The organism is Alcaligenes sp. 13f (assembly GCF_020496585.1).
GTDB lineage: Bacteria > Pseudomonadota > Gammaproteobacteria > Burkholderiales > Burkholderiaceae_B > Alcaligenes > Alcaligenes phenolicus.
Map to the genome: position 1 here is coordinate 115344 of NZ_JAHKKC010000009.1, position 57671 is coordinate 173014.

A 57671-nucleotide genomic window follows, 5' to 3' on the forward strand; every position below is an offset into this window, starting at 1 on the left:
TCCTGGTTGCCATTGGCTACGACACCGAAGCGCGTCACGATGTGATTGCCCGCGCCTTCGACTACACGCCTCCCGTTACGGAAAACGGCGTCAGCAAACCTGTGGAAGTACGGGGCCGTTCAGGCGGCGGTGCAGATATTTTTCTGGACTATATAGAAACCCACATCAAGCCTGCCGTGGAAGAACGCGAGCCTATTGATCGCTCCCGCCAGACCCTGTGGGGCCACTCTTACGGCGGCCTGTTCGCCTTGCACACCCTGTTCACCCATCCTGATCTGTACCAGCGCTACGTGGCGGGCGATCCCTCCCTGTGGTGGTATGACGGGATTCTGGTCAAGACGGCTCAGGCTTTTGATACAACGCTGGCCAAGGACAAGCGCATTGCCATCATGGTGGGCGGGCAGCGCCGCAGTACCTCCATGAGCAATGCTGCGGCTCAATGGTCCGCACAGGATATGGCCAAGCATTTGCAGGATGCAGGGCTGAACGTCAGCTACGAAAACTTCAGCGACTTGAACCACGGGCAGATGCTGGCCGCCTCCTTGAAGCCTGCTCTGCGACTTGCGGCCCAGCCGTGATGCCTTCAACCCAAAGGCACCACCACTGATCGCCCTATCAGCGCCCTGCCCTCAAGGGCGCTGAGCTGCACCTATAAAGCCGCCGTCCGGCAACTTCAAGACACTGAAAGGCGCGGGCTCAATGACCGCTCCCTTGGCGTGAATGCCATCAATGACGGCGCCCATATTATCCAGCGACAAACCGGGCGTGAAAGCGGTCGCCTTCTCCCATTCCCCATTAGCGGTCTGCACAAAGACAGCACCATTATTCATGGGGTTGTTGACCGACAGAACAATCGCTTCGTCTCCCGCTTCGCCCGGCAACAAATCCACAAATACCAGCAAGCAACCGGCGTGGTTACCCGGAGTTCGAGTCTCGCAAGCCTTGGCCAGATAGGCGATGTCCCAACCTGGATAGGTTTCGATAAAGGACTGACGTAAAGGATGGTCAGCCGGAGAGCTGGGCAAAGAGCCCAAGAGCATCTGCCGCGCCTTGTCCTCACCGATGTCCCAGACTTCGAGCTCTTGATCCGGCACAGCCTCCTCAGGCTTATCCTCGGACTTCCCGACCAGCAAGTTCTTCTCAACCACATAGTCCACGGCCTTTTGCCCTGGCAGTCCCCAATACATTCTCATTTCCGTATCCGGAAAGTCATCTGCGCTTAGCGTACCGGCTTCAAGCCGAGCCACTTGCGAAGCCGCCGAGATTGCTTCGGGAGAGCCGATGCGAAGCAGCCAGATAATGGCCAGCACTATCAGGGCCAACGCCATCCCCACATTGGAGCGACGTACTCGCGCCATCCAGTTTTGAGGGTGGCAGGAAGCCCAGAAGTAGCTCAAACCATAGCCCGCCGCCACCAGCGCTGCCGTCGTTACCAGAACACGAATTGGGGTCCAACCATACTGAGCAACTCGCTCCCCTATCGCCCACAAGGCAACACCTGCCAGCACGGGCATGACAAAACCCAGTAAACGGGCCGAGGCGCGCAATAAAGGGTTTGCGCTGGCATTCGTGTCCTCGTCCGCAACAACAGAAGACACCAGAGTCGACGCCCCCAGAACAGCCGCCACGCACAGGGCGGCCAGTGGCAAGCCCTCACCCGTACGCCAGGGCAAGGCGACGATGAACACCACCATCACCACCAGCAAAACAGGGGTCAGCAAACGCAGCAGTTTCAGCAACAGAATGGGGGACAGATAGCCACCATCCGAGTCCGAAGCAAGCGCCAGACCCGCCCCTACCAAAGCACCTGACACCACAGCAGCAACCGTAGGCTCCAGCAGCACATCCCCCAAAAGGGGAATGCCGACAAAGCTGAGCAACATATGGCAAGCCATCAGCACGCCCCAGGCCAGTCCGCAGAAGAACAAGGCCACCGCCCAGGAACACACCATGGACCAACTCAGCTCGAACAGGCGACGGTAATCAGCCCAATCGCGTGGACGCTCTACCAGAATGGCAAGAAATGGCAGAGTAATAGTCGCCAGCAGCCCCATTGCCACCCACATCTGCGGGGCTCGCCAAAAAAGGGCAACCTCAGCATATCCCCCTTGCGCCTGCAAGATCAGCGCCGCGCTGGCCACTCCCAGCCCCAGGGACACCAGCAAGGCCTTGCGCACAGAAATGTGCATCAGCAAGGTGAAAGAGGCCACCCCAAAGATTCCCACCGCCAACAGCAAGGACACCCAGATATGCTCACGCGGCGCGGGCGCCATCATCAGATTGCTGAAGGCCACCCATTCAAGCAGGCCCAGCACTGCACCGGCCAGACATAAAGTCAGCGTCCGCCGGTTTTGTAAGGAAGAAAGTGAGATCGCGGTCATGGAGAGTAAAAAGCAATCGATTCAACAATGACAGCAGATGGAAGAACACCATTGCTGACGGCGTCAGGACATAGGGTGATAAGCCATGTCATGCCCTGCGAAACCCGGCTAGTTTAGTACGCTGAAGGGCCCACTTTCTGTCCCGGACAGAACTGCTCTTGTAAGCAGACGTTAGGTCTGAAATATGGGCGGCTTACACGCGACCTGGAACGATCAGCACCCCGATCCGTTCAGCCAGATCCAGCACGGCATCGTAGCTGGCCGGGTCTTCGCTCAAGCTGTGGGATGGGCCTTGAGGCTTCAAGGCGCTTTTGGCAATGCGGTCCCCAAAGAGCATCACGGCCCGTGCCGAATCATCCTGCCGGGACACCCAGCACAAGCCTTGGGCCTGCGGACATTGCCGATAAATCGCAGCAGCCCACAAACGGGTTGCCGGATACTGATCTTTTTCGGTGTCGATCAGTTGCTTGCGTGTCACACCCAGTTTCCTTAGCGGGACACTGGCCAGATCGACCAGAACCAAAGGCGCATTCAGCAGCACGGTGGAATGCACCTGCCCCAGCAGCTTTTTCTTGTCATAACTTTTAAAGCCAGCGGCGTGCGGCACGTCATGAAAGACGGTTTCCATCATGGCGCAATCGCGGCTGGTGCCACCGTACAAGGTGGGAATGGCCCTGCCCTTCTCATCCTGAATTGGACTGAAACGGGCATTGCCCTGCATACCTGGGTTGAACTGGGTCGCCAAATACTTATCTTGATGAACGCGATGCAATAACTGCCCTTTGGGCCACTCCATCAAGGTCAAACGCAGCTCACCACCTGGAGCGGAGATTGCCGATCCCCCCTCCTGCGGAATGTGCTTTTTATCAGCGGCCGCGGGCGACGCTGGCTCAGCCATGAGCCACGGCTTGTACTTCGTCTTGAGCAGCGGCAATGACCTTTTCCGGTGCAGACATCAACAAGTCCTGCGGCCGCTTGCCACCCAAAAAGCTGTTGCTGGACATGAACCAGTAGGCCATGCCCCAGCTATCTTTATGCCCGGCCAGAATCTCCAGAACCTGAGCCAATGGTTTGGCAGGACGGAAGCTGGTAGCCGGGTCCAGGCCATAGCCAGGAAAGTAATCCGCGCCACCATGATTGATGGCAAAAATCTGCCCCTGCTTCTTCCACTTATTAGGCTGGGCGCTAGGGTTGCGGGTGCTTAAGCCCGCCAGTTGCGCCACATCAGCAGCACTAAGCCAATCCCCGCTTTCCAACACCGCGGTGCGGGCCTGAACCAACATGGCGGCTTCTTTCAGCAGACGGGGCGATGGTGGCGTGCGGGGCACCAGCACTTCAGCCAGACGCTCCAGCGACTCCTTGTCCTGCCGCTCCTGCAAGACCTCGAACATGGACGAGGCTACATTGGTGAAGTTCTCTGCCAAAGCCTTGAAAGCGGCGGGTTTGATGTGATCGAAAGCCAGCACCAGCACTTGTTCTGCCTTGGATTTGCTCAAACTTACCTTAACCTCTTTGGGCGTACCCACCAGGGTCGAGACGCTGGGACTACTTACCAGGACGCTCATGGATAGACTCCTTGAAGGTTATTTATGATGATTAATAATAGCATAACCCTGATAACCCAAAAACCGACCTGTACAAGCAGGCAGCCTAGCCTCAGCTACGTCCTTATCGCTCGTTCTGACACGCATCAGGCAGACGCGGCACCGCTGCCCTGCCGCATAAAACGGAACTCGCGCCATCAAGAAGCTTAACTCCCCATTCCTATTTCTCTTCCCTATCTCTATTAGCGTCGTTGCAGCCCCCCATTGAGCAGACGAAAAAAAAACCTGAGCCGGCACAGCACCGGACTCAGGCAAAAAGGTTTCCGCTGTTAGCGGTCTATCAGAACGCGGCGCTGTAAATAGCGAATGCGTCGTCTTCAGTCACGTCGCGGGGGTTGTTGCCCAGCAGACGGGTTTGTTTCATGGCTTCCTGGGCCATACGGCGCAGGTCGCTTTCCTTGATGCCGACTTCGCGCAATTGGCGCTCGATGCCGGTATCAATGGCGATCTGTTCCATAAAATTGATGAAGGCTTCGGTCTTGGAGGCCTCATCACCCTGGATGCCGGGGATCAGCACTTCCGCCAGTTCGGCATACAGCGGGGCTGCGGCCGGGGCGTTAAAGCGCAGAACGTGTGGCAGGACCAGCGAATTCGACAAGCCGTGTGGCACGTGGAAAATACCGCCGATCGGGTAAGCCAATGCGTGCACGGCACCCACGGGAGCGTTCGCAAAAGCCTGACCAGCCAGCGTGGCACCCAGCAGGATGTCCTGGCGAGCCTCGGCATCCTGGCCGTTGCGACAAACGTGCACCAGCTTGCTGCCAATCAGACGAAGAGCTTGTTTGGCCAGGTTGTCCGACAGCGGGTTTTTCAGAATACGGCTGGTGTAGGCCTCGATGGCGTGCACCATGGCGTCGATACCCGTCGCCGCAGTGATACGCGGTGGCAAGCCCAATGTCAGTTGCGAGTCCAGAATGGCCAGATCAGCGTACAGCTCGGGTGCCACCACACCGGATTTGGTGGTTTCGCCGGTGGTCACGATGGAAATAGGCGTCACTTCCGAGCCTGTTCCCGCCGTGGTCGGGATCTGCACCAAGGGCAGGCGCGAGCCGCGCACATTATCAATGCCGTACATCTCTTGCAGGGGCTGGTCCGAAGCCAGCAGGACAGCCAGCAATTTGGCCACGTCCATGGACGAACCGCCACCCAGGCCAACAACGATTTCCGTTTTGGCCTGGCGAGCGCGCTCGGTTGCCTGCAAAACAATGTGCTCTGGAGGATCGGCAATAACATCGTCAATCACTTGCACGGTCCAGCCGTTGGCTTTCAGATCAGCCAGGGCAGGATCCAGCAAGCCGCTTTCGTGCAGGAAGCGGTCAGTCACCAGACAAACGCGTTCTTGCGAGTAGCGCTTGCGCAGGATCTGACCGAGCCGGGCAGCGGCTCCGCTTTCAACATAAATAGCGGGGGTGGTTCTGAACTCGAATGCCGACATGGGCTTTCTCCTTATGGTATGGCGGGCTGCGGTACTTCGATACGGCCGCGGTCCATCCGGTAGGTGTAATCAATCACATTGCCTGCGTGCTGCAAGTCAGCACCGGACAACAAGGCACTGAAGCCCTCTTTGCTCAACTCGCCCACCACTTCTGCAATACGCTTGGACAGCGCAGGAGCAACACCTTCAAAAGGCTCGTCCAGCAAAAGCAGCTTGTCAGCCGTCATCAAGGCACGGCCAATGGCGACCAGCTTTTGTTGACCGCCCGACAATTGCAGGGCGCGGCGTGGGCCAAATACTTTCAACTCAGGAATGATGCGCCAGACGCGATCCAGACGCTCTTCAATGTCCTGGGACTTCAAGGCCCAGGCGGGCAGGCGGATGTTCTCTTCCACGCTCAGCTCGGGGATCAGCTTGCGATCCTCGGGGGCAAAACCCATGCCCAGGCTGGTGCGACGGTAAGCGGGCATCTTGGCCAGTTCCTGACCATCAAACATGACCGAGCCATTGTCCACGGCCAGCAAGCCCATCACGGTGCGCATCAGCGTGGTTTTACCCGCACCGTTACGGCCGGCCAGACCCACGATCTGGCCTTGGCGCACTTGCAGGTTCACCTGGCGCAAGATGCTGGTGGGGCCAATACGTACATCCAGATTTTTGACATCAAGCAGCATTATCGGCCTCCTGTTTATTGCGTCCCACCGGCTCGCCGATGATGTATTCACGGACCTGCTCATGAGCCAGCACTTCGTCCGGAGTGCCGTTGGCCAGAATGGTGCCGTCGTAGAAAGCCAGCACGCGATCGCTGTAGCGACGCACGATTTCCATATCGTGCTCCACAAACAGAACCGTCACGCCTGCATCACGAACCACTTTCATGACACGGTCCATCACTTCAAATTTCTCGTCACTGGCCACACCACTGGTAGGCTCGTCCAGCAACAGCACTTTAGGCTGGGCCACCATGGCCAAAGCAATGTCCAGCAACTTGCGAATCCCTTCAGGCAAGGTGCCTGCCTGGGACTGGGCGAAGGCGCTCAGACCGAAACGCTCCAGAATCGCACTGGCTTCGGACAAGGGCTGCTTGGCCACCCCCAGGGCAATTTCCACGTTTTCCAAGGCGTTCAAGGAGGTGAACAGCTGAGGAATCTGGAAAGAACGGGCGATCCCCATGCGGGTCACTTCCCGGGGTGGCAAACCCGTGATCTCGCGACCGGCAAAAAAGATATTGCCGGAGTCCGGCTTCATGTAGCCGGTCAACATGTTCACGAAGGTGGTTTTACCTGCGCCATTGGTACCGATCAGGCCCGTAATGGTTTGCGCATGGATATCAACGGTCATATCGCGCGCAGCGTGGACAGCGCCAAACTGCTTGCACAAACCTTTAGCAGAAATCAAGGGTGACTGACTCATGAGCGGGCCCCTGTCGGTGAAGAAGAATCGTTGGAGGTAGCCGCTGCATTGCGACGGTTCAGAATACTGATCAGGCCACCGGGCAAGAACACAATCAGGGCCAACATGCTGACACCCATGACAATCTGCCAGGTGTTAGGAGCATATTGATAAGCCAGTGTGCGGATCAGTTCCAGGCTCAGCGCACCCAGGAAAGGTGCGTAAGCGTTACGAGTACCGCCCAGCACAGCAATAAAGATGAACTCGCCCGAGGTGGTCCAGAACGCCAGTTCAGGGTCCACGTGACCGATGCTCAGCGAGGACAAGGCACCTCCCAGACCAGCCAGAGCCGCCGCCAGCACGTAGCTCAGGTGAATATTGCGGTAAGCCGAAGCACCCAGGTATTCAACGCGAATTTCATTGTCCTTGATGGCTGGTCCCAGACGACCGGCACGGCTGCGCAGGAAACCTTGCATGGCCCACAGCACAAAACCCACCAGCACCACGGTCAGGACAAACACGCCTGGACGCGAGAGGGTTTCAGCAAAGGCACCCCACATGAAGGAAGGCGCGTGCACGTTAAAGCCGTCACTGCCACCCAGGCTGGGGTTACGCACCAGCAAGCCGTACATGATCATGGACAGGGCCAGGCTCAGCATGGCGAAGAAAATATCGCGGTAGCGAGCCAGCAAAAACCCCAGAACCCAGGCCAGCAGCGCAGCGCAAGCAGCGGCAAATGGCAGCAGGATCACGGCTTCACGCCAGTCCAGGTAGTTCATGGCCATACCGACACCATAGGCGCCGATGCAGTAGTACAAGCCTTGACCAAAAGAGGCCAGGCCGGAGCGCAGCAAGAGCACCACGCCCAGGGCAACCAGGCCCTTGGCCAGCGCCACCGTGATCAGAAACTGCCAGGATGGCAGGCCAAAGCCCACAATCAGGGCGGCCACCGTAATGACCAGGGCAATCATGCCCTGCTTAAGCGTAATGTTGGTCTTGTTCATATCTTTCGGGCCTCGGCGGCAGCAAACAATCCTTTAGGACGGACGGCCAACACCAGTGCCATTACCGCGTAGATGGAGAAGAGTTCGATTTCAGGCCAGTAATGCACGGCAAAAGAGCGCACCAGGCCAACAATCACAGCGCCCAGAGCAGCACCAGGCAAGGAGCCCAGACCACCGATCACGACCACGGCGAAAGCCATCACGATGACTTCCACGCCCATGCCGGGAGCGACAGAGATGGTAGGAGCCGTCAGCGCGCCACCCAGGGCGGCCAGCGTGGCACCAGCAATAAACGTCAGCAGGAAGTAGCGTTGCACGTTAATGCCCATGGCCTGACTGACTTCGCGGTCATGAATCACGGCCAGCAAGATGCGGCCTTGACGCGAATACTTCAGGAACAAGGTCAGGAACAGGCCAGCCAGAATGGCAGCCACAACAATCACAAAGCTGTAGGTGGGGTAGAACAGGTCGCCGAATTCGACGTTACCCAGCAAACCATAAGGTTCGGCGATCACATAAGGATCCACGCCCCAGACCAGCTTGACGGTATCTTCCAGGATCAGGAAGACCGCGTAGGTAATCAGCAAAGAGACAACAGGTTCTTCCTGGTAGAAGAAGCGCAGCAGGCCATATTCAATGACCAGCCCCAGCACCAGACCGGCAATAACCGCGGCCAGGATCAGCATCAAATAGCTGCCGTATGGGCTTTGATCGGTAGAGAGCCACTGCGTCACCATGGTGACAGCGGTATAGGCGCCAATGGTATAGAGGCTGCCGTGGGCCATGTTCAGGATCTTCATCACACCATAGATCAGCGTGAGTCCGACCGCGACCAGAAACAGCCAGGCGGCGTACATGATGCCATCTATTAGGGCAGCAGAAAGAAGAGACATAGTCGGTTTCTGTGGAAAGGGAATAAAAAATGCCACCACGCCGCAAACTCGGTGTACCTCTCCTTATGGGAGAAGCCTTTACCTGGCAAGCAACTGGGCGGTAATGCACATACCACTGGCGACGCCTTCGGTGTCCCCCTTACAGGGAGCCTTAACCTTGGGAGCGGCCCGGCGGTAAAAACCGGACATGCAAAAAACAGTCTTGCATGCCCGGATTGTCAGGGCAGCGTCCTTTTCAGGACATCTGCTCGGATCAGTACTTCAGACCACCCTTGATCCAGTCGATGGACTTCACGCCTTCGGGTGGAGTAACTTCTTCAGGTTTGAAGTGACGCAAGTCGGTGTAGCTGATCACGCCTTTATCGTTTTTCACCACGCCCAAGGTCGTACCTTGAACAGCCTGGTGACCTTTACCCAAGGACATGGTCACGTCGCCCGATGGGCTCTCGAAAGTCAGGTGCTCGAATGCAGTAACCACTTGTTCAGTGGAAGGAGTTTTGCCTTCGTTGGCAGCCTGGGCTTTTTCGTAAGCGGCTTTCAGACCCAGCAGAGTTTGCGTCATCTTGTAAGACGGGTAGCTAGGATCTGCATTGAACTGTTCGCGGTAGCTGGCGCGCAACCAACGGTTCAATTCATTGTCAGGAGCGAAAGCAGCGTGCGGGCCACGAGCACCGATGATGGTGCCGGTCGGGATCTGGTTATTGGCACGGTGTGTTGCCGTTTCACCGGCGGTCAGCACGGTCAGGGTGTTGCGGAACAGACCGCGTGGCAGAGCCTGCACCACGAAGCCTTCCAGATCACCACCCCAGAAGCTGGAGTGAATCACTTCAGGACGGGCAGCCATCAAGGACGAGATTTCGGCGTTGTACTGACCAGCGCCCAGCTTGGGCATTTGCGAGGTCTTGGCTTCTACACCGGGCTTGAGGGCTTGCAGTGTGCCTTCAAAGTCGTGCCAGGCATCCTGACCCCAGGCGTAGTTCTGGTTGATACCGGCGTAGCTCTTCAACTCGGGGTTGCGCTCCAGCACAAAGCGGGCAGCAGCCACGTTGTCCATGGTGGCGTGGGCCACAGGACGGAAGACGTATTGGTAGCTGGCATCTTCAAACAGGCGGGGTGTACCGCAGTCGAAAATCAGCGTCAGTTTTTTCAGCTCTTCAGCAACGGGGGCCACGGCCAGGCAATCACCCGAGGAGATGTAGCCAACCACGATGTCCACGTTCTGTTGCTGAACCAGATTGCGGTATTCGCTGACCTGTTTGGCGGTGCCGCCGTTCTCGTCAATGAAAACCAGTTCAATCGGTGCGCCACCCAGACCCTTGGTGTTGTAAGGGGCAGGAACTTTACCTTCATTCAATTGGGCAGCTGTCAGTTCAGCGGCATTTTTGGCAGGAACGCCAAAAGGGCCGGAAGCAGCGCCGGACAAGAAAGTCACCACACCAATCTTGATGGGTTTGACATCATCAGCGTTGGCAGTCGTGCTGGCCATCAGGCCGGCGGTGGCCAGTGTCAGGGCCAAAGTCAATTTTCGTGGGGTTGCAGACAGGATAGACATAGCGTCTCCTTTATTTAGCTTATTGTGGGGTTCTGCTGATGGGGTGCTCTATATAAGAGCGGCCCCCTTCGCTGCGCTGGGCGCGGGCATGTATCAACTTACAGCTGCTGGCACATGTATTTGATTTCCAGGTACTCGTCGATTCCGTAACGGGAGCCTTCGCGACCCAGACCGGATTGCTTGACGCCACCAAAGGGAGCCACTTCGTTGGAAATCAAACCGGTATTGACGCCAACCATGCCGTACTCCAGCGCTTCGCCCATGCGCCAGGCACGTGCGTTGTCGCGGGTGAACAGGTAGGCAGCAAGACCATATTCGGTGTCATTGGCCATCGCGATCGCTTCAGCTTCGTCTTTGAAGCGGAACAACGGCGCCACAGGGCCAAACAATTCTTCACGGGCCACGCGCATGGCCGGTGTTGCATCACCCAGCACGGTGGGCGAGAAGTAGGTGCCGCCCAGAGGATGAGGCTGGCCACCTTGCAGAACGCTGGCGCCCTTTTCAACGGCGTCATCAATCAATTCGCGTAGGCGGTTGACGGCTTTTTGCTCGATCAGCGGACCTTGCTCCACGCCCTCTTCCATACCGTTGCCCACTTTCAGGGCAGCAACCCGTTCGCTCAGGGCTTTGGCAAAGCGATCGTAAATACCGTCTTGCACCAGGAAGCGGTTGGCACACACACAAGTCTGACCGCTGTTGCGGTACTTGGAGGCCATGGCGCCTTCGATGGCGGCGTCCAGGTCCGCATCGTCAAACACGATGAACGGGGCATTACCACCCAGTTCCAGCGACAGACGCTTGATGGTTGGAGCACACTGCGCCATCAACAAACGACCCACTTCGGTGGAGCCGGTAAAGGACAGCTTGCGCACAATGGGGCTTTCCGTCAGAGCGGCGCCCACCACACGGGATTGACCGGTGACCAACTGGAACACACCAGCAGGGATACCCACGCGCTCGGCCAGTACGGCCAGCGCCAGGGCGGTCAGGGGAGTCAGGTCGGCAGGACGAACAATAATGCTGCAACCCGCAGCCAGAGCTGGCGCTACCTTGCGGGTAATCATGGCCGCAGGGAAGTTCCAGGGAGTGATGGCAGCGCACACACCGACGGGCTGCTTGACCACCACAATGCGTTTGTCCGCCTGGGGGTGGCCGACCACGTCGCCATATACACGCTTGGCTTCTTCGCTGAACCATTCCACAAAGGAAGCGGCGTACAGCACTTCACCACGAGCCTCGGCCCAGGGCTTGCCCTGTTCCATGGTCATGATGGTGGCCAGGTCGTCCGCGTTGGCAACCAGCGCATCGAACCAGGCGCGCAACAGCTTGGCACGCTCGTGCCCGCTACGTGCCTTCCACTCGCGCTGGGCCACTTCAGCATCGCTGATGACCGCTTCGATTTCCGCTGTGGCCAGGCTGGCGACATTGGCCAGGCACTCACCCGTAGCAGGATTAAGAACGGCGAAGGTATTGCCATCGCCTGCCGAGACCCAACCCTGAGCGGTCCAGGACTGATCTTTTGCCAGGCTGGGATCCTTCAGTTTGCTAATCAATGATGCCGCGATATTGTTCATTATGCTGAACCTGTTTCTCTTATAGTGAACTTGGTAGAATTATAGGAGCCGAAAAATCGCGACGTCAACGAATCGGCTTACGGGTTTACCCGTAGAACATCAGTCACCGTATTTTTTGTTTTGGGGCATTTGAAGGCACAATGTAGAGTTGGCATCCCGACAGCAAATCTGGCCTAATTCAGGGCCTTTACGCCTGGTCTGTAGGCTGATTGCCCTATGAGATGCTTCTGGCTGTGCTGACAGAACCCTGCCCCTGTTCCCAGAGTTCAGCCCTGTCCATCCGGGCTTATTGGACTTCCTGTGTGTCGTTATGGAGTTAGTCGTAGTGGAAGAGAAGAAACTGGTTCCGGCTGTAGTACGTGCAGTCACCGTACTGGACGAATTGGCGGCCTCGCCGGAGCCCCTGTCATTTACGGACCTGGTCAAACGCCTGGGTATGCCCAAAAGTTCCTTGTATGGTCTGTGCACCACCTTGCTGGATCTGCACCTGATCCGTAAGCTGGAAAATGGCAGTTTCACCCTGGGTACACACGTGATGGGCTGGGCCAATGCCTTCCTGTCTCAGCTGGATCTGACGCAGGAGTTTTTTGCCGCTTGGGACGATATGCGCGTCCTGCCTGAAGAGACCATCACCCTGTCCATTCTGGATGGCGAAGACGTGGTCTACATTGCCTGCCGCAACGGAACCCGCCCGCTGGGTTTCACGTTCCGTGCCGGGATGCGTTTGCCAGCGGTCTATACCGCAACGGGCAAGGCCATGCTCAGCACCTTGCCAGGTTCGGAGCTGGAGCAGGCCTTGAACCATCCCTGGCCCGAACCGCTCACCGTGCATGGTCCACGCAACAAGGATGAGTTGATGGTGGAGCTGAACGATGTGCAGCGCCTGGGTTACTCCGTGGATGCCTGTGGCGTGCGCGACGGCATGCACTGCTTTGGGGCCGCCGTGTTTGATTCTAATAATCGTGCAGCCGTCGCCGGCGTGGCGGTTAGCTTGCTGACCCAGGAAGCGGATGAAGCAGCTCAGCGCCGTGCCGGTGAAGCCATGCGCAAGCTGGCCAATCGTTTATCGGAACGTTTGGGTGCATCGCGCAAAGCATGATGCACCCCGGCTCACTTACGCCATGGTCATCAAGCTTGCGTTCCCTCCAGCCGCTGCGGTATTGATACTTAAGACACGCTCCTGCACCAGTCGCTCCAACGCAATAGCATGATCGCCTTGCGCTAAGGCCGTAATACTAACAATCAGCCCCTGCCGGGCTGCGATTCGTTTTTGCCAAGTTTGCAATGAAGTAGCCCCACCATGATGCAGCATGGCATCGATGTGGACACGCTCCAGATCATCCGACAAGGTAATGGCCGCACGCACCACGTCCGGCAGACGGGCGTGCAGCTCGCGCGCTTGTGCATCATGCCCATCCCATACCATCTGACCGCCCACCGCTAACACGGCGTACAACTGAGCGATACGATCTCGTTCATTATCCGCCACGCCCAGCACCGCCTGACGGGGCACCACGCGATACGTATTGGACTCCCCTGTCGGGCCACGCAACTCAAAGCGCTGGTTACTGAAAAACGCCATCGGCGCACGCGCCGGAGCCAATTCAGGATGCTGAACCAGCCAATCGGCCAAGGCTTGCCGCGCGGGCGCTTGCGGATTACCCAAGAACTCACCGTTGCCCTCTGTGGCAAAAGGCTGACTGATCGCCTCTTCAGGCCGCTTCGCCAACAAACGATACAAGTACAAAGGCCCACCTGCTTTCGGCCCTGTTCCAGACAATCCTTCGCCACCAAAAGGCTGCACCCCAACAACAGCCCCCACCGTATTGCGATTGACATACATATTGCCCACATGGCTACGGGCTACAACATAATCAATCGTTTCATCAATGCGGGTATGCAAACCCATCGTCAAGCCATACCCCGTGTCTCGAATCTGCTCCAGCACCGTATCCAGTTGATCACGGCGATAGCGTATCAAGTGCAATACCGGGCCAAATACCTCTTGCTGCAAATCAGACAGATCAGGCAGCTCGATCAATGTCGGAGCAATGAAGGTGCCATTTTCCGTCGCCAACTTACGAGCAGCCTCCCCCCCCAGACTCAACTGATGAACACGGTGACCCTTGGCGCGCATCAGCGCAATATGCTGCTCAATCCCCTCCTGAGCCCGCTGATCAATCACTGGGCCAATATCATTGGCCAGCTGCATTGGATTGCCTACTCGCAACTGAGCCATCGCACCCTGAAGCATGTTGATCAAACGATCTGCAGCATCTTCCTGCACAAACAAAACACGTAACGCCGAACAACGCTGTCCAGCACTGTCAAAGGCTGATACCAGTACGTCCTGCACCACCTGCTCAGTCAATGCAGACGAGTCCACAATCATGGCGTTTTGTCCCCCCGTCTCCGCAATCAGAGGCACCGGCCCGCCATGCTGACCAATACGTTGTGCAACAGTAGCCTGCAAGCCACGGGCCACCTCAGTAGAGCCCGTGAACATGACGCCTTGCACACGATCATCCGAGGTCAACTGAGGCCCAATAACACTGCCCCGCCCAATCACTAACTGAACGGCCTCACGGGGCACCCCCGCCTCCCACAAAATATGAACAGCTTGGGCGGCAATTAAAGAGGTCTGCTCCGCTGGCTTAGCCAACACCGTGTTGCCTGCCGCCAAGGCGGCAACCACCTGCCCCGTAAAAATAGCCAAGGGGAAGTTCCAAGGGCTAATACATACAACAGGCCCTAGCGGACGATGGCTGTAATTAGAAAACTGAACGTGCACTTGTTGAGCGTAATAACGCAGGAAGTCCACCGCTTCACGTACCTCGGCAATCGCATTGGCATAGGTTTTGCCAGCCTCGCGCACCAATATTCCCATAAGAGGCTGCATTTGCGCCTCCATTCGATCTGCAGCCCGCAACAAGATTGCCGCACGCTCAGCAGGCTCCACCGCAGCCCATTGAGCAAAGTACTGGCTGGCTGTTTGTAAAGCCAACTCCACCTGCTGCTCTGTTGCACTATAGGCCTGACCGATCTGATCACGATGATCGGCTGGATTCGATACCACTTTCACTGCAGAGGCCGCCGGATCAAACGATGTATCCACACCCAGCATGGGTCGCGCCTGAATAGATTGAGCGGCCTCTTGCTTTAGGGTTTCGGCAAGCGCCCTTAGCTGTTGCTCGTCAGCCAGATTCAGACCCAAGGAGTTCGGCCGGGATACGCCATACATATCGCGCGGCAAAGGGATACCAGCATGCGGCAAGCCAATTTGCGCCTCCTGTGCAGCCATCTGCTCAACTAACAACACGGGATCACGCACCAGTTCATCCAGCGCAATACTGGCATCCGCCACCTGGTTCACAAACGAAGTATTAGCGCCATTTTCCAGCAGGCGTCGCACCAGATACGCCAGCAAAGTTTCATGCGTACCAACAGGTGCATAAATGCGGCAAGGCCGCCCCAGCTTGCCTTGCTCTGGCTGGCCCACTACCTGCTCGTATAACGGCTCCCCCATGCCGTGCAAGCACTGAAATTCATATTGTCCTGGATGGTACTGTTCGGGTCCTGCCAGCTCATAAATGCTAGCCAAGGTCTGGGCATTATGCGTGGCAAACTGTGGATAAATCTGCTCTGGTGCCGCCAGCAGTTTACGGGCGCACGCAACATACGAAAGATCCGTGTAGGGCTTACGTGTATAGACCGGGTAATCTTCCAGGCCATCTAATTGCGCCCGTTTGATTTCGCTATCCCAATACGCACCTTTGACCAGGCGAACCATCAAACGCTGACCACTACGACGAGCCAGGTCAATCAGATAATCAATGACATATGGGCAGCGTTTCTGATAGGCCTGGATCACAAACCCAATGCCTTTCCATCCCTGCAAATCTGGCTCAAAACACAAGCGTTCCAACAAATCCAGGGAAATTTCCAAACGATCGGCTTCCTCCGCATCAATATTCAGACCGATATCGTAGTGGCATGCCAAGCGGGCCAACTTCAGCACCAAGGGATACAGTTCGTCGTGCACACGATCAATCTGCGCACGGCTGTAACGCGGATGCAAAGCAGACAATTTGATAGAAATGCCTGGTCCTTCATAAACACCACGGCCATTGGACGCCTTGCCAATAGCGTGGATAGCCTGCTCGTAATCTTGCAGGTAGCGCTGCGCATCCGCGGCAGTCAAAGCTGCTTCCCCGAGCATATCGTAGGAATACCGGAAGCCCTTCACCTCCAGGGAGCCAGCATGTTGCAAAGCAGCCTGCATGGTCTGGCCGGTCACAAACTGCTCGCCCATCATCCGCATCGCCATATCCACCCCTTTGCGAATCAAGGGTTCACCGCCTTTGGCGATCAAACGCCCCAGCGAGGCCGACATACCGGTTTCACTATGCGTGGACACCAGTTTGCCCGTCAGCATCAAGCCCCACGCGGCTGCATTAACAAACATGGACGAACCTTTGCCGACGTGCTGCCGCCAATTGCCCTGACTGATCTTGTCACGAATCAAGGCATCGCGGGTTGGCGTATCAGGAATACGCAGCAAGGCTTCAGCCAGGCACATCAGAGCAATCCCCTCTTGGGACGACAAGGAAAACTCCTGCAAGAGACCTTGTACCAATCCTGACTTACCCGTGGCAGTTTTGCGTTGCCGCAACGCCCCAGCCACCCTAAGCGCCAGTGCCTGGGCTCGAACCGCCATATCACCGGGCAAACGGGCTTGCTCCAACAGACTGGGTACAAGCTGAGTTTCAGGACACAGCCACGCCCGAGTAATCGCTTGCCTTAAGGTGGATTGCTCCAACCAAGGCGTCAAAGCGGCAAAAGAACTCTCTACTGCCTGAGCGTGCGGTACGAAAACACGTTGTTGTGGGACCATGAGCCACCCCTGCAAAAAACACGATGAATTGATAAAAAGAAAGATTTTTCACTATTATCAATAAATTCATGTAGAATTTTTCACTATATATGAATCATAAAATAGTGAAAAACCCAATGAGAGATAGCGAGCATCAGCTTGATAAGCAAGACCTGAAAATTCTGGAACTGCTACAAAAAGACGGACGTATTGCCAATACAAAACTGGCCGAGACTGTTGCACTATCGCCTACTGCAGCATTGGCTCGGGTGCAACGTCTGACACGGGAAGGTTATATCTTAGGGTACGAGGCCCGACTCAACCCCATCAAACTTAAGGCAGGCATGTTGGTATTTGTAGAAGTCTTGCTGGACCGAACAACACCCAACGTATTCGAAGAGTTCAAACTGGCGCTACAGGATCGTCGCGAAGTCATGGAATGCCACATGGTGGCAGGCGGTTTTGACTACCTGCTCAAAACCCGCCACGAAGATATGGCCGCCTACCGGGATTTTGCCGGTCGCGTACTCTGGAAACTACCCGGCATCCGTGAAACCCGCACATTTGCGGTCATGGAAGAGGTTAAAAGCTCAATGGCTCTGGATCTGAGCCGGATTTGGTAAATCGGGTTTGAGGCCTTGTGTACGGCAAGCGCCAGGAACATCGTCAACGCACATCTCGATAAAGAACCTACCGCCCCGCCTTAGGCCATATGCACGACTAGGGCGAACGAGACTCACCCTGGTCAAATGGTTATCGACCAGGGGCTTACTCGCCCAAAGTCGGATGTGAACTGACCCACAAAACGGTGGCGTCCTGTTCACCGCCGGAAATACAGGCATGCCCCATCGCGCTGTCAAAGTAGCAGGAATCCCCACTTTCCAGCTCCAAAGGCGCATAAAAATCCGTGTGTATCACCACCTTTCCGGTCAACACGTAGATAAATTCCTCGCCATCATGCCGCAACAAGGTTTTAAAGGCCTTGGAGTCATGCGCCTTGATGGTGGTCACCAATGGGATAAATTGCTTGTCCGCCAGATCGCTGTGCAGAATTTCATAAATGTACTGGCGGGTATCATGCACGACTCCCTCCCCCCGTCTAGCCACACTACGTCGACCCAAAGGCGTGGGCTTGGAGGTCGAACCAAACAGTTCGCCCACATGCACATCCAGCCCTTGGGCCAGGGCGGCAATTTTTTCATACGTCGGCGATAACTGCCCATTTTCAATCTTGGACAAGGCCGAGGCAGAAATCCCCGATCGTTCACTTAATTGCTGCAGGGTCAGTTTGGCCTGACGGCGTAACTGATTCAGTTTGACGGCCAACACATTGACAGGATCATCAGGGGAGGTCATGGCAGTTTTAATGCTTCCAGGATGCAATACCTATGGAAAACCCTTAAGGAGAGTTTTCCAATATGGCAATATTATTTCGTATAAGAAATTTTATTCTCAAAAATCACAGGCGTTCGCCTGTACGTTGATGGTAGATTACATGCAAATCCTGGATCAAGCGCAAACTGAGCGCTTCTTACCTTTCGATCGTCTTTTAACAGCGATTGAATCCATGTTCATTGAAGGCTGCAATGTGCCATTACGGCACAATCACCCGATTGACAACGCCGGCCAAACATCGGGCACCCTACTGCTGATGCCCGCCTGGCAAACAGGCAAACGCCTGGGTCTGAAAACCGTATCCATCTTTCCAGATAATAGCCAACAAGGGCTGCCTGGCCTGCACTCCACCTATACGCTGTTTGATGCCACCACGGGCAAGCCGCTGGCCGCGTTGAATGGTGATGTCATCACCTCGCGCCGTACCGCGGCGGCTTCGGCCCTGGCGGCGCGCTGGCTAAGCCGACCAGACGCGCAAACTCTGCTGGTGGTTGGCGCAGGGCGAGTCGCCAGCCTGCTGGCCGATGCCTATCGCGCCGTGCGCCCCATCCGTCAGGTCCTGGTTTGGGATCGCCATGACGACAATGCACAGGCATTGGTTGAGCAGTTAAACCACAATGGCCTTGAAGCCCATCACGCACGTGAGCTAGAGAGCGCCGCACGCCAGGCCGACATTATTACCTGCGCCACGCTGGCTACCGCTCCGCTGATTCATGGCGAATGGCTGCAAGCTGGTGTTCACCTGGACTTGATCGGCAGCTTCACACCCACCATGCGTGAAAGTGATGACGCCTGCTTTACACGTGCCACCGTATTTGTTGACACAGACGAAGCCCCGATGAAGTCCGGAGACATTCTGGAGCCCATTAAATCCGGGCAATTCGAGACTAGCCAAATTGCCGCCACGCTGGAGGACCTATGCCGGGGCCGACATCCTGGCCGCCGTCGTGCAGACGAAATCACCCTATTCAAAGCCGTTGGCACAGCCCTGGAAGACTTGGCTGCCGCCACGCTGGCCTACGACTTTTGGCAAGAACAGTCCTCGACCGCCACACCGGGCTGATCGACTCAACGCGGACCCATAACAAGGAAATCCCCTCATGACGGCAACAGTCAACACCGCTCCTGCAAAACGCGCCTCCGCCAAGCGCGTTCTTCTGGCTAGCCTGACAGGCAGTTCTATTGAATGGTTTGATTATTTTCTGTACGGCACAACTGCCGCACTAGTCTTTAACAAGCTATTTTTCCCTACCTTCGACCCCGTCGTCGGTTTGATGCTGGCCTACCTCTCCTTTGCCCTGACCTTTTTTATTCGTCCCTTAGGCGGCTTGATTTTTGCTCATATTGGGGACCGAATCGGACGCAAGAAAACACTGGTCATCACCTTGTCCATGATGGGTGGAGCCACCGTGCTGATTGGGCTGCTGCCAGGCTACGATTATATCGGCGTCTGGGCACCCATTTTGCTGGTGCTGCTGCGCCTGATCCAAGGCTTGGGCATTGGTGGCGAATGGGGCGGTGCGCTGTTGTTGGCCTATGAATATGCAGCGCCAAATCGGCGCGGCTTATTTGGCAGCGTTCCACAAATGGGCGTCACGATTGGCATGTTACTGGCCACCTTAGCCATGACATTAATGAGCCTGCTACCCGATGAACAGTTCATGAGCTGGGGATGGCGCATCCCGTTTCTGGCCAGCGCGGGACTGGTTTTTCTAGGTCTATGGGTACGAAATGGCATTGATGAAACACCCGACTTTCAAAAAGCCAAGGCAGAGGGTCAGGTCGCCAAAATGCCATTGGTTGAAACTGTGCGCGACCACTGGCGTGAAGTGCTGATCGCCATCGGCGCCAAGATTGTAGAGACGGCGCCATTTTATTTGTTCTCTACCTTTGTGGTCAGCTACGCTACCAGCGAAAGCCTCAAATACGAACGTTTTGATGTTCTTAACGCCGTTACTGTCGCCACACTGGTCACGACCTTCTGCATTCCACTGATGGGCTTGCTGTCTGACTACATCGGTCGCGTCAAAGTCTTTATTGCTGGAGCAGTCGCTATGGCTTTGTTTGCCATTCCTTACTTCCTGCTGCTTGACCAACGCTCGACCACAGCCTTGATGATTGCTACCGTGGTCGCCCTGGGACTTATCTGGGCTCCTATCACCGCCGTGCTGGGCACCATGTTTTCGGAAATTTTCGCCACCCGTGTCCGCTATACCGGCATCACCCTAGGCTATCAAATTGGGGCGGCATTGGCGGGTGGAACAGCACCACTGATCGCAACATGGCTCATGAGTCGCTACGATGGCTCCTGGGTACCGGTAGCGGTCTACATTATTGTTGCCGCGCTGATCTCAATTGCCGCCGTCTCCGCCGTGCGAGTACGCAAGCCAGAGTAAGTCGACATCGAAAAACGTAGCTGGCTTAAAAGCAGGTAATAGACAACACATTCATTATTTCTTCAAATCATGGTTAAACCCCGGGTTAGGTGGCCTGGGGTTTTTTTCTATTCCTGGGCAGTGACAGCCAAGCTCGGAACCTTGCACTGGCGTCTACCCTAGGCAACTGCCCCCTCAGGCTGAGGCGACACCACTGGCTGATGGTAACTTACCTCCAGTGAGCGACTTAAGAACAGGGAACAAGACTCCGCACATAGTACAGATACCGGTAAACTGTCGCTAAATCCTTTATTTTGCAGTTCTTTTTGATGTCACCCATCGTGCCCCATACCTCTTTCAGTACCCTTCCCCTTCTGCCCGCCTTGCTTGAAACCCTGGATAGCCTGGGTTTTGAAAAAATGACGGCCATTCAGGAACAAAGCCTGCCCTTGATTCTGCAAGGCCGCGACCTGATTGCCCAAGCCAAGACCGGCAGCGGCAAAACCGCCGCGTTTGGCCTGGGTCTGTTGCAAACCCTCAACCCCAGCAAGCTGACGCCGCAAGCCCTGGTGATCTGTCCCACGCGCGAGCTGGCCGATCAGGTCACCACCGAGCTGCGTCGTCTGGCCCGCCAGATTCCTAACGTGCGCATGCTGACGCTGTGTGGTGGCGTGCCCTCGCGCCCGCAAACAGAAGCCTTGCGCAATGGCGCTCACGTGGTGGTGGGAACTCCGGGCCGAATTCAGGACCATCTGGAGCGCGGCAATCTGGACTTGTCCGCCCTGAAAACCCTGGTGCTGGACGAAGCCGACCGCATGGTGGATATGGGCTTTCACGACGACATCGTGGCCATTGCCTCGCACTGCCCGCCCCGTCGTCAAACCCTGCTGTTCTCCGCCACTTATCCGGAAAATATCCGCAAGCTCAGCTCCCGCTTTCTGAAAAACCCCGCCGAAGTCAAAGTGGAAGCGCTGCACGATGCCAGTCAGATCGAACAGATTTTTTACGAAGTTCACCCCGAGCAGCGCCTGTCTGCTGTGGTGACACTGCTGGAGCACTTCCGCCCCGCCTCTACCCTGATTTTCTGCAACACCAAAATGCGTTGTCAGGAAGTAGTGGAAGAACTGCAATCCGAAGGCATCCAGGCTCTGGCGTTGACCGGCGATCTGGAACAGCGTGATCGCGACGAAATTCTGGTGCAGTTCTCCAACCAGAGCTGCGCCGTACTGGTCGCCACCGACGTGGCCTCGCGCGGTCTGGACATTCAGAATCTGGGCGCCGTCATCAACGTGGACGTCACCAAGGACAGCGAAGTGCATATTCACCGCGTTGGCCGTGTTGGCCGTGGTGATCAAAAAGGCCTGGCCCTGAATCTGGTCTCACGCAGCGAACAGCGCTGGGTGAAGCTGATTGAAGAATTCCAGGGCAGCGAAGTGAAATGGGGCAATCTGAAAGCCTTGCGCTCGCAGTCCAAAGAGCCGCTACGCGCGCCCATGATGACGCTGGAAATTCAGGGTGGCAAAAAAGACAAGCTGCGCCCCGGCGACCTGCTCGGCGCCCTGACCCGCGATGTGGGCCTGAAGGGCGACCAAGTGGGCAAGATTGCCATTACTGATGCGCGTTCCTACGTAGCCCTGGACCGCCGGATTGCGCGTCAATATTTCGACCGCATCGCCAACGCCAATATCAAGGGCCGCCGCTTCCGTATGCGCTTTGTGGAAGACAAATAAATACCAAGCAGTATTTGACTGACTGTATCCTGTTTTATACAACCAGCCCATGAAGACTATCCACACCACCGATACCTTCGATCACTGGTTTGGCGGTCTGCGCGACAAGCAGGCCGCCAGACGGATTCAGGTTCGTATTGACCGAGCGGAAGATGGCAACTGCGACTTTGGAGACTGAGAGCCTGTCGGCGAAGGGGTGTCCGAAATGCGCATTCACTACGGACCTGGCTTCCGAGCCCGCTTTAATCATGGGAACCATCAAGTTACGCAAATGGGATAGCGCCGAATACCTCCAAACCGAGGAAGACATGATGCTGTACTTGGAAGCCTGCATGGAAGAAGCTGGCGACGATGCCGCTTTTATTGCAAAAGCCTTAGGTAATATTGCTCGCGCCAAGGGTATGAGCCAGTTGGCTAAGGAAACGGGCTTGGGGCGTAAAAGCCTGTACAAAGCCCTGTCTGGCGAAGGCAATCCAAGCTTTGGCACCATTCTGAAAGTCATGCACGCGTTGGGAATCAAACTGCAACCGCAGCTTGCTCCCCACAACTTCTAACCCCACCCGCTTTCCAGCCCAAGCATAGCGGGTACAAGCGTCATTTCTCCGTCCGCCCTTCAGATTCAGACAAGAAACTCTTGTCCCTCCTAGATACAGGCTATTTTGCTGGGCGCATGTTTCAAATGACTGGCCGCTGAAGATCCCGAACCATGCCAGCGTGCCAGCTCCCGTATGCGTTCTATGAGACAGCCTGCATGGCTGGCTCGCCAAGGTTGAATCCGTATTCGACCTTGGGGACCACTAGCAATGGCAGCATCCCCCTTCAGCGTTGCAGGCCTAGGCAATCTATGCGGGTCACTTGTGGCAATCCCTGAGGAGAATGAAAACAAGAATAAAGAATGACGGGATACAATGGCCGGCTGCTATTTTGGCAGCAGTTTTTTATGGTCGGGCGTAACCCTGCAGCGGGGAAACAAGAACAAGGTGCCTGACCCAGCACGGAAACACGAGTGATGGACACAGTCATACTTCTTCTGATCGCCGCTATTGCCTTGCATTTTGTGCGGGCACGCTATCAACGCGGGCGCATTATCTTGCTGGGCCGCCACCTGAGCAGCTTCCAGCTGGAGCGTCATATGGAAACGCTGACAGAAGGTTATACCCGCGCCATCGGCGAACAGGATCCCTCGCGCCAACTGCAGGTTCTGGACATGTTTGCCCAAACTGAACACGCCGTGGCAAGCCAGGTGCAGTCTTTGGCGGATCTGCTGCAAAAGGAACCGGCTGAAAGCACCCGAGTGGGCATGCTGCCCTTCTGTGTGCCCTACGCAGAACGCATCATCCCGTCAATGACACGGGATTTCCGCCAGCTCTTGCAAATTCATGCCGCCGGGCTGCGCCATATGGTGGACAACCCGCAGCAGCTGGACCCCAAGAGCCGGGCCTTTCATCTGTCCGCAGAGCTGTACCTGTTTCAACACAGCTGCCATTGGTTCTGCAAGTCCCGCACCGTGGCGGATGCGCGTTTGCTGGCGCGTCATAAAGTGGCGCATCAAAAGGTACTGGAGTCCGTTTCTGCCCAGACCCGCAATGCCTATTTGCGCTGGCAGGAAAGTCCAGCCAACCAGTAAAAAAAGGAGCCAGACTGGCTCCTTTTTTTACTCCCTGGAATCAGAGGTACAGGATGACAAAAGTGGCAGCGGCCTCCAAAGTTCCTGGCCTGATGTCTGCCTCGGTTTTATTAGGAAGACGTACGTACTGGGCGGTGAAGCCGGTAAACGATGCTTCAAATCGTAAGATTCCGGGCGCCGTGCAGGTCTAGGAATAATCCGAAAAACCTGCTGGCAAACCATCCATGCAGGGTAAACATGGAGGCTCGGTCCGCGGCCAAAGGCCCGCCAAGCCTGTGTGCACTGCCGTCATCCCAAGCGCTGGAAAACCCTAGTATTTTTCAGAAGGCATATTTTGTAGATTAATTAGGCAGACAACTTTGTCTGCCAAAACAGATGCATGCGCTGCCAAAGTTGCCAGCGACATGCAGGCAATAAAGCCTCACTCCCTGTCACCAGGGGTGGGGCTTTTTTTGTGCGCGCGATTTATGCATGCCTGTTTTATGACCACCACAAGGAGAAGACAAATGACGGTAAGTGTGAAAGACGCCTTGGCGGCAAAAGGGATACATCCCAGCCCCCAGCATCTGGAGAAACTGGAAGTCAAATGGCGCGAAATCCAGGCCATGAAAGGCAATCTGGAAGGCATCGCTATTGACGATGCAGACGTAGCAATCAAACACCTGGCCGGAGGCGACCACCATGAATAAAGACCTGCTTGAACTGAGCGTCATCGATCTGGCCGACAAGCTGCGCAGCAAAGCCGTCTCCCCCGTTGAAGTGACCGACAACCTGCTGAGCTACATCGAGCAATCCAACAAGCAAACCAACGCCTACATTTCTGTTACCGCTGAGCAGGCCTGCAAGAGCGCCAAACAAGCGGAACAGGACATCATGGCCGGCAAGTACAAAGGCGTGTTCCACGGTGTTCCGCTGGCCCTGAAAGACAATATTTACTTTGCGAACGAGGTCACCACCATGGCCTCCAAAATCCACAAGGACTTTGTCTCCAAAGATGACGCCACCGTCGCTACCAAGCTGCGCGATGCCGGGGTGATCTTCACCGGCAAGCTGAACATGCACGAATACGCCTGGGGCATCGACAACAACAACCCGCACTTTGGTGCCGTCCATAACCCCTGGAACGCCGACCGCGTCCCCGGTGGCTCCAGCGGTGGATCGGGTGCAGCCGTGGCCTCTCACAGCTCCTACAACACCCTGGGCACCGACACGGCCGGTTCCATCCGTATCCCATCGGCCGCATGCGGCATCGTCGGCCTGAAACCCACCCATGGCCGCGTCAGCAAATTCGGCGTCTACCCCCTGGCCTGGACCCTGGACCACGTAGGCCCCATGTCCAAAACCGTGGCTGACGCCGCTGCCATGCTGGAAGTGATCGCCGGCTTTGATGGCCGCGACCCCACATGCGCCAACGTTCCCGTCGGTTCCTACCTGAGCGCACTGAATGGTAAGGTCCAAGGACTGCGCATCGGCATCATCGAAGACTACTTCTTCAAGAACGTGGACGCCGGAATCGAAAAAGTAATCCGCGACCGCTTGGCCGACCTGGAAAAACAGGGCGCCAAAATCATCCCGCTGAAAGTCCCCGCCCTGCGCTACTCCGAATGGGCCGAGCTGGCCGTCAGCCTGACCGAAGCTGCCACCATCCACCACCAAGACCTGATCAAACGCCCCGACGACTTCGGCGGCGACATCCGCTTCCTGTTTGAACTGGGCGAACTGTTCAGCGGCATCGACTACCTGCAAGCCCAGCAAGTACGCCGTGCACTGAAACAGCAATTTACCGCCACCTTCAAAGACGTAGACGTCATCATCGCCCCCACCCTGCCTTGCCAGGTCCCCAATATCGGCACCGATACCGTCAACATCAACGGCAAAACCCTGGACTTCATCGACGAAGGCATCCGCTTTACCGGCCCCAGCAACCTGACCGGCCTGCCCGCCGTCACCGTGCCAGCCGGCATCTCCGAAGGCATGCCCGTCGGCCTGCAAATCATCGGCCCCGCCTTTGAAGAAGCTCGCATTCTGAACGTCGCCTACGCCGTGGAAAACATGAAACCACTGGCAGGACACCACCCCGTCCTGAAACCGTAAGCTAAACCAAGCCCCACAGGAACAAGCCCCTGTCCGCTAACAGCAGACAGGGGCTTTCTTTAAAAAAGCGGAGAAAAGAAGCAATCTCTACAGCTCGGACCCCGCTACCGAAAACAACAAAAATACAGCTCTGATCTATCGTCATCTTTCAGCATCCCACGCTGAACGCCAAACACGTCAGGCGACTCCTTGCCTGCTCAGTCACTTAAGTAGACTCAGACAGTTTGACCCCACACGAACTGGCCCGATACCCCACACCCGACCAGACCAAGCAAAGGCAAATACCAACACAAGCAATCCCCAACCAGGCCAAAGCCAAAGCCAAAGCCAAAGCCAAAGCCAAAGCCAAAGCCAAAGCCAAAGCCAAAGCCATCAAAATCGTAAACACAGAGGGACTCTATTTTCTTTCAATAAGCCATTCGGGTTCGCCCAGGGCTGAGCGGCGAGTCAGAGTTCTTGCCGCGGGCGATTGCGGGATACGGGGTGCAAACGCCCTTCTGTTCACGCCCGACGCTTGTGATGTGTCCGGGGGACACATCACCGGGCAAGTTAAGGGCGCGCCCGTATCCTGCCATTGCCAAGGGGACCGACGCGCAGCGTCGGCAAGGACTCAGCCGCTCAGCTCTGGGGCGAACCTGAATGGCGTCTTTCAGAACGAGCCCCCTGCTACCCGCCCGAGGCGCATCAGACAAGAAAGCAATCTAAACCGAGCAAAGCAAAACGAGGCCAAGTCAATCAGCGCAACCTTTACACCCACCCCAAACAAGGCATCACCTCCTGAGTCAAATGCGCCACATTCAAGCGCATCCTGTCCTTGAAATCCTTGTCTACCGCAAACGACGATCCCGGCATCAGCAAGATCCCCTGCTGCTCCAGCCTCTCTATATAAGCCGTCAAATCCGGCATCTCCGGATGCCCGACCCACAAGAACATCCCGCCCTGCGCCGGCACATCAAATACCCAGCCGTATTCCATCAGCGCTTTCTGCGCAATTTGCTGATGCGTCATCAACTGCCGCTGAATCGCCTGCGTATGTTTTGCGTACGTGCCATCGGCCAAAATCGTATTGACGAAACGCTCGCAAAATCCCGGCACAGCCACACTGGTCAAGAGCTTTAGCCGAATCAAGGGCTCCAGCAACTGCAACCCGCAGGCGATATAGCCAATCCGCAAGGAGGCCGACAAGGACTTGGAAAAACTGCCTATATAAACCACATGCTCCAAATCCCCCAACCCTGCAAACGTCTGCCGCACGCCAGGGAAAAAATCCCCGTACACATCATCCTCAACAATCAGGAAATCGTGCTCCACCGCCAGCTTGACCACGGCAAAGGCCACCTTGGGACTCAAACCCGCCCCGGTCGGATTATGAAAGGTGCTATTGCAGAAAAAAGCCCGCACCTTGTGCCTGCCCAAAATCTGCGCCAAAGCCCCTACATCCGGCCCATCCGCCAGACGCGGCACCCCGATCGGCACGCCCCCACACAAGCGAATCAACTTGATCAAATTGCCATTACAGGGTTCATCCACCAAAACATGGTCGCCCGGAACAATCACAGTCCGCGCAATCAGATCCAGCGCTTGAGTCGCCCCCAGAGTCGTCACAATCTGCTGAGGAGAGACCTCGATCAAGGTCGATTGCCGCAGCAACATGGACAGTTGCTTGCGCAAGGGCAGATAGCCCTGAATATCGCCATACTCCACCAGACCACTGCGCCCCGAACGCGCCGTCTTGCGTATGGCCTTGGCCAAGGCATCCGTGTCCCGCCAAGGAACAGGCAACCAACCGCAGCCCAACTTGCACTGCTCGGGCTTGGCCTGCAAGATTTTGAGCAAGGGGTCCGTCGTCACCTCGGACGGGGACAAGGGCAAATGCTCCCCCAAACCCGACCAGCGCGCCACAAAATAACCGCGACCTTGCAAAGCCTCCAGCATCCCCTCGCCAACCAGACGGGTGTAAGCACTAACCACGGTGTGATGGCTCAAGCTCTCTGTCGCCATCATCTTGCGAATGGAAGGCAGTTGCTGCCCCACCGCCCATTCAGCCTGAAGAATGGCTTTCTTCAGACGTTCGTAAAAATCCATGCTGCCCGCCTCCAGTCACTGTTAGAAAAAATTAACTAACAGTTTTCAGGATAGTACACCGACTGTTCGAGACAAGGGCGTCGTGACACTCCAAAATCGTCCCGACTGCTTTTCATTTGCTGTGTTTGCATTGCCCTGCTCTCAACAACAAGGCTTGTATTCGCGCAACCTTCCACCCCAAGCTTCATCACCGTGTAGCACCATGACAGCCACCCGCCTGCCGTTTCGAACCTACCTTTATTTCCTGGCCCAATCCATCAACCTGACCACCGCCGTCATGTCCGTCACCATGGCGGCCCTGGTCGGTGGCAGTCTGGCTCCCGAACCGTGGCTATCCACCGTGCCCTACGGTTTTCAGTTCCTGTTTGTGATGCTGTTCACACTGCCTGCCTCCAGGCTGATGGCCGCCATAGGCCGGAAAAAATCCTTTTTGCTGGCCAGCCTGCCCTTGGCCGCCTCGGGTGTGGTCGGTTACTGGGCAATCGAACTGAAACAGTTTTCCTGGCTGGTGGCATCGCATGCCTTGCTGGGCATTTACATTGCCTTTGCCAACTTCAACCGCTTTGCCGCCACCGACGGACTTGGCAGCATGCTCAAACCGCGTGCTATCTCTCTGGTTGTAGCCGGAGGGGTAATTGCCGCCGTAACAGGCCCCTTGCTGATACGGAGTTTGAAAACCAGCAGTTTCGGGCCCGAGTTCGCCGCCTGCTACGCCGCCTTCACCTTGTTAGCACTGGTCTCGTTCATCCTGAATCTGTGCATCAAGGAAGTGCGGCCAGCTCGGCCTGCGGCGCGCCAGAAAACCAATCGTGGCCAGACCTTGGGCCTGGTTCTGCATAACAAGACGCTGGCTATTGCCATCTGCATCGCCGCGATTGGCTACGGCATCATGAACTTGCTGATGATTCAGGCGTCCATGCACATGTCCCATCTTCATGTGCATTTTTCAGACATCAGCACCGCGATTCAATGGCATGTGCTGGCCATGTTCGCCCCTTCTTTCTTTACCGGCATTCTGATCCAGAAATTTGGCCTGAAAACCATTGCCATCACCGGCATCCTGCTTTTGCTCGTGAGCAGCCTGGTCAATATTGTTGGTCACAGCTACACGATGCTCACCCTTTCGCTATTGATTCTGGGCTTAGGCTGGAACTTCACCTATGTGGGTGGCAGCGCCTTGCTGACGGAATCCCTCGAAGGCAAACCGCAATTTTTGGAGGTACAGGGCTTGAATGATCTGGGTGTATCCATCTGCGCCACACTGGGGGCGTTCGCACCGGCCTTTCTGTTCAGCTTTGCAGGCTGGAGCGGTACCAATATTCTGTCCGCTATTATCTGCCTGGCACTGTTGATCATGGCCGTGTTGTATATCCAGCCCCAGAAAGTTAATAAAGCCTAGAGCTGGACTCGTACGATCAAGACCATTGGCGTGAAATAAGAAGATGCCGGTATTCGCATAAAAATCGAGCACAGGCATCAGAACTTCTTTAAGCACAAACCTGCGGGGGTGGCTTCAACCATCAAATCAACAAAGCCACCTCCACGATCGCTTACTTGGCGGTATAGCCCCCATCGGCTACCAGGCACGCACCTGTCATGAAGCTGGCCCCTTCCGAGAGCAGAAAGGCGATGGTATGAGCAATCTCGTCAGAATGCCCCAGGCGACCAATCGGATGCTGAGTCACCAGATCGGCGCGTGCGGCCTCGTCATAATCAGACAGGATGGGCGTATCCACATAGCCGGGGTGAATCGTATTGATGCGTAGGCCCTTGGAGGAATACTCCAGCGCCGCCGCACGACTCAATCCGACCACGCCATGCTTGGCTGCGTTGTAAGCGGGCAAGCGCGCATTGGAGACCAGCCCCATGATGGACGACATATTCACAACCGCCCCACCACCGGCTGCCAAAATTGCCGGAATCTGATAGCGCAAACCGTAAGCCACACCATTCAGATTGGTATCAATCAGGCTGTGCCAATCGTCCAGATCCAGCTCGCCAACGGGCTTGGAACCACCCAGAATGCCTGCATTATTCACCGCAAAATGCAGGGCACCGAAGTTCTCGATGGCGCAATCAACCAGTTCCTTCACCTGATCCGGCTTAGTCACGTCCGTTACTTTCGCAACGGCCTTGCCACCGGCTTTTTCAATATCCTTGACCACCTCGTCCAGCGCACTTCGATTTCGACCCGATACCACCACAGACAAGCCATTCGCAGCCAGCAAGCGGGCTGTTGCAGCACCAATACCCGAGGTAGCGCCGGTAACCAGCGCAGAGTGACCAGAGAATGAATACTTCATCGTAGAACCCCTTAAAAAAAATAGGCCCCGCTCAAAGTGGGGCCCGGATTTTCGCTGGTTAGCCTTGAATGAAAATACTGATTTTGTTCTTGCAGCGATGTAATCCCCCAACTTAACGAGAGGTGTAACCCCCATCGGCCACCATGCAGGCGCCCGTCATGAAGCTGGCGCCGTCCGAGAGCAGGAAGGCAATAGCGTGGGCAATTTCATCGGCATGGCCCAAACGCCCAATCGGGTGTTGGGCTACCAACGCTGCACGGGCAGCATCATCAAAGCCCGACAGAATCGGGGTATCCACATAACCGGGATGGATGGTGTTGATGCGTATGCCTTTAGCGGAATATTCCAGCGCGGCAGAACGGCTCAGGCCAATCACCCCGTGTTTGGCGGCGTTGTAGCCGGGCAAAGTGGGGTTGGCCACCAGGCCCATGATGGACGACATATTCACAATCGCACCCCCACCTGCGGCCAGAATGGCGGGAATCTGATACCGCAGGCCATAAGCCACACCGTTCAGGTTGATGTCGATCAGACGACGCCAGCCGTCCAGATCCATCTCGCCAGCCGGGCCGGAATCTCCGCCCACACCCGCGTTATTAACGGCAAAGTGCAAGGCACCGAAATGCTCGATGGCGCAATCGACAGCGGCTTTCAGCTGATCGGGCTGAGTAACGTCGGCCACGTTCGCCACGGCCTTGCCACCGGCCTGCTCAATTTCCTTGACCACGGCTTGAACTGCGTCGGCCTGTACGTCCGACACAACAACCGACAGGCCATTGGCCGCCAGCAGGCGAGCCGTTGCGGCACCGATACCCGAGGCAGCCCCCGTTACCAAAACAGAGTGGCCGGAAAATGAATACTTCATACTGAAAACTCCTTCAAAAATTCACTGAAGCCAAGTCTCAAGACTTGCGCTGACGAGTCCTGGAAGCCGCGCCTGTGCTGGCAGGCTTGGTGGGAGCCTTGCCCTGCCCGGACGCTGGTGACGAACTCATTGCAGACTTGGCCTGGGGTTTGGCCGCCTCTACTTTTGCAGCGGCACCGACCTTGGTATCACCCACGGAACGAGCAGCAGGCTTGTCAGTTACAGGCTTTTCAGCTGCGGGCTTGGCTGCCGCTTGAGCCGGAATGCCTGCCGAGGTTTGGGCAAGCGGTTTAGTCGCTGGCTTGGCGGCTGGTTTCACTGGTGCTGTTGCAGCTGTTTTAGCGCTCGTGCCTGTTGACGATGTACCCGTCGATTTCGCAGCCGTTTTCTTTACCGGCTGGGCCGTCGTTGGCTTTACTGAAGCAGGAGCGGTCGACTTACTAGCCACTGCTGGCGTCGTTTTAACAGCGGCTTTCGTTGCAACCTTGCTTGCTGTTTTAGCAACGGGCTGGGTGTTTGCACTGCTCGACTTCCCGCCCTGCTCCTGCTGTTTGGCGGCCGCCTCGAACAAGCCCAACACTTCTTCAGACGCCTTGACCACGGCCTCGGGAGCCGCATCCTGCTCATCAATGGCGCTGATCAGTTTCTTGATCAGGGACGCCACCAGACGGATTTCCTCTGGCGTATGTTTGCTCAACAAGTGCGGAATCGCTTCCACAGCTTTATGACCATGATGCGCCAGCACCAAGGCCTGCTCGCGAATCGCAGCGCGCATTTTTTCAATATCAAACTTGCCAGCATCGTACTGCTCGCGCAAGCGCATGGCGGCATGGTGATAACGCTCGTCCACGCTGTTGCGCTGCTTGGCAATATGGAACAAACCGCGCAGTGCTGCCTCCAGCAAACCGCCTTCGTTCAACAAACCGTCCAGTCTGTGCATTTGCTGACGCACAAAAGCCAGATGCTCGGGCGAGCTGCCAGGATGCGGGCGTGCCGGCGCAGAATCCCCCGGAGCGTGGCCCGCCAGCGCCATCAGCAAGGGCGAGCCGTATACCGTGTCGAACCAGATCTGGTAGATGCTGTCGCGACGGTCACGGTAATTATTCAAGGCCCGTTCCATGGCCTGGGAGAAATTCTCCTGCGCTTCCAGGAACAGATTATCTTCGTCCACGGTCTGGCGCTGCTGCGCGATATTCTCGGCCCATTGATGAATCGTGGCGGCCCAGGGGTGGGCGCTGGTCCAGGACTCGTACGACAAGCGCATGGGATGCAATGCCTCCAGCAGCGCGGCGGTATAAGGCGTGGACAAAGCTTTTACCCAAGGCTTCAAGGTGCTCTTGTAAAAAGCCAGATTGATCTCCGACAGGCGGGCAGCGGCAGCAAAGCGGCGATCAGACTCGGAATCAGGCTGCACAATCTCCGTAATTTCAGCCAGGCTACTTTGACGCACCGACATCAAATACGGGTCATTCAACAAGGTGTCGTCATCAGGTGTTTCTTCAACCGTGGCCCGATAAATGCCAGCAGGCAGCAGATCAATTTGATCAATGGTGCTGGCAAACTTACGGTGCTCTTTGCTGCCCACACTGCCGGACACAAAAATACCCAAATGCCCGATACGGTCATGGGTTGTGAACACAATGGTCTGGTCGTGACTGCGTACATCATCGTCGTCCAGATACAGATCGGTGATCCAGCCCAAAGCCTGTGCAGGCGGCGTGATGTTGTCGCCAAAGGAGCTGAACACCACAATGGGCGAGCGGATATTGCGCAGGTCGATGCGGATACCGTCCGAAGTCATCAACTGAGCCGTAGACAGCTTGTTGCCGATAAACAGATTATCCACGATGTACTGCATTTCCACATCGTTCAGGAATACATAACCACCCCAGTACTTCTCGAAGCCGATATAGCGTTCGGCCTCGGTGTCCGCCTTGGCGTACACGTTGTACTGCTTGGTCCACAAGGTATTGGCCGGGTCCAGATTCTCGAAATTCTTGACCAGCCACGCGCCATCAAAACGGCCATTGCCCAGGTCGCTGGTCATGGCAGTCAACCAGCTGCCGCCCAGCAAACCACCGGCATAACGCATGGGGTTGCGACCAGCCCAATAAGACACAGGTGCACCAGCCAGAATCAGCGGGCCAAACAACTCCGGCCAGACAGCGGCGGCCATCATGACCTGCCAGCCCGCCTGACAGTTGCCGATCACCACTGGCTTGCCCTGACTTTCCGGATGCAGTTCAGCCGCTTTGCTGACAAAGGCAGCATGGGCACGCATTACATCCTCGACCGTCTGGCCGGGGACGGGGTCCGGTAAAAAACCGACGAAATAGCAAGGATGCCCTGCTTGCAGCGCGGCACCAATTTCACTGTCGGATTTGAAGCCACCGATCCCTGGCCCATGCCCGGCCCGGGGGTCCACCACCAGGAAAGGACGTTTGCTGGGATCGGTAGGCTGATCTTCCGGTGCCAGAATACGCACCATCAGATAGTTGACCGGTCGGGGAAGAGTCAGACCCGACATGACCAGTTCAGCCGGGAAGTTCAGCACATTGGGCACTTCAACCTTGCGTTGGGCCTGGTACTGATCCCCGACCTGACGCTCGATATCGGCATACAGAATGGCGCGCTGCCAGGCGTCCACAAAGTACGAGGAGACGGTCTGACCCAGGTTCCAGGGATTCATCATCCAGGAGGACCAAGCCGTGCTGTCGTCACGAGACTTATCTGTCATCATCTTCTCCCTTCAATCAGCTATCTGTTCAAGCGGCCTCAATGGCAATAGCGACGCCTTGACCACCGCCAATGCACAAGGTGACCAGACCTTTCTGGGCACCACGGCGACGCATTTCATGAACCAGCGTCACCAGTACGCGCGCGCCGGAAGCCCCAATGGGGTGACCCAAAGCAATGGCGCCGCCATTGACGTTGACCTTGTTCATATCCCACTGCAAGTCTTTGGCTACCGCCAGCGACTGGGCGGCAAAGGCTTCATTGGCTTCGATCAGATCCAGTTGATCCAGTTCCCAACCTACCTTTTTCAAGACCTTGCGGCTGGCCGAGACAGGACCAATACCCATGATGGCCGGGTCTACACCCGTGCTGGCCCAGCCACGAATCCAGGCCAGAACGGGCAGGCCCAATTCCTTGGCTTTTTCTGCACTGGCCAGCAATAGCACGGCAGCGCCATCGTTAATGGTGGACGCATTGCCCGCTGTGACCGTGCCCTCTTTCTTGAAGGCGGGACGCAGCTTGGCCAAGGATTCCAGGGTGGTTTGTGCGCGTGGTTGCTCGTCGGCCTCGACACGGACTGGGTCGCCTTTGCGCTGGGGCACGTCGATCGGGGTGATCTCGTCCTTGAAGCGTCCGGCTTCCATGGCCGCGACCGCTTTACGCTGGGATTCCACCGCAAACGCATCCTGCTGTTCACGGGTGATGCCGTAACGCTCGGCCAGGTTTTCTGCCGTGATACCCATGTGGTAGTTGTGGAAAGCGTCGGTCAGGCCGTCACGCAGCAAGGTGTCGTCCATCATGGCGTGGCCCAGACCCAGGCCGGTACGTGCCTTGTGCACGACAAAGGGAGCCAGACTCATGCTTTCCTGACCACCGGCCAGCACCAGCTCGGCATCGCCCAACGCGATAGCCTGCGCCGCCAGATGCACGGCTTTCAAACCCGAGCCGCACAGCTTGTTCAGGGACATGGAGGGAACTTCATAAGGCAGGCCAGCTTTCACGGCGGCCTGACGGGCCGGGTTCTGACCCGCTCCGGCGGTCAGAATCTGGCCCAGAATGACCTCATCAATCTGCTCGGCTGCCACGCCCGTGCTCTGGAGCACGGCACGGATCAGTTGTGCGCTCAAATCGTGGGCGGGCACCGTAGACAGCCCCCCTTGAAAGCGGCCGATGGGGGTACGAGTCGCAGCAACAATCGCGATATCTTTGTGCATATCCATTCCTTTTGTAAGTCCCAGGCCCGACAAGCGGGCCCATACAGGCAGCAGCCGAACAGAGTCGGGCTTAGTACATATGCTGGCCGCCATTCATGGCGACATTACTACCTGTCATAAATCCGGCTGCTTCGCTGGCAATAAAGGTCACCAGCGCCGCAATTTCCTCGGGCTTGCCCAAACGGCCAACCGGAATGCCCGCGATAATGCTGTTACGCACATCTTCAGGCACGGCCATGACCATTTTCGTGGCCAGATAACCGGGGGAAATCGTGTTTACCGTCACGCCCTTGCGCGCCACTTCCTGAGCCAGCGCCTTGGTAAAGCCGTGCATCCCTGCCTTGGCGGCCGAGTAATTGGTTTGGCCGAACTGGCCCTTGCTGCCATTGATGGACGAGATGTTGATGATCCGGCCCCAGGTACGCTCCAGCATGCCGTCGATAAAGGGCTTGGTCACGTTGAACACCGAGTCCAGATTGACGCGCAGCACATCGTCCCACTTGTCTTTGCTGAGCTTGCGGAACGTGCCATCGCGCGTGATACCGGCGTTATTGATCAGGATGTCGACCTGCAGGCCATCCTTCTCGATGGCTTGTGCCATCTGCTGGCACGATTCGAAGTCGGCCACATCAACGTGATAGCCCTGGAACACGTAACCTGCATCGGCCTGCTCTTTTAGCCAGACCTGGGCATCGGCCTCACTGCGCGAGTGAGTCACCAGGACTTGGTGGCCCGCATCATGCAGGGCACGGGCAATCTCTTGACCCAGACCGCCCATCCCACCTGTCACCAACGCCGTGCGTTTAACCGTAGACATACCGCTCATGCTCCCTTTTTAGTGTCAGAGGCGCTGGCAGCATTTGCCCAAGGAGCGCCCCACTGCTTGAAAATATCCATCACAGGCACGGCTGCACTGGTGTCACTGACGACCGCCAACACCGACTTTTGCCAGGCTTCCAGCGCTTGCTGCAAACCGGAGGTGAACTCGGTCTGGTTCTGAATTGCCAATTGATTGATGGTCTGGCTGTCGTTGACCCCATGCTGGAACAAGCGCCAGAACGTGTCGGCGGGCAAGGTGGCCAAGGATTGCCAGTTGCCGGTTTGCAGCAAGCCCTCGATTTCAGCCGTGGTCTGCTCCATGCTGCGCAAATTGCTTTTCTGTACGGATGCCAGCCAGCGATGCCCCCCTTCCTGCAGCAGGCGGGTGATACGCAATTGCAACTCGACATTGGCCTTGTACAGATCCAGGGGAAGTGTTTCCATGCTCATCGAAATCTCCTTAAAGGAAAAAAGTGCCCCCTAACGGGGCCCAGTCCATCAAGCCATCTGAGAGATGGTGTTACGAAAACGCCGCAGTGACAGGAGGAACAACACTGTCCCGATCACCAGCAGGGCTAAAAAGGGTTGCCATACGGTTTCAATCCCTGCGCCACGGAACAAAATGGCCTGACCCAAGGACACGAAGTGCGTGGTGGGAGCCAGCTGCATCAGGTTCTGAACAATTTCAGGCATGCTTTCGCGGGGGGTGCGTCCACCCGAGAGCAAGTTCATGGGCAGCAAGGTCAGCATCAGAAGCAAACCGAATTGCGGCATGCTGCGCGACAAGGTGGCCAGATAAATCCCCATGGAAGTCATGGCAAACAAGCACAACACCGCGCCGCACAAGAACAGCGGGATGGAGCCTTCAATCGGTACGCCCAACAGGCCCCGCACCACAAAGTTCAGCGAAGCCGCCGTCGCCACCAGCACGACCAGCCCCATGGCCGTGACCTTGGACGCCATGATCTCGCCTGGCGTGACAGGCATCACCAGCAAGTGTTCGATCGTGCCATGCTCGCGCTCCCGAATCAGGGCGGCGCCGGTCAGGATGATGGACAGCATCGCCACCGAGTTGATGACCTCGGCAATACTGCCAAACCAGGCTTTTTCCAGCGTGGGGTTAAAGCGCACGCGCAAGGCCAGATCAACCGGCAAGGTGTCCACACTGCGGTAACGCCGCACGAACTCGTTGACCTCGCCCATGACCACCTGCTGGATGTAGTTATTGCCGGTAAAGGCCTGACTCATGCGAGTGGCATCAATGTTCAACTGCACTTCGGGACTACGTCCAGCCAGCACATCACGCTGGAAACCAGGCGGAATGTTCAGCACAAACGTGAACTCTCCGGTATCCATGCCCGAGTCCATTTCTCCGTACTCGATCATGCGCGGGTGAATGAATTCCGGCGGATAAAAGGCCGAGCTGATCCGGGCCGACAAGGGACTTTGATCCTGATCCACAATCGCAATGGGCGCATTGTTCAGGGTTTCGGGCTGAGCCGTTGCCGAGGTGTAGATCGAGACCGAAAACACATACACGATGAGCAGCAGCATCATGGGGTCGCGGGCCAGACTCCATAGTTCCTTGCGCCCCAACAACAGTACATTCTTGAGTTTTCTCATCTCACTTCTCCTGCTTTTTCAGCAGCATGACTGCCGCGCCCAGGACCACCGGAATCGCCAACAACAAAGCGAACAAGGCACCATGCAAGTCCGAAAAAGCCAAGGCCTTGTTGAACACACCGCGGCTGATATTGAACATATGGGTGGCCGGGTAGATCTCGCCCGCCCAGCGGCTGATTCCTTCCATGGAGGACACCGGGTTCAACAAACCAGACAGTTGTGTGGCAGGCAGCATGGTGCCGATCATGGCAAAGAACATGGCAGCGATCTGACTCTTGGTGACGGTAGACGCAACCAGGCCCATGCCGGTTGAAATCACACAGAACATCAAGGTGGCCAGGCTAAGGGTCAGGAAGCTACCCTTGATCGGAACATCAAAAACTGTGATCGCCAGCAAACACATGCATAGAAAGTTGATCATCGCCAGGCCAATGTAGGGAATCTGCTTGCCCAGCAAGAACTCCACACGCGTCACCGGCGTGACGTACAGATTGATGATGGAACCCAGTTCTTTCTCGCGCACCACCGATAGCGCTGTCAGCATGGCCGGCAGCATCAGCAAGAGCACCGGAATCACGGCGGGAACCATGGCCGGCAAGCTCTTGACGTCCGGGTTGTAGCGGTAACGGTCCTGGATACTGGCCGGTACCACCAAGGCCCCCGCTCCCAGACGTTCCTTGGCCTGTGTCACCAGCCATTGCTGGTGCATGGCTTTCACATAACCCTGGATAGTCTCGGCACGGGTAGGCATGGAGCCATCTACCCAGGCGGCAATTTCAGGATTGCTGCCACGTAGAACATCGCGCCCGAAACCGGGGGGAATCTCAATGGCCAGCGCGATCTTGCCGCGTCGCATCCTGTTATCCAGATCCTGATAGTCCGTCAACGGAGGCTGCTCCAGAAAATAGCGTGAACCGGACAGGTTCAAGGCGTAGTTCTGGCTGATGCTGGTTTGGTCACGGTCCAGCACGGCGTAGCGCAAATCCTCTACGTCCAGCGTAATACCAAAGCCCATCACGAACAGCAGAATCAAGGAGCCGGCCAAGGCCAAGGTGGCACGCACCGGATCGCGGCGCAGTTCCAGCGCTTCGCGCCAGGTGTAGCTCAACAAACGTTGCAGGCTAAAGCGATCGCGCTTGTCGCTATGCTCCTGCCCTTGGGCTGCGACGACTTGTTCTGTAGCGGGCTCCACTTCAGGTTCCGGACCGCTGGCTTCCAGCAAGTAGCCGATAAAGGCTTCTTCCAGATTCGCGGCACCCCGCTTTTTCACCAGATTGGCAGGCGTGTCGCTATCGAGCACCTTGCCAGCGTGCATCATGGACATGCGGTCACAACGCTCCGCCTCGTTCATGAAGTGGGTGGAAATGAAAATCGTGACCTTGTCGCGGCGGGACAGCTCGATCAGCAAACGCCAGAAGTTATCGCGCGCCACCGGGTCCACCCCGGAGGTCGGCTCGTCCAGAATCAGCAGCTCTGGCTTGTGCACCATGGCCACGGCCAAGGACAAACGCTGACGCATGCCCAGAGGAATGGCATCGGGCAGGCGGTCCAGAATCTGGCCCAGCTCAAAGCGTTCCACCATTTCAGCTACCCGGCCCTCCACCTCGTCCTCGGGGACGTGGAACAACTGGGCGTGCAGTACCAGGTTTTGTCGAACCGTCAGCTCGCTGTACAGGGAGAAAGCCTGCGACATATAGCCCACGCGACGGCGGGTATCAATATCTTTGGGATTCACCTCGTGGCCGAACAACCAGGCCTGACCCTCGGATGCGGGCAGCAAGCCGGTCAGCATCTTCATGGTGGTGGACTTGCCGCAACCATTTGATCCCAGAAAGCCAAAAATCTCGCCACGACGAATACGGAAGGACACATTGTCCACGGCGGTAAAGTCGCCAAAGCGAATCGTCAGTCCTTCGGCTTCAATGGCGATATCGTCTGCATCCACATCCAGCGGAGGGATTTCTACGGCCTTATGGCCTTGGCGCTTGTCCTCAGGCAAAAGGCGGATAAAAGCCTGCTCCAGACTTTTGCTCTCCGTGCGTTCCAGCAACTCGTTAGGCGACCCTGTTGCCAGAATCTTGCCGTCATCCATGGCGACCAGCCAATCAAAGCGTTGGGCTTCGTCCATATAGGCGGTGGCCACGATCACGCTCATGCTGGGGCGTTCGATACGAATGCGCTCGATCAAGTCCCAGAACTGCTTACGGGCCAAGGGGTCTACGCCTGTCGTCGGTTCATCCAGCAGCAAAAAATCCGGATCGTGAATCAATGCGCAGCACAGACCCAGCTTTTGCTTCATACCGCCTGATAACTTGCCTGCGGGCCGTGTCAGAAAAGGATGCAGACCCGTGCTACGCGTCAGATCGTCAATTCGACGACGGCGCTCGGCAGCATCATGCCCGAACAGACGGCCAAAAAACTGCAGGTTTTCTTCCACCGACAAGGTGGGATACAAGTTCTTGCCCAAGCCTTGAGGCATATAGGCAATGCGCGGACAAATCTGGTCGCGATGGCTTTTTTCCGCCATATCGCCACCCAGCACTTCAATACGGCCTTCCTGAATCACGCGGGCACCAGCCAGCAGGGACAGCAAGCTGGACTTGCCCACGCCGTCAGGACCAATCAGTCCGACCATGCAAGCAGCAGGAACATCCAGGCTTAAACGATCCAGTGCGAGCGTGTCGCCATAACGCTGACTCAGCTCAACAACGCGAGCAACGGCCGCCGCTTGCTGCTTGGGCATGGTTTACTCCGTCAAGGTAGAAGTCAGCGACTCAGGCCAGCTGGCATTGGGGTCCAGCTTGACCCAGGCCACGCCGGGCAAGCCGGTCTTGACTTGCTCCAGGTGCTTTTTCAGCAGCTCGGGGGCGATCTGGGCCTTGACTCGGAACATCAGCTTTTGACGCTCCGAAGCCGTTTCCACACTCTTGGGGGTGAACTGGGCGGAGCTGGCCACAAAAGACACAGTCGCTGGAACCGGGATATCAGGAATGGCATCCAGAACCAGTCGCACCTCCGTACCCAAGGCCACCTTGCCGGCCACTTCGCTAGGCAGGAAGAAGGTCATGTATACATCGGACAGGTCCAGCACATTCAGCACACGGCCACCGGCACCCAGCACTTCACCGGGTTGGGCAACACGGAATTGCACACGGCCATCGCGGGGGCTGACCAGCTCACTGTCGCGCAAGTCGGCTTCGATACGAGCCACAGCCGCCTTGGCGGCTTCCACGGCAGACTGGGCACCAATCAACTGAGCCTTGGCAGCATTAATGGCGGCTTCTGCGGCATTGGCCTGAGCCTTGGTAGCGGCAACGGCAGCCTGAGCACCCCGCACACGGGCACGGTCATCATCCAGTTCCTGAGCCGAAGCCGCACCTTCTTTGGACAAGGTAGTAGAACGGGCCAGACGACGTTGAGCCGCATCCAGCTCCGACTCACGCTGACCAATCAAGGCTTTGGCAGCGATGGCATCGCTTTCGCGCAAGGCCACTTGGGCCTGAGAGGCCGCCACATTGTTTTCAGCCTGACGCAAACCGGCCACCGCTTCATCACGAGCCGCTTCCAGGCTGTCCTGCTGCATGATGGCCAGTACTTCGCCTTCTTTCACAAAGTCGCCCTCGTGAGCGGCAATGCTCTGGATACGTCCGGCAAATTTGGTGGAGATATCAATCTCGGTCGCTTCGATACGGCCATTGCCGCTGACAAAGCCATCGCCAGGGCCGGTGTTGGACATTTTCTGCCATGCCCACCAGCCCAGGCCCAGAACCCCGGCAACGATTAGGACAGGAACAAGATTTTTTTTCAAAGAAGATTGTTTGCTCATAGCTGGCTCGAGGATGGATCCGAATTAGAGGATGTATGGGTGTTAGTCAGGGGCTCGGCGGGGTCCAGCCCACCGCCCAGGGCGCTGTACATGGCAATCTGGCTGGCCAGGAGCGCACGGCGCGTTTGCACCACCTGCTGCTCCACATCCAGCAAGTCACGCTGCGCATCCAGCACTTCCAGATAGGCAGCCGAACCGTTGTCGTAACGCATCTGCGCCAGCCGGGCGCGCTCGGTCTGGGCGCCACGGGCCACCAGTTGAACTTCCAGCTGCTGGCTTAACCAATGACGAGTCGACAAGGCATCCGACACTTCGCGGAAGGCCGTTTGAATGGCTTTCTCGTACTCCGCGATACGCATGTCACGACGCACGTAAGAGACATCCAGATTGGCGCTGCGACGGCCACCATCAAAGATAGGCAGGGAAATCGTAGGAGCGAACATCCAGGCTTTGCTGCCCGAATCAAACAGGCCATCCAGCTCGGCGCTGGCGGTGCCAAAATTGCCGGTCAAGGCAATGCGGGGGAAGAAAGCGGCGCGGGCTGCACCGATGTTGGCGTTGGCAGCACGCAGCTTGTGTTCAGCCGCAATAATGTCAGGACGCCAGACCATCAGATCGGACGGCAAGCCGGGCGCCAGCTCGGCCAGCATGATGTTTTCATTCAAAGGCGCGCCCGTTGGGGACACACCCGGATCGGCGCCCAGCAACTGTTGCAGAGCATGCAGTTGCACCGCACGTTGCTGTTCCAGCTGGGCCAGCATGGACTGAGCCTGCGTCAGCAAGGTTTGCACCTGCGTCACATCCAGCTTGGACGTTGCGCCCACTTCATAGCGACGGGAGAAAATGCGGTAGGACTCCTGACGAGTCTCTACGCTTTTGCGGGCAATCCGCACACGCTCGTCCAGCTCGCGCACCACAATATAGTTATTGGCCACTTGCGAGACCAAAGCCACATGCACGGCTTGTCGGCCTGCCTCGGTAGCCAGCCAGCCTTGCAAGGCGGCATCTTCCAGGCTACGTACACGGCCCCACAAATCCAGCTCCCAACTGGTCAGGCCGACCTGGGCGCGATAATCGCCGCCCGTCACAGCCTGGCCGCTGGGGTTCATATCACCGGGCACACGCGAACGTGCAGTCTGACCATTCACAGTGAATTCAGGAAAGCGTTCGCTGCGCTGCAAATTCAACATGGCACGGGCTTCGTCCACCCGTAACACCGCCACTCGCATATCGCGGTTATTTTCCAGCGCCGTCTCAATGAGCTTGCTCAGAACCGGATCTTTAAAGTATTCACGCCAGCCCAGATCGCGCGCTCGCACCGCACTGGCCTGACCCGCGGACAGATCCGGGTAGGCTTGTGGAACGGGGGAAGCGGGCTGTTCGTAATCGGGTGCCATCGAGGCACAACCCGCCAGGGCAAGCAGCAAGGCAGCCAGCGCGAAATGAGGGCGACGCGCAGCGCTTCGGTGCTTGATACTCAAATCGTAGGTCTGTGGGGCCATTGGAAAAATGCCTAATGAGAAAAAGGAGAACTGCCGTCAAGGCAAAACAGCACGTCAGCGACAGGCTTTGCGCCTGTTGCCGACATAAAACAGAGTGGCAAGCCCACTGCTTGGCGGGCCTGTACAAACTGACTGCTTATTTCACTAATACGTATTGACCGGGTGCCGGGCAAACGGGGGCATAGCCCTGTTTGGCCGCACCCATTTGCGGTGGTTTGACCTCCGCACCCGAGCGCGCTTTCAACCACTCAGTCCAGGCGGGCCACCAGGAACCCTGATGCGAGGCCGCTTGCGCTTGCCAGTCGTCCACCAGAACGGGGGCGGTACCGGCTGCACGGGTATGTATCTGGTATTTGCGACGCGGATGACCCGGCGTGCTGACAATGCCGGCGTTATGCCCGCCGGTGGTCAATACAAAGGTGATCTCGGAAGGCACCAGATAATGCAGTTTGTAAACGGAACGCCAAGGTGCAACGTGATCGGAAACCGTGCCAACGCAAAAAACAGGCAAATTAACTTGCGCCAGAGAAACGATACGGCCTTCAACCGGATAACGGTTTTGACTTAAATCATTATTCAAATACATGCGACGCAAATATTGCGAATGCATGGTGGCGGGCATACGCGTGGCATCGGCATTCCATGCCATCAAATCATTTAAAGGACGACGTTCGCCTAATAAATATTTATTAACCATGGGCGCCCACAATAAATCAGCGGAGCGCAGCATTTGAAAAGCCGCTTCCATCTGATTGGCGCGCAAGTAACCCTCGTCGGCCATCTGGGCTTCCAGCAAGCTGACCTGGCTTTCGTCAATGAACAGGGACAAATCGCCCGGCTCGGAAAAGTCGGTTTGGGCCGCAAAAAACGTCAGGGAGGCAAGCCTGTCGTCTCCATCGCGTGCCATGGCAGCCGCGGCAATCGCCAGCAAGGTGCCGCCCAGGCAATAGCCGGTGGCGTGGATTTTCTGGCCGGGAACAATGGCGTTGACAGCATCCAGGCTGGCCTTCCAGCCCAGGCGAATGTAGTCGTCCATCCCGAAGGCATGATCTTCGGCAAGCGGGTTTTTCCAGGACAGGCAAAACACCGTGTGGCCTTGATCCACCAGGTATTTGATCAGGGAATTTTGTTCGGACAGATCCAGGATGTAGTACTTCATGATCCAGGCCGGAACGATCAGCACAGGCTCTGGATGGACCTGCTTGGTAGAAGGCGTGTACTGGATCAGTTCCACCAGCTCGTTACGTAGTACCACCTTGCCCGGCGTGGCCGCCACATCCTTGCCGACCACAAAATCTTCGGTGCCTACGGGCGGTTCACCCGCGAACTGGGCCTGCATATCCTGCTGCCAGTTCTCCAGGCCACGGCTGAAGTTATCCCCCTGTTCTGCAAGGGTTTTATCCCACACCAAGGGGTTGGTCCAGGCAAAGTTGCTGGGGCTGAGCATGTTCAACCATTGCTCTGCACCAAAGGCAATCAGTTTTTGATGATGAGGCTCCACACCGGCTACGCCTTCCGTGGCACTTTGCCACCACTGCTGCTGCGCCTGATAGGTTTGTCGCAGCAAATTAAAAGGCCAACGATCCCAGGCGGGGTCCGAAAAGCGGCGGTCGGTATAGGCAGGCGCTGCAGCTTGCTCTGAGGTTTGCAAAGACGACTGGGCCGATGCGGCCAGCTCCTCGCTCCATTCACGAAATAGCTGTTCCCATTGGCTTTGCGCCAACTGCCGCAACTGTTCTTGTTTGCCAGGGCTAAGGGCCAGATGACGTATCCAGTCCATCCAGGCAAGAAACTGCGATTCGGGGGAGATGGAACTCCAGATACGAGCCCAGGCGGCTCGTGCGGATGCGTCTAACTGCTCAGTCTGATCAAGGGACTGCCTGCTAACCATTGCCACTCCGCAAAAAGTACATACAAAAAGCAGATACGACTGCTTAGTCTTTTTAATAATACACCAGTTTACATCTAAACTTTTTGTATGCAGGCCTTTTAATAAAGAGCCATAAAAAACCTTTGCGTTAGATCAAGTTCATGGCAGATAAAAAACGACCAGCCTCAGCCACATTTGTTGTTATACCGTGCCTGTTATGGAATAGGGAAATAAAAACAAGTGAAAAAACAAATAAAGCCTCACTAAAAAACTCAGGCTTTTAAAAAAAACAAAGGCGATGCAATCCAGTGAAACAAGCGGTAACCCAGACTCATGGCACAACTATTATTTCCACAGCAATGTGACAAAACAAGCACAGCCCCTCGTCAAGCCCTCAAGCCGCAGCCAGGCTGGCTTGCCATCGGCCTGGGACAAGTGGCCTGATATACTGCAAGCCCCATATCTTGCCCATCCCCACAGGATGACATGACAGACACGCACCAAAATAAACCTCCTAAAAACGAAAGCACAAACAAGCGACGTTACTTACCGTCAGCTGAGCGCAAACGCGAAATCCTGAAAGCCGCTTTTGAAGAGTTTTCTCATCGGGGATTTCTGGGTACTTCGCTGGAGCGCATCGCCGCGCGCGCCGGGATATCCAAGTCCGGCATCTACGCGCACTACAGCAGCAAAGATGAAGTGTTCGAGGACATGCTCCACAGCACTCTGCTGCCGCCTGATGGCAATACCTTTGAGTTATCCGATACCTCCGAGGCAGACACCCTGTCCTGTATCGTGGATGAGTACCTGCACCAGTTGTATGAACGCCTGTCCAACCCGGACGTGCAAGCCATGTTCAGGCTTTTGATGACAGAAAGTGGCCGCGTGCCGGATCTGGCCCATTACTGGGGCAAACAGCTCCTGAGCCAGAACTACACCGCCAATCAGGCGTTTTTTGAACTGGGCATCCAGCGAGGTCTCATCCGCCCCGACGTCAGTTCCTCCGACTACATCCTGGCCGCCTCTCCCTCCCTGATGTGGCTGATGGTTTTGCTGGTTCTGGGACCACAGAACTCGCCCGTGCCCTTTGAAGAAGTACACCAGTTGCACAAGCGCTTGCTGATAGAGTGCCTGCAACCTGCATCGGCCTAAGGGCTGCTCATCAAGAACGAGCCAAACAAGTTCGTTTGCTTTGGCAAGCGGGCTTGTTTGAGCCTCTGCAAGCCCCCTACCCCTTTTTTGTGCCATAAGCCTCATCAAGGCAGACGTATAAGCGCGTCTGATGCACACGCTACACTTGCGGGCAACAACCATTCCATCGAACCGCAACTGACCGTACAATAGTCGGTTGCAGTCCATTTCCAATGGGTTCCCTCACCCCATCCACCAAAAAGGTCCAGACATGACTCTGCCTACCGTGCCGTCTTCACGGCTGTCGTTCTACGTGCGACTTCTGATTGCCTTTCACATTTTTATTGTGATTGCCAGCAATTATCTGGTTCAACTTCCTATTGAACTATTCGGCTTTCATAGCACCTGGGGAGCCTTCAGCTTTCCCTTTGTTTTTCTGGCTACCGACCTGACCGTCCGCTTGATGGGCAAGTCCGAAGCGCGCCGCGTGATTACCCGCGCGATGTTTCCAGCCCTGATCGCCTCTTATGTGGTCTCGGTGCTTTTTAATGAAGGCCAGTTCAACGGCTTGCAAGCACTGGGCGAATTCAACAGCTTTGTGTTCCGTATTGCCTTGGCCAGCTTTGCCGCTTATGTATTAGGGCAACTGCTGGATGTACAGGTCTTTGATCGCATCCGTCGCGACTACAAACAATGGTGGCTTGCTCCAGCGGCCGCCTCGATCTTTGGGCAGGCACTGGATACCTTGGCCTTTTTCGGCATCGCTTTCTGGCACAGCAGCAATCCCTTCATGGCCGAACACTGGGGCGAGATCGCCGTCGTCGATTACGTCATCAAACTGGGCGTCAGCCTGCTGCTGTTTGTACCCATGTATGGCGTACTGCTCAATTCCCTGATCAGCACCATGAAGCGCCGCGCCCTGAGCACCGCACAGGTCAAAGCATGAAGCCGCACACTCCCCGCCGCCGGGCACTGGTTCTCTTTTCGGGCGGACAGGATTCAGCCACCTGTCTGGCCTGGGCTTTGGACCGCTTTGCCTTTGTAGAAACCGTGGGCTTTGACTACGGCCAACGCAACCATGCGGAATTGCAGTGTCGACAAACACTAAGAGACAAGCTTTACCAGCAGTTCCCGCACTGGGCAGAGCGCCTGGGGCAAGACCATGTGCTCGATGCCAGCGTCCTGGCTCAGATAGGCGGCAGCGCCATGACTGAATCCATGACTATCGCCATGCAGGAAGATGGTCTGCCCAATACCTTTGTGCCGGGTCGAAACCTGCTGTTCTTTACCCTGGCTGGCGCCCTGGCCTACCGTCGGGGACTGGATACGCTGGTTGGCGGTATGTCCGAAACTGATTACTCGGGCTACCCGGACTGCCGCGACAACACGCTGAAAGCACTGCAGGTGGCATTAAGCCTGGGGATCGAGCGCCCACTGACCGTGGAAACACCACTGATGTGGCTGGATAAAGCAGATACCTGGGAGCTGGCCCACCAGTTGGGCTCGGATGCTTTAGTGAAGCTAATTCAGGAAGACAGCCATACCTGCTACCAGAACGAGCGGGAAACCCTGCATGACTGGGGATATGGCTGCGGGCAATGCCCGGCTTGTGAGCTGCGGGCGAAGGGGTATGGAGATTGGAAGCTGTGGGGCTAAGCCCCCAATTCCCTACCCCAGAAACCAACTACGGCTTATTGACCAACTTGTGTACTCGAGAAGCGGTTGAAAAAGATGAAAGTTCAATTTTAAAAACAATTAAAAAATAAAGAAAAACAAAAAAAGAAAAAACTCCAAAATATTTCTGAGCAGCCATCCCTGAGCGAAAACTCTTCAAATAACTCTCACTACCCATATTCATACACATATAATCAATTTCATCCGGACTCAACGGTAAATCCGCCCCTTTAAAACCACCAAAGCAATCTTTTTTCCGAAGAACCCAATCCTGCTCATTTGTTAGCGGAAATGCACTGAAGTAATCTTCACCTTGCCATGCCCAGACTTTACTTTCTTTAAATTGCACCAGAACCCTGGAGCTTAATGAAAAGCCAACTGACATAATGAGCAGCATAAGCACTAATAAAGCGGCTCCAAAAACACCTCCCCCATAGCACTTCGTCGGCTCCGTGACCTCTTGCTTATCCCAATCTACCCACTTGCCAGCTTTACCTAATTCTCGTAAAGAGACAGACAAGCGCTTGGACCACCGCACAGCCCTTTGTACCGAATCAATAGACTGCACACCTTTCACGCCAAACATCAACTTAAACCGTTCTACATCCAAATTGTCTCTACGTTCCTTTTCCAAAAAATCATGATAATAATTTTCTTTATTAAAAAATGACCATAAATAATCCATAAGAACGAAATGGGCACCTTTTAACTTAAAAATCAAATATCCTAAAAAAGCCACCGTGAAGTAAAAACCAACCAAGATACGACCACTCAAGTCCACAGCGATTTCAATCATAAAAAAAACCCAACCACCAAAGTGGCTGGGCTCCTATAAAAAATTTATCAAATCAAAGCTGCGCTGGCTCCGTCTGCACCTGATACACCGGATAGCTTCGGCACAGACTCACAATTTTTTCGCGGATCTCGTGCTTGACCTTATCTAAAGTGCCAGCCTCATAAGCATCAAGCACATCACACAAGTAATGCGCCAGCTGCTCGCAGTCCTCCACCGTAAAGCCACGTGTCGTTACAGCCGGCGTTCCGATACGAATACCCGAGGTCACCATGGGCGAACGGGGATCATTGGGCACCGAATTCTTGTTCACGGTGATATAGGCATCTGCCAAGGCATCACTGGCCTCTTGCCCGGTGTAGGGCTTGGTCGACAAGTTGATCAGCATCATGTGGTTATCTGTCCCGCCTGACACGATGTTGTGACCACGCTGCATCAGTACCGCCGCCATGGCGCGGGCATTACGCACCACGTTTTGCTGATAGGTACGGAATTCCGGCTGCAGAGCCTCTTTGAAAGCAATGGCTTTGGCCGCAATCAAGTGCATCAAGGGGCCGCCTTGCACGCCTGGGAATACAGCAGAATTCAGGCGTTTGTAGAAATCTTCGCTTTGCCCTTTAGCCATAATCACGCCACCACGTGGACCGCGCAGAGTTTTGTGCGTTGTGCTGGTGACCACATGGGCGTGTGGCAAGGGGCTGGGGTACTCACCCGCCGCCACCAGACCAGCTACGTGGGCCATATCCACCCAGAACCAGGCACCGACCTTGTCAGCAATCTGGCGCATACGCGCCCAATCCTTCACACGCGAATAGGCGGAGAAACCACCAATCAGCATTTTGGGCTTGGTCTCGATAGCAATGCGCTCCATTTCGTCGTAATCGATCAGCCCGGTTTGGGTATCAACGCCGTAAGGAACAATGTTGTAAAGACGCCCGGAAATATTGATGGGGTTACCGTGGGTCAGGTGACCACCCTGAGCCAGGTTCATCCCCATCACCGTATCGCCCGGTTTGAGCAAAGCCAGGAACACAGCAGTATTAGCCTGCGCTCCAGCATGAGGCTGTACGTTGGCGTAATCACAATCGAACACCGCTTTCAGACGCTCAATAGCCAGACGTTCGGCTACATCTACAAATTCACAACCGGCGTAGTAACGCTTGTCCGGGTAACCCTCGGCGTATTTGTTGGTAAACACGGAGTTCTGAACCTGCATAACCAAAGGGCTGGCGTAGTTTTCCGAGGCAATCAGTTCTACGTGATCTTCCTGACGGCTTTCTTCGCCCTGAATGGCCTGAGCCAATTCCTTGTCGAATTCAGCCAGGCTGAGTGTGTTGTCGTACATCGCTTTTCCTTAAAAAAATTTCTACCCTCGTCGCGGCTACTTACTTGGCCGCCTTGCAAAGCAGGCGCACGCCCTAACCGTGCGTGCGCTTGAACTCGCGCATGAACTCTCCCAGCGCCTGTACCGCATCCAAGGTGACGGCGTTGTAGATGCTGGCGCGCAAGCCCCCCGTTGATTGATGGCCCTTCAAGCCGTGAAAACCATTCTTTTGCGCTTCTTCAACAAATAAAATATCTAAATCAGTTTCAGCAATATGAAATGGGACATTATTGATGGATCGATAGTCAGGCAAAACATTGTTGATATAGAAACCATCACTGCTATCAATAAGCTCATAGAGCAGCTGCGATTTTTTCTTATTTATTTTGTGCAATACTTCTATTCCACCAACACGCTCTATCCATTCCAGCATCAAACCCAGCACATACCAGGAAAAGGTTGACGGTGTATTTAATAGCGATTTCTTTTTTGCTTGAATGGAAAAATCCAAAGCTTGTGGCGTATTTTCCAAAGGCCTGTCTAAAATAGCGGGATTAAGTAATACCAGCGTAACACCGGCAATTCCCATATTTTTCTGGGCCGAGGCATAAATCAAATCGTGAGCCGAGACATCAATCGGTTTTGACATCAAGCTGGAGCAAGCATCACACACCAAGGGAATAGGTGAAGCAGGTGGTTTTGAAAATTGCAAGCCCTGTGCAGTTTCGTTCTCTGTGTAATGCAAGTACGCTGCATCCCGATTAATATTAGATTCATTAATCTCGGGAATACGATCAAATCCAGTTTCATAAGAACTGGCTACGATTTCGACATTCCCATATTGCTTGGCGGCATTAGCCGCCTGTTCCGACCATAAACCCGTATGTATATAGTCCGCTGTGTTTGCTTGATGAAGCAAGTTCATCGGTATTTGAGAAAACTGCAGGTACGACCCTCCTTGCAGGAGCAAGACGTGATAGTCCGTTGGCACGGCCAGAACACGACGCACAGCGGCGTCGGTACGATGGGCAAAATCCATGAAAGGCTGGGAACGATGGCTGATTTCCATCACGGACACCCCTGTGCCCGCAAAATCAAGCAGCTCATCACGTATTTGCAATAGAACATCCATTGGCAAGGCGCTGGGCCCTGCGCTGAAATTAAAGGGTCGGGACATACTTGCTGAAATCCTGTACAAACCTGAACGCCGGAACAGGCCCCCCCTATTTCGGCAATGACAATCAAGTCTACGAGCACAATGGTCTGACTAGTCAGACCATTAATATTCTCTGGAGCAGACCGCATGACGCGTTCGTTTGAACTGGACACCTTGAAGATGCGTCTTAACGATGACGAACTTCAATCCCTGGATCTTCACCAGCGCATTCAGCGTGCCTTGCGGGCATTGATTCTGGATGGCGCCCTGGGTCCAGGGGTCAAGCTGCCTGCCACACGCTCCCTGGCCAAATCCTTGGGCATGGCCCGCGATACGGTTGAAAACGCCTATGTTCAACTGCATCGAGACGGCTTTATCGTGCGGCGCGAGGGCTCGGGCAGCTATGTTTCCGAGTCGGTCGGCACGGAGCTGCGCGGCAGTGCCTATCGCCGCATCAAAGCCCAGGATCTGAAACGCAGCGTAATGGAACCCGGTACGGGCTTAAGCCGTCGGGGTCGCGCCGTGTTTGAAAGTGGCGGCATTGCCGATCAACAGACCATCAAGGCCTTTGCCACTGGCCTGCCGGAAACCCGCAACTTCCCCACCGATGTGTGGGAACGCCTGCAGCGTCAGGCCATGAAAGACTATCGAGCCAACATCCTGCTGCATGGCGATCCGCAAGGCACCGAGTCCCTGCGTAAAGCGATTGCCGTGTACCTGAATCTGGAGCGTGGTGCGAAGGTCTCCGCTGATCAGATTTTGATTCTGAGCAGCACGCGCCAGGCCTTGTTTCTGTGCGCACAATTACTGGTCGATGCTGGCAAACCTATTCTGGTTGAAAATCCTGGCTACTTCGGCGCCCGCAAAGCCTTTGAAGCAGCCGAGGCTCGTGTCGTACCAATTGGCGTGGACGAGCAAGGCTTGCGCACCGATCTGCTGAATGAAGATCGCAGCGGCGCGAACTGCATTTACGTGACGCCCTCGCACCAGTACCCCACCGGGGCCACCATGTCCCTGGAACGTCGTCTGGAGCTCATACACTGGGCGGCTGAAAATGGCCGCTGGATTATGGAAGACGACTACGACAGCGAATTTCATTACGACGGCTTACCCACGGCGTGTGTGCAGGGGCTGGATAAATACCAACGCACAATTTACTTGGGCACTTTCAGCAAAACCCTGTATCCAGGCCTGCGCATGGGCTATATGGCCCTGCCACCCGAGCTGGTCAAACCCTTCACCCAGGCACGCAGCATCATGGATGGTCACACACCGCAAATCCTGCAGCTGACGCTGGCGCGTTTTATGGAAGACGGACATTACAACTCGCATATTCGCGCCATGCGCAAGCTGTATGCCGGGCGGCGGGAGATCATGCTGGAAGCCATCGAGCAGCACTTGCAAGGAATCGTTCGTGCGGCCCGACCTGAAGGCGGTTTGCAGATTCCCTGCTTTCTGGAGCCGGGCTGGTCAGAAGAACACACGCTGCGCCGCGCTTTGAGTGCTGGCGTTCAACTGCCGGGTTTGAGCCGTCTGTACATTGGTGAAGAAAAACAACAGGGCTGGCTGCTGGGCTATGCCTCCCTGACCGCCTACGAGATCGAGTCCGCCATGTTGCGTCTGGCCAACGCTCTGCGTCAGGGCAAAGGCTGAGCCGGGAAAAATCAGTACATCAAGGGATATCGCCGGTTCAGGTCTGCGACCCCTTCCAAAATGGCATTCTCGGTGCGGGGATTGCGCGAACCACTGCGCACCCCGCCCAGCAAGGCCAGAATCATGTCGCCAATTTCCTTGAAATCATCTTCGCCCAAACCGCGAGTCGTACAGGCGGCACTGCCGACCCGTACCCCCGAGTAGGCGCCAGAGGCTTGCTCATACGGCACACGGTGTTTACTCAAGCTAATGCCCAGCTGAGCCAGAACCTGCTCCACCAAAGGCCCGGACAGCCCCCAAGGGCGCAAATCCACCACACCAAAATGACAGTCTGTTCCCCCTGACACCACCGTCAGCCCACCTTCGGACAAGCGGCGACACAAGCTGCGCGCATTGATGATGACGGACTGGGCATAGGCTTTATAGGATGGGCTCATCGCTTCACCCAAAGCCACCGCCTTGGCGGCCAGAATGTTCAGCAAAGGTCCGCCTTGCAGCCCTGGATATACGGCCTGACTTAAGCGCTCGGCCAGCTTGGGCTCATTGCTCAAGATAATCCCACCCCGCGGTCCGCGTAAGGTGCCATGTGTGGAAAAGGTCGTGACATGGGCATGTTTGACAGGTGATTCCATCAGACCGGCCGCCACCAGCCCCGCGCCGTGGGCCAAATCCACCATTAAATAAGCGTTGATTTCATTGGCGATATTTCTGAATTCGGCAAAATTTGGCGTACGTGAATAGGACGAACCTCCGGCAATGATCAACCGTGGCCGTTCCTTGTGGGCCAGGGCACGAACCTCGTCCATGTCGACCCATTGCGTCTGACGATCCACTCCATACGAGCAAGTCTGAAACCAGCGTCCGGACACATTGAAATGCGAACCGTGGCTAAGGTGCCCGCCCGCACTTTGATCCAGCGCCAGAATCGTGTCGCCCGGTGAGAGCAAGGCCAGATACACCGCCAGATTGGCCTGGCTGCCCGAGTGCGCCTGCACATTGGCGTAAGAGGCCCCAAAAACCGACTTGGCCCGCTCGATAGCCAGCTCTTCGGTTTGATCGGCTTGTTCGCACCCGCCGTAAATCCGTTGCCCAGGATAGCCTTGCGCCTGCTTGTTGCTGAGCAAGGAGCCCTGCACGTCCAAAACGGAGCGGCTCAGGTAATTCTCGGAAGCGATCAGCTCAATGGTGTGTTGTTGGCGACGCCGTTCGGCTTCGATGATGTCCCAAAGATTGCGATCACTTTGCTGTAGAAATTGCGAACCCGCCAGAGGCTGGTGGGGGGTGTCGCCACCGGCAAGACTCTTCATGGGAGTTCCTGTTTAGAGATGAGCCACGATAGGGTCGTGGCTCATTGCCCGATACCAGGCAAAAGTGCTGCCCTGGACGCACGGACTCCAAGGGCGAAAGATAAACATCCTATTCTGTTTATCGACCTATAAAACAGTCCATTAAAAATTAATTCACCAGACCACTTTTAATTATTGTTATTTGAATAAACACTCAAAGCATAAAGAATTCAAAATCCTCTGAAACACAGAGAGAACGCCAATCCCGATTATCCTGGTCAAGAATTAAAACAAGATTCAAATTTTTATTATTAAGTGGTCTGTCAAATGATCTTGAAATGGTCTGTCATTTATTGTCATAGGATCATTAGAATGCAGCCAACGAATACTCAACACCCATACTTCTAAACGCTCAAGCAGATTATCACCTTTCTCAATCTGTGCACGATAAAAAACATCCCCAGTTTTCCCACGACTACAGGAAACGCCATTGCTTTAACGGCAGTTCAACCACGCTGATCCCCACGGTTCAAGAAACCCGGCAACGGGATTTTTTTGGGCCTTGTCCATAAGAATCGGCAAATCCTTTTAAGCCTGCGATTTTCCATTTGGAAATAAAGATAGGTGGAATAAAGAAACGACCTGTTCATTTCGAACAGATCGCAATCAACAGCAAGGAAGTTTGAAATGACAATCAAAAGCTACGAAACTGATGACGCCGTACGTAATATGCTGCAAAAACTGTCGGTACTTTGGAAAAACCGGGCTGCCGTGAATCAGGAACTGCCTGACTACAACAATCTGGCTTTCGATCCCAACAAGGCCGATTTCAGTGAATGCCTGCTGCCTTTTCGCGAGCATCAGGCCTGGCTGGAAGCTCCTGAAGAATTGAAATCGCAGTGCTTGTCCTATGCCTGGGGCATTTACAACCTGAAGACCATTTACGTTGAGTGCAACGTGGTCACGCCTTCTTGCGAAGACATCATCAAGACCCCGCCCCCAAGCGCCAACCGCAATCTGCTGCAAGACGTGATGTCCCAGGCCTTGCTGGACGAGGCCCTGCACACTCGCATGTCCATCATGGCCTGCAACTACATCTACTCCATGCGTGGTCTGACGCCCCTGGATTTCACCAATTTCAACCTGGTGCAGTGGCGCAATGACATCCTGAGCCAATGCGGTTCCGAATCCGAGCGTCGTCTGACCCGCTTTGCCATTGCCTGCGCATCCGAGACCCTGATTACCGACTACCTGAAGACCATGGCCGAGGACAAGAGCATCCAGACCGTGTGCCATGAAGTTACCCGCACCCATGCCATGGACGAGTGGAGCCACTCCAGCGTGTTCAGCTTTGTGGCGTCGGACATCATTCACGGACTGAGCCAGAAAGAGCGCGAGCATATGCGCGCCGTTATTTTGCGCACCGTAGAAATGTTCGCCAACAATGAAATGGGCGCCTGGGAAAAAGTCTTCTCCATGGTGAATTTCCCCCATGCCCGCGACATTTTGCACGACACCGGCGACTCCAACGAAATTGGCGTGTACACCGGCTCGGTAGAAAGCCTGATCGAGCGCATTGGCCTGAACAGCAAGTCCGGCAAGGCTCCTGCCGAGGCCGAACAACAGGAGGCGCTGCAATGACAGCCATGATTCAGGCGCGCTGCGAGACCGTTCGCCCCGAGGCCGGAAACGTCAAAGTGTTTACCTTGCGGGTGCAGGGCGGCCATTTTGATTTTCTGCAAGCCTTGCAGGCAGGCAAGCACGTCGCCCTGAGCTACCCCGATACCGGCGGCACCATTCAACAGCGTATGTATTCGATCACTCGTGTGGCCGATCCAGACCTGATTGAAATTGCCGTAAAAGGGTCGGGGCGCAATAGTGTTTCCGATCACTTGCACGCCACCTTGCGCGAGGGCATGAGTGTGCCCCTGCAATATGTGGCGGGTGAAATCTCGGTGAACTCTATTGTGGGTTACGAGCGTATCGCCATGATCGCAGGCGGCATTGGCATTACCCTGCCCATTGCCTTGCTGCGTGAGTTGGCGGCGCGAGCCCAGGACGGCTTGCCTGTACCACAAGTACATTTGCTCCTCAGTATTGCCCGTATTGCCGACATTCCTTTCCTGCATGAACTGCTGCAACTGGATCTGGGCACCAGCTGGTTCACGCTGACCGTGTTTGTCACGCAGGAAAAGATTCGCGAAAGCGCTCATTTCAAAGTGGGTCGCCCCTCTTTTGAAAATATGGAGCAATTGAAAGACCCGCAGGCCGTGGTGATTTGCGGCAGCCATGGGTTTGCCCAGGCCTTGCGCGAATACACCATTCAGGCTCACCCCATCTCGCATATGTTGATTGAAGCCTTTTCCCCACCGGCCAAAGCGGGTGTGGAAATCCTGCCTGAAGCAGGCAGTCCCCCCTTGCAAATCAATGTGCGCAGCACCGGGCAAACGCTCTCGCCTGAACCGGGCAGCAGCTTGCTGGAAATGCTGGAGGCCGCCGATGTGCCTATTCGCAGTCAATGCCGCTCGGGCATTTGCGGCGCGTGCCGGGTACAGATTTCGGAGGGCGAGTACCGCTCTGAACCGGATTTTTGCCTGAGCGACCAGGACAAGGCCCAGGGCCATGCACTGGCATGTTGCACCTTCCCCTTATCGGGTGCCATTAATGTAGACATCGGTACCACGAGCTGACATCCTTACCATCTGGATTGAAAGAACCTCTTATGAAGAAAGTCATCGCACTGCGTCATATCCATTTTGAAGACTTGGGCACACTGGAACCTGTTCTGATCGAACAGGGCTACCAAGTTCAATACATTGACCCTTCCGTCGAGTCACTGCGTCACGTGGGTGAACAGGACGCTGACCTGCTGGTTGTATTGGGCGGGCCAATCGGCGCCTACGACGAAAAGATTTACCCCTTCCTGTCTGATGAGCTGGAACTGATCAACAAGTTCTTGCTGGCAGGCAAACCTTTGCTGGGCATTTGCCTGGGCGCACAACTGATTGCGCGCGCCCTGGGTGCCAATGTCTACCCCCTGGGTGTGAAAGAAATCGGTTTCTCTCCGTTGAAACTGAGCGAAGCGGGCAAAGAATCGCCCCTGGCCGCCGTTAGCGGCATTCCCGTCCTGCACTGGCACGGGGATCAGTTCGATATTCCAGACGGAGCCATTCACCTGGCCAGCACGGACGTAGGCCCCAATCAGGCCTTCTCCTTCGGAACCCAAGTACTGGGCCTGCAATTTCACCTGGAAGCCGACACCAGCAAGCTGGAACGCTGGCTGGTTGGTCATGCCAACGAACTGGGACAAGCTGATATCGATCCGCAAATGCTGCGTCTGGAAGCCATGGCGGTACAAAAACGCCTGCACGCCGCTGCCGCTACGGTCCTGACCAGCTGGCTCAGCCAACTTAAACAGGCCAGTTCCGCTGATTGCGCTGCATGAACACTGCTGCTGTAACGTTTGTCGATCGTGAACGACATCCCTACCATGTGGATGTCGTTTCGATTCAGTCTCAAGTCGTCTACGGTCGGGTGGGCAACAATGTTGCCGGCCCGACTTTGCGTAGACATGGCTTTAAAGTGGCCGCCGTTCCCACCGTGTTGCTCAGCAACAACCCGCAATACCCCACGGTGCACGGCGGTGCTGTCCCCGATGAATGGCTGGAAGGCTTTCTGAATGATCTGGTCTTGCGCGGTGCGCTGGACAAGGTACGCGCTGTCCTGATCGGTTATCTGGGCAGCGCCAACCAGGCCGTCATCATTGCGCGCTGGTTAAAAGCGTTGCTGCAAGAGCACCCTGACACTCTGGTGATAGTGGACCCGGTCATCGGCGATCTGGATGTAGGCGTCTACGTAGACCCGGCACTGATCCCCGCCTAT

At 55.9% G+C, this 57671-nt stretch carries 49 protein-coding genes (2 of these 49 cut by a window edge); 20 read left to right on the forward strand and 29 right to left on the reverse strand.

Going from position 1 to position 57671, the window contains the following annotated elements:
• On the forward strand, positions 1 to 578 hold the 3' portion of the coding sequence (locus tag KOE80_RS09800; protein WP_226349043.1) for an alpha/beta hydrolase. The gene continues 328 nt to the left of window position 1, outside the view; the window shows 578 of its 906 coding nt (coding positions 329-906); its start codon lies off the left edge, out of view; it ends in the stop codon at positions 576 to 578.
• A 51-nt stretch (positions 579 to 629) separates the two neighbouring features.
• Here the strand turns inward: KOE80_RS09800 and KOE80_RS09805 are convergent, their stop codons facing one another.
• From KOE80_RS09805 to KOE80_RS09850, 10 genes are all read right to left on the reverse strand, one after another.
• On the reverse strand, positions 630 to 2381 hold the full coding sequence (locus KOE80_RS09805; protein ID WP_226349016.1) for a DUF4153 domain-containing protein: 1752 nt from the start codon (positions 2379 to 2381) through the stop codon (positions 630 to 632).
• Positions 2382 to 2574: 193 nt separating this feature from the next.
• Entirely contained in the window at positions 2575 to 3279 is a 705-nt protein-coding gene (locus KOE80_RS09810; RefSeq protein WP_226349017.1) for an RES family NAD+ phosphorylase, read from the reverse strand.
• Positions 3272 to 3946 (reverse strand): hypothetical protein, encoded by a 675-nt coding sequence (locus tag KOE80_RS09815; RefSeq protein ID WP_226349018.1) that lies wholly within the window; start codon positions 3944 to 3946, stop codon positions 3272 to 3274. The genes KOE80_RS09810 and KOE80_RS09815 overlap by 8 nt, the downstream gene beginning before the upstream one ends.
• Before the next feature lie 319 nt (positions 3947 to 4265).
• Positions 4266 to 5420, reverse strand: coding sequence for an iron-containing alcohol dehydrogenase (locus KOE80_RS09820; RefSeq protein ID WP_021446920.1), 1155 nt, complete (start codon positions 5418 to 5420; stop codon positions 4266 to 4268).
• An 11-nt stretch (positions 5421 to 5431) separates the two neighbouring features.
• A complete protein-coding gene (locus KOE80_RS09825; protein ID WP_083053200.1) occupies positions 5432 to 6094 on the reverse strand; it encodes an ABC transporter ATP-binding protein in 663 nt (220 codons plus the stop codon).
• Positions 6084 to 6833 (reverse strand): ABC transporter ATP-binding protein, encoded by a 750-nt coding sequence (locus tag KOE80_RS09830; RefSeq protein ID WP_009459230.1) that lies wholly within the window; start codon positions 6831 to 6833, stop codon positions 6084 to 6086. The genes KOE80_RS09825 and KOE80_RS09830 overlap by 11 nt, the downstream gene beginning before the upstream one ends.
• On the reverse strand, positions 6830 to 7816 hold the full coding sequence (locus tag KOE80_RS09835; protein WP_021446921.1) for a branched-chain amino acid ABC transporter permease: 987 nt from the start codon (positions 7814 to 7816) through the stop codon (positions 6830 to 6832). Before KOE80_RS09835 ends, KOE80_RS09830 begins: the two co-directional genes overlap by 4 nt.
• On the reverse strand, positions 7813 to 8709 hold the full coding sequence (locus tag KOE80_RS09840) for a branched-chain amino acid ABC transporter permease (protein WP_035272061.1): 897 nt from the start codon (positions 8707 to 8709) through the stop codon (positions 7813 to 7815). Before KOE80_RS09840 ends, KOE80_RS09835 begins: the two co-directional genes overlap by 4 nt.
• Positions 8710 to 8962: 253 nt before the next feature.
• Complete coding sequence (locus tag KOE80_RS09845) at positions 8963 to 10261, reverse strand: ABC transporter substrate-binding protein (protein WP_035272059.1); 1299 nt, start codon at positions 10259 to 10261, stop codon at positions 8963 to 8965.
• Between the two features lie 98 nt (positions 10262 to 10359).
• Positions 10360 to 11835: an NAD-dependent succinate-semialdehyde dehydrogenase gene (locus KOE80_RS09850; protein ID WP_083053199.1), complete on the reverse strand. Its 1476-nt coding sequence runs from the start codon at positions 11833 to 11835 to the stop codon at positions 10360 to 10362.
• Between the two features lie 325 nt (positions 11836 to 12160).
• On the opposite strand from KOE80_RS09850, the gene KOE80_RS09855 reads away from it, so the two are divergent.
• Entirely contained in the window at positions 12161 to 12934 is a 774-nt protein-coding gene (locus KOE80_RS09855; protein WP_086061154.1) for an IclR family transcriptional regulator, read from the forward strand.
• Between the two features lie 15 nt (positions 12935 to 12949).
• Here the strand turns inward: KOE80_RS09855 and putA are convergent, their stop codons facing one another.
• A complete protein-coding gene (gene putA / locus KOE80_RS09860; RefSeq protein WP_226349019.1) occupies positions 12950 to 16729 on the reverse strand; it encodes a trifunctional transcriptional regulator/proline dehydrogenase/L-glutamate gamma-semialdehyde dehydrogenase in 3780 nt (1259 codons plus the stop codon).
• A 116-nt stretch (positions 16730 to 16845) separates the two neighbouring features.
• Between putA and KOE80_RS09865 the strand changes: the two genes are divergently transcribed.
• The gene (locus KOE80_RS09865; protein WP_226349020.1) at positions 16846 to 17331 is read left to right on the forward strand and encodes an Lrp/AsnC ligand binding domain-containing protein; all 486 of its coding nucleotides are present in this window, start codon (positions 16846 to 16848) and stop codon (positions 17329 to 17331) included.
• A gap of 145 nt (positions 17332 to 17476) precedes the next feature.
• On the opposite strand, the gene KOE80_RS09870 is transcribed toward KOE80_RS09865, so the two are convergent.
• The gene (locus KOE80_RS09870) at positions 17477 to 18064 is read right to left on the reverse strand and encodes a helix-turn-helix domain-containing protein (RefSeq protein WP_226349021.1); all 588 of its coding nucleotides are present in this window, start codon (positions 18062 to 18064) and stop codon (positions 17477 to 17479) included.
• A gap of 139 nt (positions 18065 to 18203) precedes the next feature.
• Between KOE80_RS09870 and KOE80_RS09875 the strand changes: the two genes are divergently transcribed.
• From KOE80_RS09875 to KOE80_RS09905, 8 genes are all read left to right on the forward strand, one after another.
• A complete protein-coding gene (locus KOE80_RS09875; RefSeq protein ID WP_226349022.1) occupies positions 18204 to 19166 on the forward strand; it encodes an ornithine cyclodeaminase family protein in 963 nt (320 codons plus the stop codon).
• 37 nt (positions 19167 to 19203) lie between these two features.
• A complete protein-coding gene (locus KOE80_RS09880; RefSeq protein WP_226349023.1) occupies positions 19204 to 20499 on the forward strand; it encodes an MFS transporter in 1296 nt (431 codons plus the stop codon).
• Between the two features lie 308 nt (positions 20500 to 20807).
• Complete coding sequence (gene dbpA / locus KOE80_RS09885; protein WP_264180234.1) at positions 20808 to 22208, forward strand: ATP-dependent RNA helicase DbpA; 1401 nt, start codon at positions 20808 to 20810, stop codon at positions 22206 to 22208.
• Between the two features lie 49 nt (positions 22209 to 22257).
• Positions 22258 to 22386: a hypothetical protein gene (locus tag KOE80_RS20310; protein WP_264180235.1), complete on the forward strand. Its 129-nt coding sequence runs from the start codon at positions 22258 to 22260 to the stop codon at positions 22384 to 22386.
• A gap of 70 nt (positions 22387 to 22456) precedes the next feature.
• Entirely contained in the window at positions 22457 to 22762 is a 306-nt protein-coding gene (locus KOE80_RS09890) for an addiction module antidote protein (RefSeq protein ID WP_226349024.1), read from the forward strand.
• A 455-nt stretch (positions 22763 to 23217) separates the two neighbouring features.
• The gene (locus tag KOE80_RS09895) at positions 23218 to 23835 is read left to right on the forward strand and encodes a hypothetical protein (RefSeq protein ID WP_226349025.1); all 618 of its coding nucleotides are present in this window, start codon (positions 23218 to 23220) and stop codon (positions 23833 to 23835) included.
• 506 nt (positions 23836 to 24341) lie between these two features.
• Positions 24342 to 24524 carry a hypothetical protein gene (locus KOE80_RS09900; RefSeq protein WP_026484623.1) on the forward strand — a complete coding sequence of 61 codons (183 nt, stop codon included), beginning with the start codon at positions 24342 to 24344 and terminating at the stop codon, positions 24522 to 24524.
• Positions 24517 to 25929, forward strand: a complete 1413-nt coding sequence (locus KOE80_RS09905; RefSeq protein ID WP_226349026.1) for an amidase — start codon at positions 24517 to 24519, stop codon at positions 25927 to 25929. The genes KOE80_RS09900 and KOE80_RS09905 overlap by 8 nt, the downstream gene beginning before the upstream one ends.
• A gap of 205 nt (positions 25930 to 26134) precedes the next feature.
• Here the strand turns inward: KOE80_RS09905 and KOE80_RS09910 are convergent, their stop codons facing one another.
• Positions 26135 to 26317, reverse strand: coding sequence for a hypothetical protein (locus KOE80_RS09910; RefSeq protein WP_226349027.1), 183 nt, complete (start codon positions 26315 to 26317; stop codon positions 26135 to 26137).
• Between the two features lie 359 nt (positions 26318 to 26676).
• A complete protein-coding gene (locus KOE80_RS09915) occupies positions 26677 to 28014 on the reverse strand; it encodes a PLP-dependent aminotransferase family protein (RefSeq protein ID WP_199264893.1) in 1338 nt (445 codons plus the stop codon).
• Between the two features lie 202 nt (positions 28015 to 28216).
• Here KOE80_RS09915 and KOE80_RS09920 point away from each other — a divergent pair, with 202 nt between their 5' ends.
• Positions 28217 to 29413 (forward strand): MFS transporter, encoded by a 1197-nt coding sequence (locus tag KOE80_RS09920; protein ID WP_226349028.1) that lies wholly within the window; start codon positions 28217 to 28219, stop codon positions 29411 to 29413.
• A gap of 151 nt (positions 29414 to 29564) precedes the next feature.
• On the opposite strand, the gene KOE80_RS09925 is transcribed toward KOE80_RS09920, so the two are convergent.
• From KOE80_RS09925 to KOE80_RS09975, 11 genes are all read right to left on the reverse strand, one after another.
• Entirely contained in the window at positions 29565 to 30317 is a 753-nt protein-coding gene (locus tag KOE80_RS09925; RefSeq protein WP_226349029.1) for an SDR family NAD(P)-dependent oxidoreductase, read from the reverse strand.
• Between the two features lie 112 nt (positions 30318 to 30429).
• Entirely contained in the window at positions 30430 to 31182 is a 753-nt protein-coding gene (locus KOE80_RS09930; RefSeq protein ID WP_045930327.1) for an SDR family NAD(P)-dependent oxidoreductase, read from the reverse strand.
• A 37-nt stretch (positions 31183 to 31219) separates the two neighbouring features.
• Positions 31220 to 33919, reverse strand: coding sequence for a DUF3141 domain-containing protein (locus KOE80_RS09935; RefSeq protein ID WP_413228930.1), 2700 nt, complete (start codon positions 33917 to 33919; stop codon positions 31220 to 31222).
• Between the two features lie 28 nt (positions 33920 to 33947).
• Positions 33948 to 35132, reverse strand: a complete 1185-nt coding sequence (locus KOE80_RS09940; protein WP_226349030.1) for an acetyl-CoA C-acetyltransferase — start codon at positions 35130 to 35132, stop codon at positions 33948 to 33950.
• Between the two features lie 70 nt (positions 35133 to 35202).
• Entirely contained in the window at positions 35203 to 35949 is a 747-nt protein-coding gene (phbB, locus tag KOE80_RS09945; protein WP_045930329.1) for an acetoacetyl-CoA reductase, read from the reverse strand.
• A 5-nt stretch (positions 35950 to 35954) separates the two neighbouring features.
• Entirely contained in the window at positions 35955 to 36395 is a 441-nt protein-coding gene (locus tag KOE80_RS09950) for a phasin family protein (RefSeq protein WP_413228931.1), read from the reverse strand.
• 54 nt (positions 36396 to 36449) lie between these two features.
• The gene (locus KOE80_RS09955) at positions 36450 to 37574 is read right to left on the reverse strand and encodes an ABC transporter permease (RefSeq protein ID WP_226349032.1); all 1125 of its coding nucleotides are present in this window, start codon (positions 37572 to 37574) and stop codon (positions 36450 to 36452) included.
• A 1-nt stretch (position 37575) separates the two neighbouring features.
• The gene (gene rbbA / locus KOE80_RS09960; protein WP_042487179.1) at positions 37576 to 40317 is read right to left on the reverse strand and encodes a ribosome-associated ATPase/putative transporter RbbA; all 2742 of its coding nucleotides are present in this window, start codon (positions 40315 to 40317) and stop codon (positions 37576 to 37578) included.
• A 3-nt stretch (positions 40318 to 40320) separates the two neighbouring features.
• Positions 40321 to 41400 (reverse strand): HlyD family secretion protein, encoded by a 1080-nt coding sequence (locus KOE80_RS09965; protein WP_026484635.1) that lies wholly within the window; start codon positions 41398 to 41400, stop codon positions 40321 to 40323.
• Entirely contained in the window at positions 41397 to 42902 is a 1506-nt protein-coding gene (locus KOE80_RS09970; protein ID WP_226349033.1) for an efflux transporter outer membrane subunit, read from the reverse strand. Before KOE80_RS09970 ends, KOE80_RS09965 begins: the two co-directional genes overlap by 4 nt.
• A 136-nt stretch (positions 42903 to 43038) precedes the next feature.
• Complete coding sequence (locus tag KOE80_RS09975; RefSeq protein WP_226349034.1) at positions 43039 to 44793, reverse strand: PHA/PHB synthase family protein; 1755 nt, start codon at positions 44791 to 44793, stop codon at positions 43039 to 43041.
• Between the two features lie 465 nt (positions 44794 to 45258).
• Between KOE80_RS09975 and KOE80_RS09980 the strand changes: the two genes are divergently transcribed.
• From KOE80_RS09980 to queC, 3 genes are all read left to right on the forward strand, one after another.
• Positions 45259 to 45924, forward strand: a complete 666-nt coding sequence (locus KOE80_RS09980; RefSeq protein ID WP_035272014.1) for a TetR/AcrR family transcriptional regulator — start codon at positions 45259 to 45261, stop codon at positions 45922 to 45924.
• Positions 45925 to 46174: 250 nt separating this feature from the next.
• Positions 46175 to 46849: a 7-cyano-7-deazaguanine/7-aminomethyl-7-deazaguanine transporter gene (locus KOE80_RS09985; RefSeq protein WP_022983354.1), complete on the forward strand. Its 675-nt coding sequence runs from the start codon at positions 46175 to 46177 to the stop codon at positions 46847 to 46849.
• Positions 46846 to 47559, forward strand: a complete 714-nt coding sequence (gene queC / locus KOE80_RS09990; RefSeq protein WP_137431191.1) for a 7-cyano-7-deazaguanine synthase QueC — start codon at positions 46846 to 46848, stop codon at positions 47557 to 47559. Before KOE80_RS09985 ends, queC begins: the two co-directional genes overlap by 4 nt.
• 28 nt (positions 47560 to 47587) lie before the next feature.
• Here queC and KOE80_RS09995 read toward each other — a convergent pair whose 3' ends face one another.
• The 3 genes from KOE80_RS09995 to serC all read right to left on the reverse strand — a co-directional run bounded on the left by KOE80_RS09995 (position 47588) and on the right by serC (position 50871).
• Positions 47588 to 48373: a DUF6216 family protein gene (locus KOE80_RS09995; RefSeq protein WP_115633993.1), complete on the reverse strand. Its 786-nt coding sequence runs from the start codon at positions 48371 to 48373 to the stop codon at positions 47588 to 47590.
• A gap of 52 nt (positions 48374 to 48425) precedes the next feature.
• On the reverse strand, positions 48426 to 49715 hold the full coding sequence (gene glyA, locus KOE80_RS10000) for a serine hydroxymethyltransferase (protein WP_026484641.1): 1290 nt from the start codon (positions 49713 to 49715) through the stop codon (positions 48426 to 48428).
• Positions 49716 to 49788: 73 nt separating this feature from the next.
• Positions 49789 to 50871 (reverse strand): 3-phosphoserine/phosphohydroxythreonine transaminase, encoded by a 1083-nt coding sequence (gene serC, locus KOE80_RS10005; protein ID WP_226349035.1) that lies wholly within the window; start codon positions 50869 to 50871, stop codon positions 49789 to 49791.
• A 126-nt stretch (positions 50872 to 50997) separates the two neighbouring features.
• On the opposite strand from serC, the gene KOE80_RS10010 reads away from it, so the two are divergent.
• Entirely contained in the window at positions 50998 to 52503 is a 1506-nt protein-coding gene (locus tag KOE80_RS10010) for a PLP-dependent aminotransferase family protein (protein ID WP_021446938.1), read from the forward strand.
• 11 nt (positions 52504 to 52514) lie between these two features.
• Here the strand turns inward: KOE80_RS10010 and glyA (KOE80_RS10015) are convergent, their stop codons facing one another.
• Entirely contained in the window at positions 52515 to 53810 is a 1296-nt protein-coding gene (gene glyA / locus KOE80_RS10015; RefSeq protein WP_052159405.1) for a serine hydroxymethyltransferase, read from the reverse strand.
• Between the two features lie 666 nt (positions 53811 to 54476).
• On the opposite strand from glyA (KOE80_RS10015), the gene KOE80_RS10020 reads away from it, so the two are divergent.
• The 4 genes in view from KOE80_RS10020 to pdxK are tightly spaced (at most 32 nt apart) and all read left to right on the forward strand, a layout consistent with a single transcriptional unit that may run on beyond the window.
• The gene (locus tag KOE80_RS10020; RefSeq protein WP_226349036.1) at positions 54477 to 55430 is read left to right on the forward strand and encodes an AurF N-oxygenase family protein; all 954 of its coding nucleotides are present in this window, start codon (positions 54477 to 54479) and stop codon (positions 55428 to 55430) included.
• Positions 55427 to 56479, forward strand: coding sequence for a 2Fe-2S iron-sulfur cluster-binding protein (locus KOE80_RS10025; protein ID WP_083053175.1), 1053 nt, complete (start codon positions 55427 to 55429; stop codon positions 56477 to 56479). The genes KOE80_RS10020 and KOE80_RS10025 overlap by 4 nt, the downstream gene beginning before the upstream one ends.
• A gap of 32 nt (positions 56480 to 56511) precedes the next feature.
• Entirely contained in the window at positions 56512 to 57234 is a 723-nt protein-coding gene (locus KOE80_RS10030) for a glutamine amidotransferase (protein ID WP_021446939.1), read from the forward strand.
• Positions 57231 to 57671: the 5' portion of a pyridoxine/pyridoxal/pyridoxamine kinase gene (gene pdxK / locus KOE80_RS10035; protein ID WP_035271999.1), read on the forward strand. The gene runs 429 nt beyond the window's last position; 441 of the gene's 870 nt are visible here — the first part of the coding sequence; its start codon is at positions 57231 to 57233; the stop codon falls past the right edge of the window. The genes KOE80_RS10030 and pdxK overlap by 4 nt, the downstream gene beginning before the upstream one ends.

Coding starts and splice junctions, on each gene's coding strand:
- KOE80_RS09805 (WP_226349016.1), bottom strand. CDS start 2,381: ATGACCGCGATCTCACTTTCTTCCTTACAAAACCGGCGGACGCTGACT.
- KOE80_RS09810 (WP_226349017.1), bottom strand. CDS start 3,279: ATGGCTGAGCCAGCGTCGCCCGCGGCCGCTGATAAAAAGCACATTCCG.
- KOE80_RS09815 (WP_226349018.1), bottom strand. CDS start 3,946: ATGAGCGTCCTGGTAAGTAGTCCCAGCGTCTCGACCCTGGTGGGTACG.
- KOE80_RS09820 (WP_021446920.1), bottom strand. CDS start 5,420: ATGTCGGCATTCGAGTTCAGAACCACCCCCGCTATTTATGTTGAAAGC.
- KOE80_RS09825 (WP_083053200.1), bottom strand. CDS start 6,094: ATGCTGCTTGATGTCAAAAATCTGGATGTACGTATTGGCCCCACCAGC.
- KOE80_RS09830 (WP_009459230.1), bottom strand. CDS start 6,833: ATGAGTCAGTCACCCTTGATTTCTGCTAAAGGTTTGTGCAAGCAGTTT.
- KOE80_RS09835 (WP_021446921.1), bottom strand. CDS start 7,816: ATGAACAAGACCAACATTACGCTTAAGCAGGGCATGATTGCCCTGGTC.
- KOE80_RS09840 (WP_035272061.1), bottom strand. CDS start 8,709: ATGTCTCTTCTTTCTGCTGCCCTAATAGATGGCATCATGTACGCCGCC.
- KOE80_RS09845 (WP_035272059.1), bottom strand. CDS start 10,261: ATGTCTATCCTGTCTGCAACCCCACGAAAATTGACTTTGGCCCTGACA.
- KOE80_RS09850 (WP_083053199.1), bottom strand. CDS start 11,835: ATGAACAATATCGCGGCATCATTGATTAGCAAACTGAAGGATCCCAGC.
- putA (WP_226349019.1), bottom strand. CDS start 16,729: ATGGTCCCACAACAACGTGTTTTCGTACCGCACGCTCAGGCAGTAGAG.
- KOE80_RS09865 (WP_226349020.1), top strand. CDS start 16,846: ATGAGAGATAGCGAGCATCAGCTTGATAAGCAAGACCTGAAAATTCTG.
- KOE80_RS09870 (WP_226349021.1), bottom strand. CDS start 18,064: ATGACCTCCCCTGATGATCCTGTCAATGTGTTGGCCGTCAAACTGAAT.
- KOE80_RS09875 (WP_226349022.1), top strand. CDS start 18,204: ATGCAAATCCTGGATCAAGCGCAAACTGAGCGCTTCTTACCTTTCGAT.
- KOE80_RS09880 (WP_226349023.1), top strand. CDS start 19,204: ATGACGGCAACAGTCAACACCGCTCCTGCAAAACGCGCCTCCGCCAAG.
- dbpA (WP_264180234.1), top strand. CDS start 20,808: ATGTCACCCATCGTGCCCCATACCTCTTTCAGTACCCTTCCCCTTCTG.
- KOE80_RS20310 (WP_264180235.1), top strand. CDS start 22,258: ATGAAGACTATCCACACCACCGATACCTTCGATCACTGGTTTGGCGGT.
- KOE80_RS09890 (WP_226349024.1), top strand. CDS start 22,457: ATGGGAACCATCAAGTTACGCAAATGGGATAGCGCCGAATACCTCCAA.
- KOE80_RS09895 (WP_226349025.1), top strand. CDS start 23,218: ATGGACACAGTCATACTTCTTCTGATCGCCGCTATTGCCTTGCATTTT.
- KOE80_RS09900 (WP_026484623.1), top strand. CDS start 24,342: ATGACGGTAAGTGTGAAAGACGCCTTGGCGGCAAAAGGGATACATCCC.
- KOE80_RS09905 (WP_226349026.1), top strand. CDS start 24,517: ATGAATAAAGACCTGCTTGAACTGAGCGTCATCGATCTGGCCGACAAG.
- KOE80_RS09915 (WP_199264893.1), bottom strand. CDS start 28,014: ATGGATTTTTACGAACGTCTGAAGAAAGCCATTCTTCAGGCTGAATGG.
- KOE80_RS09920 (WP_226349028.1), top strand. CDS start 28,217: ATGACAGCCACCCGCCTGCCGTTTCGAACCTACCTTTATTTCCTGGCC.
- KOE80_RS09925 (WP_226349029.1), bottom strand. CDS start 30,317: ATGAAGTATTCATTCTCTGGTCACTCTGCGCTGGTTACCGGCGCTACC.
- KOE80_RS09930 (WP_045930327.1), bottom strand. CDS start 31,182: ATGAAGTATTCATTTTCCGGCCACTCTGTTTTGGTAACGGGGGCTGCC.
- KOE80_RS09935 (WP_413228930.1), bottom strand. CDS start 33,919: ATGACAGATAAGTCTCGTGACGACAGCACGGCTTGGTCCTCCTGGATG.
- KOE80_RS09940 (WP_226349030.1), bottom strand. CDS start 35,132: ATGCACAAAGATATCGCGATTGTTGCTGCGACTCGTACCCCCATCGGC.
- phbB (WP_045930329.1), bottom strand. CDS start 35,949: ATGTCTACGGTTAAACGCACGGCGTTGGTGACAGGTGGGATGGGCGGT.
- KOE80_RS09950 (WP_413228931.1), bottom strand. CDS start 36,395: ATGGAAACACTTCCCCTGGATCTGTACAAGGCCAATGTCGAGTTGCAA.
- KOE80_RS09955 (WP_226349032.1), bottom strand. CDS start 37,574: ATGAGAAAACTCAAGAATGTACTGTTGTTGGGGCGCAAGGAACTATGG.
- rbbA (WP_042487179.1), bottom strand. CDS start 40,317: ATGCCCAAGCAGCAAGCGGCGGCCGTTGCTCGCGTTGTTGAGCTGAGT.
- KOE80_RS09965 (WP_026484635.1), bottom strand. CDS start 41,400: ATGAGCAAACAATCTTCTTTGAAAAAAAATCTTGTTCCTGTCCTAATC.
- KOE80_RS09970 (WP_226349033.1), bottom strand. CDS start 42,902: ATGGCCCCACAGACCTACGATTTGAGTATCAAGCACCGAAGCGCTGCG.
- KOE80_RS09975 (WP_226349034.1), bottom strand. CDS start 44,793: ATGGTTAGCAGGCAGTCCCTTGATCAGACTGAGCAGTTAGACGCATCC.
- KOE80_RS09980 (WP_035272014.1), top strand. CDS start 45,259: ATGACAGACACGCACCAAAATAAACCTCCTAAAAACGAAAGCACAAAC.
- KOE80_RS09985 (WP_022983354.1), top strand. CDS start 46,175: ATGACTCTGCCTACCGTGCCGTCTTCACGGCTGTCGTTCTACGTGCGA.
- queC (WP_137431191.1), top strand. CDS start 46,846: ATGAAGCCGCACACTCCCCGCCGCCGGGCACTGGTTCTCTTTTCGGGC.
- KOE80_RS09995 (WP_115633993.1), bottom strand. CDS start 48,373: ATGATTGAAATCGCTGTGGACTTGAGTGGTCGTATCTTGGTTGGTTTT.
- glyA (WP_026484641.1), bottom strand. CDS start 49,715: ATGTACGACAACACACTCAGCCTGGCTGAATTCGACAAGGAATTGGCT.
- serC (WP_226349035.1), bottom strand. CDS start 50,871: ATGTCCCGACCCTTTAATTTCAGCGCAGGGCCCAGCGCCTTGCCAATG.
- KOE80_RS10010 (WP_021446938.1), top strand. CDS start 50,998: ATGACGCGTTCGTTTGAACTGGACACCTTGAAGATGCGTCTTAACGAT.
- glyA (WP_052159405.1), bottom strand. CDS start 53,810: ATGAAGAGTCTTGCCGGTGGCGACACCCCCCACCAGCCTCTGGCGGGT.
- KOE80_RS10020 (WP_226349036.1), top strand. CDS start 54,477: ATGACAATCAAAAGCTACGAAACTGATGACGCCGTACGTAATATGCTG.
- KOE80_RS10025 (WP_083053175.1), top strand. CDS start 55,427: ATGACAGCCATGATTCAGGCGCGCTGCGAGACCGTTCGCCCCGAGGCC.
- KOE80_RS10030 (WP_021446939.1), top strand. CDS start 56,512: ATGAAGAAAGTCATCGCACTGCGTCATATCCATTTTGAAGACTTGGGC.